The sequence below is a fragment of the Bacillus sp. cl96 genome, assembly GCF_900100505.1.
Classification (GTDB): domain Bacteria; phylum Bacillota; class Bacilli; order Bacillales; family Bacillaceae_G; genus Bacillus_A; species Bacillus_A cereus.
In genome coordinates this window covers 507,973-565,643 of sequence record NZ_FNDM01000002.1, presented here as the reverse complement: position 1 = coordinate 565,643, position 57,671 = coordinate 507,973, and the positions used below count along the sequence as shown (strand labels likewise).

Genomic DNA, 57,671 nt, shown 5'->3' with positions numbered 1-57,671 from the left:
AATTGTACCTTCACAATCTTGACATACGATTGTTCCCATTTTTCATTTCCCCCTAAGTTTATAATCCCAAAAACTTTTTGTAACCGCTTAACTTTCTGTCTTTATTTTAATATGTTATACTTTTTACGTCAATAGGTTTTTAGTATAACACATTAAATATTTTAAATTTAAATTAGTATGCGATATTCAAATAAAAAACAGCCATATTTATAAGTACGACTGTTTCACATTAATTATTCTTCATATTCCGCATGTAAAGAAGTTGACGGAACTAGAAATTTGAAAAACTGAGCTAACTCCTTTGCTTCCTCTTCTGATCCTAATTTAAAAATCTCCTGTATATATTGAACATTCTCTACATCATCTCGTCCGAGTAAAGTAGACCTTCCTGTTTGCATACAAACAATGAGCGGCTTTCCAAAAAACATATTTGTATAAATAACACCAAAATCATAACGTGTATCATGTGTCATAAACCCTAAAAATCGTACCTTCACACTTTCATGCTCATCATACAATTTTTCAAACATTGGTTTCCACCTTTCTACATCACGTTTCATTAATAGTATATTAAACAAAACATGTAATACTCCTTTTAATTGTCAAAAAATTCAGTAGGATGTAGAATGATAGTATTCTACTAAGTTAGGGGGAACTTATATGCAACACGCCTTTATTACGCTTGTACCGAAATCCAACCAACAATCAGTTTCAATAGATGATATAAAACAACTTTTTCATTATTATAAAACAGTTACTTCTAAAACTGGTGCCCAAATTAATTACACGTATACAAATACCGCTTTTCCTTATGAAATTTTAGATACATCTACAACAACATTAAAACTTCAATCCAATCACGACCGGTATGACTCAATTTATATTGGTGTTGGTATAGAAAATGAACAATCTTTCATCCAAGTTTCTTTACCACCTAATGCAACATTTGGTGACAAAGGGAAAGCAAATGAATTTTGCCGTTTTTTAGCGAAGAAATTAGAAGGAGAGTTACAATTATTTAATGGACGAACAATGTATTTTTATAAACGCTAATTTAAAAAATAGATAATATGATTAAAAATAATATACAATTCGAACATGTAAGAAATAAAGCTTGCTTTCTTACGTGCAATACAAAATATGCTATTACATAGGCTAAATATAGAAATACGAAAAAAAGAATAACTTTATAATGAAACTTATCACCATTCGATAATGTTAATACAGTGGAAAAGCCACTCCATAGTAGTAAATGATAAAATATAACATGTAATATTTTCATGGAACCTTCTCCTTTGACATGCTCTATTTTATTAATATATGGGGGTACGTTTGAATCAATTACATATTATAGGATGATATATATTACCTTTGAAGTAAGTTAAGCCGGAATCATTTGTTAAAGTATTATATATTCATTCGACAAGTACGTTTAAAGACCTTGCAAGTCATTTGATGAAAATAAAAATAGCCCCTCTCTTACAATAAGAGAAGGGCTATTTACATTACTTAAATTATTTTACAATGTGAATTGGCATTCCAAGAGCAACTTCAGCTGCTTCCATTGTGATTTCACCTAATGTTGGGTGAGCATGGATTGTTTGAGCGATATCTTCAGCTGTCATTCCAGCTTCGATAGCTAAACCAATCTCAGAGATAATATCAGAAGCACCTGCACCTGCAACTTGAGCACCTACAAGAAGACCATCTTCTTTACGTGTTACAAGTTGTAAGAAACCGTCAGTGCTGTTTAATGATAATGCACGACCGTTAGCAGCGAATGGGAACTTAGATACAGTTACAGTCATTCCAGCTTCTTCAGCTTGTTTTTTAGTGTAACCAACAGATGCTAATTCTGGATCAGTGAAGCATACTGCAGGAATTCCGATGTAATCGATAGCTGATGCATGGCCACTAATTGCTTCTACAGCTACTTTACCTTCGTAAGAAGCTTTGTGAGCTAATGGTGGTCCAGGAACGATATCACCGATTGCATAGATGTTTGGTACATTTGTACGACATTGCTCATCGATTTCGATGATGCCGCGGTCAGTCATTTTAACTCCAACTTGCTCAAGACCGATTTCTTGAGTGTTTGGACGACGACCTACAGTTACTAATACGTAATCTGCTTCTACAGTTTGGATTTCACCTTTAACTTCAAAGCTAACTTTTACGCCAGTTTCTGTTTCTTCAACGCCTTTAGCCATAGCTTTTGTATGGATATTTACGTTACCTTTTTTCTGTAGAGCACGTTTAACAACAGAGCTCATAGCTTTTTCGAAACCAGCTAAGATTTCGTCGCCAGCTTCTACTACAGTAACTTCTGTACCGAAGTTAGCATATGCAGTACCTAATTCCATACCGATGTAACCGCCGCCGATTACAACAAGTTTTTTAGGAATTTCAGGTAAGCTTAAAGCACCTGTAGAGTTGATAACACGTTTAGAGTATTTGAATCCTGGAATTTCGATTGGTGTAGAACCAGTTGCAAGAACAGCATTTTTAAACGTATAAGTTTGAGCTGCATCTTCAGTCATAACGCGTAATGTATTAGCATCTACGAAGTAAGCTTCACCGCGAATGATTTCAACTTTGTTACCTTTAAGAAGGCCTTCAACACCGCCAGTTAATTTCTTAACTACGCCGTTTTTCCATTCTTGAACTTTTGTAAAGTCAACTTTTACGTTTTCTGCAGTAATACCCATGTCATCAGAATGCATTGCATTCTCATAACGATGACCTGCATTGATTAACGCTTTTGAAGGAATACATCCAACGTTTAAGCATACGCCACCAAGGTTAGCTTTTTCAATGATTGCTACCTTTTGACCTAATTGTGCTGCACGAATTGCCGCAACGTATCCACCAGGACCTGCACCAACAACGACTGTATCTAATTCAATTGGGAAATCTCCTACTACCATTGTTATTACGCCTCCATTACTAATAATTGTGGGTCATTCAATAGACGTTTAATTTGGTTTAACGCTTTTTGAGCAGTTGCACCGTCAATTAAACGATGGTCAAAGCTTAGAGATAATGCTAATACTGGAGCTGCAACGATCTCACCGTTTTTCACAACTGGTTTTTCAGCGATACGGCCGATACCAAGGATTGCTACTTCTGGGTGGTTGATAACTGGAGTGAACCATTGTCCACCTGCAGAACCAATGTTTGTAATTGTGCAAGAAGCACCTTTCATTTCAGCTGGAGCTAGACGACCTTCACGTGCTTTACCAGCAAGATCATTGATCTCGTTAGAGATTGTGAAGATAGACTTACGATCTGTATCTTTAACAACTGGTACTAATAGACCTTTGTCTGTATCAGCTGCGATACCGATATTGAAGTAATGTTTATGAACTACTTCTTGAGATGCATCGTCTAAAGAAGTGTTTAACATTGGGTATTCACGTAATGCAGATGTTAAAGCTTTAACAACGTACGGAAGGTAAGTTAATTTAATACCTTTGTCAGCTGCTACTGCTTTGAACTTCTTACGGTGAGCAACAAGTTCTGTTACATCTACTTCGTCCATTAATGTTACGTGAGGAGCTGTGTGTTTAGAGTTAACCATTGCTTTCGCAATCGCTTTACGGATACCACTCATTTTCTCACGAGTTTCTGGATATTCACCAGCTGGGATTGGTTGTGCTTTTGGTGCTTCTTCTTTCGCTGCTGCTGGAGTAGCTTCTACTGCTGCTGGAGCCTCAGTTGCTGCTACAGTTTGTCCACCATTTGCAAATGCATCGATGTCAGCTTTTACGATACGGCCATTCTTACCAGTACCAGCTACTTTATGAATGTCTACACCTTTTTCACGAGCGTATTTACGAACAGATGGCATAGCGATTACGCGCTCATTTACTACTTCTGCAGTTGCTGCTGGAGTAGCTTCCGCTGCTGGAGCTTCTACTGCTGCTTCTTCAGCTTTTGGAGCTTCATCATGATCGTCACCTTTAAATTTAAGGTTTTCGTATCCAGGAGCATCAAATTTAATTAATGTATCTCCTACGATTGCAACTGTTCCTTCTTCTACAAGTACTTCAAGTACTTTACCTTTAACAGGAGAAGGGATTTCTACTACTGCTTTATCATTTTGTACTTCAAGAAGTACATCGTCTTCGTTTACTTCATCGCCTGGTTTAATAAACCATTTTACGATTTCACCTTCGTGGATACCTTCACCGATATCTGGTAGTTTAAATTCAAATGCCACGGAATTCAGCCCCCTGATTCATTTCATTATTATGGAATATGTACAAAAGAAACCAGCATGTGCTGATTTCTTTTGCACATGAAAAGCTAAAAATTAGAAGTTCATTACTTTGTTTACAGCTTCAACAATATCTTTGTGGTTTGGTAACCATACGCTCTCTGCTTGAGAGAATGGGAATACTGTATCAGCAGCTGCAACACGTACAACTGGAGCTTCTAAGTTTAAGATTGCACGGTCGTTAATTTCCGCTACAACGTTAGCTGCAATACCAGCTTGTTTTTGAGCTTCTTGAACTACAACTACGCGACCTGTTTTTTCAACAGAAGCGATGATTGTTTCGATATCTAATGGTTGAACTGTACGTAAGTCAACAACCTCTAAAGAGATACCTTCTTTTTCAAGTTCTTCAGCAGCTTTTAATGCAGCGTGAACCATAGCACCGTAAGCGATAACAGATACATCTGTACCTTCACGTTTGATATCAGCTTTACCTAAATCAATTGTGTAATCACCTTCTGGTACCTCTTGACGGAATGAACGGTACAATTTCATATGCTCTAAGTAGATAACTGGATCGTTGTCACGAATCGCAGAGATTAAAAGACCTTTAGCATCGTATGGAGTAGATGGAATAACAACTTTTAGACCAGGTTGTTGAGCCACTAATCCTTCTAAGCTATCAGCATGAAGTTCAGGAGTATGAACACCACCACCGAATGGAGAACGAACTGTTACTGGAGCAGTCCAACGTCCACCAGAACGGTAACGCATACGAGCTAATTGACCAGAAATTGAATCCATTACTTCATAAACGAAACCGAAGAATTGGATTTCTGGAACTGGACGGAATCCTTCAAGTGCAAGACCAACTGCAAGTCCACCAATACCAGACTCTGCAAGTGGAGTATCCATTACACGATCTTCACCAAATTCAGCTTGTAAACCTTCAGTAGCACGGAATACACCGCCGTTTACACCAACGTCTTCACCAAATACAAGTACGTTAGGGTCATTTTTCATTTCAACGCGTAAAGCATCAGTGATTGCTTGAATCATTGTCATTTGAGCCATGGCTTACTTCGACTCCTTTTCTTTGTAGATTTCATATTGTTCAGCTAAGTTGTAAGGCATTTTTTCGTACATGATTTCCATTAAATCAGTTACTTTTTGTTTTGGAGCTTGGTCAGCCTTAGCAATTGCTTGTTTGATATCTTCTTTTGCTTCTTCGATTACTGTCTCTTCAACTTCTTGAGACCATAGGCCTTTAGCTTCTAAGAACTTACGGAAGCGTACGATTGGGTCTTTTTGTTCCCATTCGTTTTCGATATCTTTTGTACGGTAACGAGTTGGGTCATCACCAGCCATTGTATGTGGACCGTAACGGAATGTTAAAGTCTCGATTAAAGTAGGGCCTTCGCCATTTACTGCGCGCTCACGAGCGAAAGCAGTTGCTGCGTATACAGCTAATGGATCCATACCGTCTACTTGAATTCCGTAAATACCTGCTGCTACTGCTTTTTGTGCTACAGTTTTAGCTGCAGATTGCTTTTCTACTGGAGTAGAGATTGCATAACGGTTGTTTTGAACAACGAAGATTGCTGGAGCTTTGAATGCACCTGCAAAGTTCATACCTTCGTAGAAGTCACCTTGTGAAGCACCACCGTCACCAGTGTAAGTAATTGCAACAGATTTTTTACCACGTAGTTTCATACCTAACGCAACACCAGCAGTTTGGATGATTTGCGCACCGATAATGATCTGTGGAGCTAATGCATTTACATTCTCAGGCATTTGGTTACCCATGAAGTGTCCACGAGAGAATAAGAATGCTTGGTATAATGGTAATCCGTGCCATACTAATTGTGGTACATCACGGTATCCTGGTAAGATGAAGTCTTCTGCTTCAAGTGCGAAATGACTTGCTAATTGAGAAGCTTCTTGTCCAGCTGTAGGTGCGTAGAAACCTAAACGTCCTTGACGGTTTAAAGAAATAGAACGTTGATCTAATACGCGAGTATACACCATACGACGCATTAATTCTTTTAATTGATCATCAGATAATTCAGGCATAGCTGCTTCATTCACAACTTCACCGTTTTCATTTAAAATTTGTAATGTTTCAAATTGAGCTGCGATAGCTTTCATTTGCTCATCAACATTAAATAGGGTCTTTTTTGTTTTAGTACCCATTCCGTTCACCTCTTCCTCTCTTGAACCATATTCTGAAACGCTTTCACTGGCTATTTTCCAGTTTAAAAAGCGCAACGATGTAAACCAACATGTTTGTATGTCGGTTGAGAATAATTTTGTGTACCTAACAATCTGTACTAATGTTTTTTCAGAAACATATTAATACAATCTTGATCACGTTTTTTAGTTTACAACTATTCTAATTACGATGTCAATTACTTTGAATACGTTTTTTTATAAATAATATGCAGGTTTCTACTACACAAACGTGTTTTTATTTTTTACATCTGTATTAGTAAGCATTGACCTACTGTTATATTATTCCCTTTTTCACTTATTTTTTCTCTTAGAATAATATGTAAACGATTTAATTCTCTTTAGTTTTTCTCTCTTCGTAACAAAAATATACAAACTACTCTTCCTTTTTTAGGTAAATACCTATACATTTCTACCCTCTCTTCCATACATTATAGTAACCGCAGTATTAGCGGGAAATGATAAAGGAGGTCATCTCATGTACGGATACTCATATTGCTATCCAACTTGTTCATATCCTTCCTACGGTTATGGCGGTTCTTGTGGCGGGTCTGGACGCGGCTTCGCCTTAATCGTTGTGTTGTTTATTCTTTTAATTATCGTTGGTGCTGCTTGCATTCGCTAATTGTAAAACGAAACAACTATGGAAAGAAAAAGACGGCTTTGCCGTCTTTTTCTGTTTATCACATACATAACTACTCTATAATAGAACGATTTTCAAAATGCCTTCCCTTTCTTGCCGATGACTTTTTCCATCTCCTTTGGTAGACTAAAGAGGAAAGGAGAGATTACATATGCTTACAATGAAAGATGTTATTCGCGAAGGAGATCCTATTTTGCGCAACGTTGCAGAAGAGGTGTCCTTACCGGCAAGCGAAGAAGATACAACTACCTTAAAAGAAATGATTGAATTCGTAATAAATAGCCAAGATCCTGAAATGGCTGAAAAATATAGTTTACGCCCTGGAATCGGATTAGCGGCTCCGCAAATCGGTGTTTCAAAAAAAATGATTGCAGTTCATGTAACCGATGCGGATGGTACATTATATAGCCATGCATTATTCAATCCAAAAATCATTAGCCATTCTGTTGAACGTACATATTTACAGGGTGGTGAAGGCTGTCTATCTGTAGACCGCGAAGTACCTGGTTATGTTCCTCGTTATACAAGAATTACAGTAAAAGCAACTTCTATTAACGGAGAAGAAGTAAAATTACGTTTAAAAGGTTTACCAGCAATCGTATTTCAGCACGAGATTGACCATTTAAATGGCGTTATGTTCTATGACCATATCAATAAAGAAAATCCTTTTGCCGCTCCTGATGATTCCAAACCTCTAGAGCGATAATAATAAAAAGGCGGAAGTTAATCTTCCGCCTTTTTATTATGAAATGGGTTCCATATTCACTTATAGCAATCCAGCCCACTTTAGTCCATGATATATACCGTCTTCATTAACATCCTTTGTCACATGATTTGCAAGTTTTTTCAAGTCTTCATGGCCATTTCCCATCACAATACCTGTGCCAACGGCTTCGATCATTTCTAAATCATTTAAGCCATCTCCAAATGCATACACTTGATCACGATTAAAACCTAACTTTTCAATGTATTTCTCAATTCCTTTTGCCTTAGAACCACCATTCGGAATGATATCCATTGAATATGCATGCCAACGAATAAAATGAAAATCTGGATAATGATTAATAAACTTTTCCTCTTCATTTACTTCACAAAAAAGTAGTGTTTGATAAATATTACGTTCCTCATAAAAATTAGGCTCATATGCTGGATGCTCAAAGTTTAAGCTTCCAAAGCCTTCTTTCACATAATCATGATATTCCACTGATGCTCTCATATCTTGATGGTCAAGATATACAAGTGGATATCCTTCTTGTTTTGCAAACTGAGTAAACTTATGTAAAGCATCTGGATGTAACGGATTATTAAATATTACCTCATCTTCAAAGACAACATATTGTCCATTAAAACTAACATAATTATGTATATCAAGTTCCTTACGAATATCTTCGAACATAAATGGCGCGCGCCCTGTCGCAATTGCTACATGTACACCTTTTTCTTGTAACTGTTTTACTGCATCTCGTGTAGATTGCGGAATTTTTTTATCATGATCTAATAATGTTCCATCAATATCAAAAAAGACAATTTTATCATTCATTTGTCAAAATCCTTTCTGGCACTCTATATTCCTATTTTGAATATCACTTTTCAAATTCTAAAAAAAAGTATAACATATTAAACATCTGTGAAGAAAGCGTTCCCTTTCTGACCTTATTTGTAAACTTTGCATATATATATTAGTAAAACATGTAGATACTTGTTCGGATGAATTTTCTTTTCCATTCTTCCTCATACTATACCTATAACTAACGGCTACTGATCGTTACTATAGAATAACTTTCACTGTATGGGAAAGGACAAGATTCACCATTCACTTTTGTCCTATCTCTTATATCAGAGATAGAGTTTTCACTAGTAATAGGCATGTTTAAAATAAGGAAAGGAAGGAGTAATCATGCTGAAGAAGCTGAAGAAAAAGCTCAAGCGTTATTTAAATGGTCTAGTCCGTAAAAAGACAGTCGCTTAAATTGTGCCCATTTCGGGCTTTTTCTTCATTCTCATTCGAAAAAACATGAAAATCGTGACTGTTTGCTTTATAATAAGTAACAGATAATGCAAAACATAGACAAGGAGAGGTTTTCCAAATGATTTTTAAAGTATTTTATCAAGAAAAATTAACTGAGGTTCCAGTACGTGAAAATACAAAAGTTTTATATTTAGAGGCTACGTCTGAAAAGGATGTTCGTACAAAATTAAATAAGTTCGCATATAATATCGAGTTTGTTCAGTCTGTTACTGGCGCTCATCTTGAATATGAAAAAGAAAACGCTGATTTAACATTAGCGGAAATCGTATAGCGATATGAAATTTCTAAAAAACGACCAAGTTGCTGTATTTGCTCTCGGTGGGCTTGGTGAAATCGGTAAAAATACATACGCTGTTCAATTTCAAGATGAAATTATTATAATTGATGCTGGAATTAAATTTCCAGAGGACGAACTTCTCGGAATCGATTATGTAATACCAGACTACACTTATTTTGTGCGAAACGAAGATAAAATTAAAGGGTTATTCATTACACATGGTCACGAAGATCATATCGGCGGAATCCCTTACCTATTACGTCAAGTGAACATTCCAATTTACGGCGGAAAATTAGCAATTGCACTCATCAAAAACAAATTAGAAGAACACGGCTTACTTCGTAAAGCAAAACTTTACGAGATTCAAGAAGATGACGTTATTAAATTCAAAAAAACGTCTGTATCCTTCTTCCGTACAACTCACAGTATTCCAGATTCGTACGGCGTTGTTGTGAAAACACCTCAAGGTCAAGTTGTTCATACAGGTGACTTCAAATTTGACTTCACACCAGTTGGTGAACCAGCTGATTTAACAAAAATGGCTGAAATCGGTAAAGATGGCGTACTATGTCTATTATCTGATAGTACGAACAGTGAAGTTCCAAACTTTACTATGTCTGAGCGTCGCGTTGGTGATAGCATTCAAGACATTTTCCGTAAAGTAGAAGGACGGATTATATTCGCAACCTTTGCATCAAATATTCACCGCTTACAACAAGTTGTTGAAGCTGCTGTTGAAAACAACCGTAAAGTAGCTGTGTTTGGTCGAAGTATGGAAGCAGCGATTGAAATTGGACAAAACCTTGGTTATATTCGTTGCCCGAAAGATACATTCATAGATGCATCTCAACTAAACCGCTTACCAGCTAATAAAGTTGTTATTTTATGTACAGGTAGTCAAGGTGAACCGATGGCAGCACTTTCACGTATTGCAAACGGTACACACCGCCAAATTCAAATTATTCCTGGAGATACAGTTGTTTTCTCTTCTTCACCAATTCCAGGAAATACAATTAGCGTAAGTCGTACAATTAACATGTTGTACCGCGCTGGCGCTGATGTAATTCATGGGAAACTTTCAAATATCCATACAAGTGGACACGGTGGACAAGAAGAACAAAAGTTAATGTTACGTCTAATTAAACCGAAGTACTTCATGCCAATTCATGGTGAATATCGTATGCAGCGTATGCACATGAACATAGCAAATGATTGTGGCATCCCTGAAGAAAATTGCTTCATTATGGATAATGGCGATGTTCTTGCTTTACGTTCGGATGAAGCTAGCGTAGCTGGAAAAATCCCATCTGGTTCGGTCTACATTGATGGAAACGGTATTGGAGATATTGGCAATATCGTATTACGCGATCGTCGTATCCTTTCTGAAGAAGGACTTGTAATTGTAGTTGTAAGCATTGATATGAAAGAATTTAAAGTTGCAGCAGGACCTGATATCATCTCACGCGGTTTCGTTTACATGCGTGAAAGTAGCGATTTAATCAATGATGCACAAACATTAATTACAACTCATTTAGAAAAAGTAATGGAGCGTAAAACAACACAATGGTCTGAAATTAAAAATGAAATTACAGACACATTAGCTCCATTCCTATATGAGAAAACGAAACGTCGTCCAATGATTTTACCAATCATTATGGAAATATAAGAAAAAGGACAATGCCATGAAGGCATTGTCCTTTTCTTTTCTCTTATCTTAAAAAGTGTTTAAATCGATCCACTTCATCGTCATGACCAATGACAATTAATATATCTCCTGCTTGAATATTCTCCGTAGCTCGAGGGGATACGATAACTTCTTTGCCTCGTTTAATTGCTACAATATTCAATCCAAACTTCGCACGAATATCTAATTCAATTAAAGAGTGCCCATCAATTTTTTTATTCGCAATAATCTCTACAATACTATGCTCATCTGAAAGCTCAAGGTAGTCTAGCACATTGCTTGATGCAATATTATTAGCAATCCTTTTTCCCATATCACGTTCTGGATGCACAATATGATCTGCACCTATTTTACTTAACACTTTTTCATGATAATCATTTTGAGCTTTTACAGTAATATTTTTTACACCCAACTCTTTCAAAATCAAAGTCGTTAAAATACTTGAATTTAAATTATCTCCAATAGCAACGACTACGTGATCAAAATTTCGAATACCAAGGCTTTTTAATACCATCTCATCTGTTGAATCTGCAATTACAGCATGCGAAGCTATATTTGCAAATTCATTAATTTTATCCTCATCTGAATCGATTGCCATTACTTCCATTCCTAATTGAGCTAATTCTCGGCAAATACTTCCACCAAAGCGACCAAGTCCAATGACAGCAAATTCTTTTTCTTTCTCACCCACGGGAATTCCTCCAATAACTTCAAGTACTATTTATTTTCAGTGTAACACACTTTATATGCGTCACAAAAACTGTAATTAGCTCTTATTTTTGTTTTTGTATATAAAAATATTGTTGCAAGTAAAAAGCGATACCAACAAGTAGCATAGCAAATACAAATATATTTCCAAAAGAACTAAATGTTTCAAAAACGAATAATAATGTTTCTTGACCAAAAAAGGCAAATAGAAGCTGTGTGAATGCAAATAACAACGCCCATATGTAATGATGTTGATGGAATAAATAATGCGTTGCACCTAAAAAAGCAATAAACGAAAAGATAAAGATCCACCAATTTTCTAAAAATAGTTGCCAATTAGAAAATTGATATCCATTTACTAATATCGCAATAAGCGCGATAACTACCATAGTCGGCACACTCCAAAATAATGCCCGTCCTCTAAAGAAACGAGTGCCTTTAACATCTCCTTTTTCATGTGCAATATATGTTAGTACTACTGTGCTTATATACAAAACAGAAAGAATTGTTAAAACGATAATAAGCCAAAAATGTAATTGATAATATTCATGCTCTATATTTGTCACGATTGCAGCTAACATGCACGGAATTAACATTCCCGTCCAACCATCTACTTTTCTTTCATTCCAAAAGACCGTATTACCAATCCTTATTCCTAACAACATAAAAATAATGATACCCAATACAAATAACGTAGTTTTATTCCCTACTAAACTCGTTGAAAAAGCAATTAATCCAATAAATAAAAAGAGCACAAACCCATTCATAATTTCTAGTACAGGTGATAAATATCTCTTCACCCATTTGTATGTTTCGTCATATTCATTATTATCTACTAGACGATAGGCATAAAAACTTATCCCAAAATAAACCGCCGCAATAATAACGTACGCATATAAGACGAAACATAAAATCGCACTGCTAATTTGCACGTAATTCCCCACCCTTTTTTCTATGTTTCACATTGATTTTACACACTTTTCATACTAAAAGTAAACATATATAAGTTAGTCAAATAATTAATAATGAGCAGTGGCTAACCCCCCTGCTCATTATTAAAACAGTACAATTAACTTTAATTCTTCCATTTTGTATGTCAATGTCTAAAATCAATCTATACGAGCGTTACTTACACCTCAGAACAAAAAGTTTTTTGGAACCTTCAAGAAAGTGGAAGTTTTATTTTCTATTCCCTTTCCACTTTACATATTGGCTTAAAAATGTAATTGCCTTTTCAATCACTTCTTCGTCTGGTTTTAATTTTGCATGATGTAAACCATATTCTGAATTTACTCCAAGCCAAAACATAAATCCAGGGATTTCTCGAAGCATATAACCAAAATCTTCACCCGTCATTGCCTCAGTACATGTAATAACATTCATATCAGTTTGTTTATGTACAAATTCCATAAACTCTCTCGTTAACTCTTCATGGTTATATACTTGATGATACATTGCTCCGTAATCTATAATCGCCTCACACTGGAAAGAAGCTTCGATACCTGCAACAATTGACTCAATTCTGCTTTTCACACGCTTCATTGATTCCACTGATAATGTTCGAATCGTTCCTTCTAAACGAGATTTTTCTGCAATAATATTTTGAACCGTACCACCAGTAATTTTCCCGATTGTAATTACTGCACTATCAAGAGGATTTACATTGCGACTAATAACGGATTGAAGCTGTGTAACAAGATGACTCGCTGCAACAATCATGTCATTTGCAGTATGTGGATAGGCAGCATGGCCACCTTTCCCTTTTAAATCAATATATAATTCTGAAGTATTGGCAAATAACAGTCCTTCTTTCGTTGCAATTGTCCCCACAGCGTATTCTGGTGCAATATGAAGACCAAGAATTATATTTGGTTTCCATTCTTTTAACTCTTCACTTTCTAACATAGGAAGAGCACCGCCTGGTCCTTCTTCTGCTGGCTGGAATAGAAATACAAGGTCATCATCTATTCTTTCGCTCACAGCTTTCGTTAGAAGGCCTAAACCGATTGTTGTATGTACATCATGGCCACATGCATGCATCATTCCTTCATGAATAGAAGCAAACTCGTATCCAGTTTCCTCTGTAATTGGTAAACCGTCTATATCTGCACGATAACCTATTATTTTTTCGGGATTTTTTCCATTTACTTTAACGATTACACCCGTTTTCCATGTCTTCACTTCCACAAATTCATGAGAAAGTGTTCCTATATAATCTAAAATATACTGTTGTGTTTTCCATTCCTTAAATCCGATTTCTGGAATTCTATGTAGATCTCTACGAATTTGGACAAATTTGCTTACTGTCATTTTTGCACCTCTATCTATAAAAAGCGTAAGAGCCCATTTACGCTCTTACGCTTTTTTTACTTTTTATTTCTCTGGGTTTAATTGACGAAGCTCTTGTTTAATTTCTGTTTTTGCTTTTGTCTTCTCATCAATTTCTTTAATTACACGTGCTGGAGTACCTGCAACAACTGTGTATGGAGGCACATCTTCTGTTACAACAGCTCCCGCTGCTACAACTGCACCTTTACCTACTGTAACACCCTCTAAAACAACTACATTTGCACCGATTACTACATCATCTTCAACGATAACTGGTTTTGCAGAAGGTGGCTCAATAACACCTGCAAGTACAGCACCTGCACCTACGTGACAGTTTTTACCGACTGTTGCACGTCCACCAAGTACTGCGTTCATGTCGATCATAGAACCTTCACCAATTACAGCACCAATGTTAATTGTTGCATTCATCATAATTACAGCGTTGTCACCAATTTCAACATGGTCACGAATAATAGCACCTGGCTCGATGCGAGCTTTAATACCTTTTAAATCAAGCATTGGGATTGCAGAATTACGACGATCGTTTTCTACAACGTAGTCAACGATGTGCTTATTATTCTCATCAAGAATTGTCTTAATTTCAGACCATTCTCCGAATAATACACCTGATTTTTTATTCACAAATGCTTGTACTGTTTCAGGGAATGTTACTTCTTTTAAATCCCCTTTTATGTATACCTTTACAGGAGTTTTCTTTTCACTTTTTTGAATAAACGAAATAATTTCGTTAGCGTCCATCATTTTCATTCTTGTTGCCTCCTAAATCCATTTATAATGTTACTCTACCAAACGAAAGAGCGAGTAGCAAGATAATAATCTTATTTTCCCCTTTGAATTTCTTCTATAATTTCTAAAAATGCTTGTACTTGCTTCAACTGCCTTGCCGAGTCACTTGTTAACAACCATGTTTCTCTCGTCAGTTGAACAGGTGTTTTATACATATTTTCCTGTACTTCCTTTAAAACAGTAGAAGGTAAAAGGGCATAACCTATACCATTTAAAACAAGTTGTTTACATGTTTCAATTTGGTCAACTACAATCGTTCGCTTAGGCGGATTAGAAAATAAACCATACCACCAATTTTGTATTTGTCCATAATAAGTCGAGTCACTTTTAAATTGAATGAACGGCCTATTTGTTTCTTTTAACATCGAAATATCTTTTATTTCTTTATCAACTAAATACAGTTCATCTTCAAATAATTGTTGCTTCTGACCTTTATATTCTTGTGTTCCCCTCAGTATAGCAACATGCACGTCTCCTTCATAAAACTGCTTTTGCACTTCACTACTCCATCCAGTAAACAGCGATATCTTTACAGAAGGATATTTATGCACAAACTTTTTCAAAACAGGAGGGAGCCAATATTGACCAATAACTGATGCAACAGCTATTTTTAACGTTCCATGAGTTTCCGTTCTGAAAACAGCCAGCTCACTTTTTATATCTTCTTCCCTTTGCAACATTTCTTTGGCATAATTTGCAACTTTTTCCCCTTCAGGTGTAATTGTCAATCCTTTTTGTGAGCGAATAAAAAACTTCATTCCCCATTGTTTCTCCATAGATTGTAATCGTTGACTCAGCGCAGGTTGGGAAACAAATAAACGTTCCGCCGCTTTTCTCATATTTGATTCCTGAGCTAACACAACCATCATTTGAAAATCATCAATTTGCAACTTTCTCCCTCTTTCCTTAGCTTCCATACACCTTATTTCAATAAGCTTTTCATCCTTAATTTACCCGAATGCTTTCATTCAGAAAATACAATTGTCCAGCACAAACTTTCCTTATGTTTTATGTCTTTTTAAATATAATACATACACAAGTGATATGCACGAAAAAAAAGTGACTTCTTCGTTTCTATGAAGTCACTTTTTTCACTTTATCGATTATGTTGCCTTACTTTCTTATTCAACAATTTTAAAATAGCCCGACGTGTTAAAATCCCCTCAAAATAGCCTTCTTCATTAACAGCGCAAATAAAAGGATGATCAATTGTCATTTCTAAAGCCTTTGCAAATGAATCGTCTAATTTAAGAACAGGTATATCTTCTTTCATCACCTGCTCTACTTTCATATCATCGAGCCTTTCAAACTCAATACGTTCTAATCCTAACATACCATCTAATATCATGGCAGTACTAATCAAACCATGTAGTTTATACATTGGATCTAAGACAGGTATCGCTGAATATCCAGATTTTACAAGAACGAGTAAAGCATGTTCTAAACTATTTCCAATTTGGACATGAGCTACTTTTTCCGATGAAATCATTAAATCCTTCACAAGAATTTGTTGAAATTCGTCTTTCGGAATACTAATCATATTACATCCCCCATTTTCCCTTTTTCCTGCTTATGTTCACAACTCTATTCACATTTTATGACAGCGTTTTCATATTATTATTTTGTCCTAAATTTATTTCAATAAAAATACAATCACACAGCTATTTTAGCATACCGCACAAAAAAAAGACTACCATTCCGGTAGCGCTTAATACCCTTTATTTTTTAATCTGTAAAATAACCTTGTGATTTTTTTATATTGCATCACATCTGTCTGTTTCAAACCATTCTCAATATCTGTAAGTTCCACAGCTAAAATTTCACTTGCGTAATTTTGCTGAAATAAAATATCTAGTAGTAAACTTTCTTCTTCCTTCGTTAAAACAACTTCCCTTTGCATATACCCCTCTCCTTACACTCGCATCGTTACTCTTATTATATAAAAAATTCAACCTATTTAATAGATGTAATATTCAGTTTTCGTTTAAAGATATGTAACAATCGTACACATACAAAAAATCATTTCGTATATCGATTTGCATAGCTAAACGCCGCATAAGCATCCGGCTTAATTTTTGCAGTTAATCCCATCGCTCGAATTTTTTCTGTCATATCTAAAATAAATTCTTTTGTTAAGCCATCATTCCCAATGTCTAAATGAATTTCCATTATGAATCCAGCCCCATCTTGAGCATAAGGATGCAATAACTCCCATATTGTTTGTATATGAGTAGGCGTAAATAGACATGCGATTTCTTGACTAAACTGCGTTTCTAAATATATTTTCTCACGTAAGGTCGCTGGCTTATCTTTTACTGATTTATGGTGTAAACAACCCCAGGCACCTTTTCCAACACGATGAATATGGATTGCTGTAATAAACCTCGTATCCTTTTGATGCGCTTGCGAGTCTGTCCCAATGGATAATCGATACAAATTTCGCGGATCCTTTTCAATGAAACTACAAATACGGTTAAAGACCATATCAAAATTTAAATGTCTCTCTGAAACATTGTAAAATTTATGTGCACCGTCCACAGAGTCACGTCCTTTCAATTAGACAGACTTTTCGTATTCTCATTGTATGGGACAAAAACTAAAATTATAACTTCCTATCCTTTATTCGTTTCAATATTTCGAATTACAAAGTGACAAACTTGGCACGTATAAATTACATTTTGATTAGATTGAGCCGTTAATACATGAATAATCTCAGCAGAACTTTGACAATTAGGACAAATCACAACTGGTAAACGTTCCATACGATAACCTCCTAGTTATATTTCTCCCGCTATTTGCAAAACCCAGCGATAGTGAGAAGTTTAGCTTCACATATTCACCCGGTTGACGGGACTAATTATCCACATGGATAAGCAAACTTGCACGGATTAAATTTTCATTTTAATACCATTGTAGGAAAAATAAAAAACTTCTATACATTATGCTAGAAAGTAATAGAACTAAAAAAGGTACTGCCATGTGGCAGTACCTTTTTTATATGTATCAAGAAATGATATCGTAAATCTCAATTGCAACCATGTCGATATTATCGAATTGATATACTTGAGGTTTTTCACCTTGTTGATACACTTCTAACTCATACATTTCACTTTTATCGAAAAATTTCACGCTACATTTGCGCTCACCGTTCACTTCAAAATAGCGTTGTGCTACTTCACCGCTTTCAGCTTGTTCTTGTAGACTAACAAGTCGAGTTAAAATTCCTTGGAGTAGAGACATGAAATCTCTCCTTTCTCTGATCTTCCTACCAATAGGTTTTACAGCTATACTCATTCTATCCGTCATAACAGAAAAAATGTTCCACACTCTAGGATAAAGGTTATTGGCCAGAAACTCAACTAAAAATTTGTCGAAATGCGAAGGAAAAAACAGAAAGAACATATTTCTCCTTCATTATTGCGGTTTTTATACTGGAAGAATATAATAAAAAACAGAAAAAAGGAGGAATTACAATGAAAAAAATTGAGGTTTATACACAACCCGATTGTCCGCCATGTGTTATTGTAAAAGAATTTTTGAAGCATAATAACGTTGCATATGAAGAATTTGACGTAAAAAAAGACGCTGCTGCTCGCAATCGTCTTTTAAACGACTATGATTCCTATTCAACTCCAACAGTCGTAATTGATGGCGAAGTAGTTGCAGGTTTTCAAATTGAAAAGTTACAACAACTACTCAATATAGAATAGGAATAGGAATAGGTAAATACCTATTCCTATTCTTATCCCGCTGTTTGTAGGTAGTAAAACTCCCACTAATTAAAAGTTTCACTTTATAATTGTTGCAACCTTTTTATTTCAGTTAAAAGTTCCTGACTTTCATGATATCCTGCTAACTTCCATTTATCTTGATCCCTTTTCAATGTTACAATTTGATATTGTCCACTTTTTGTCCGCTCGTATACATATAAATTTTTATGTTCTTCATCATACGACATTTTCGTTTCTGAATTAAAAGAAAACGGTGCTTCTTTTGCCGGAAGTAAATATTCACCACTTTGTTTATCACTTCTGCTATTTTCATCTGTAAATACTTGAAGGAAATTATCTGTAAAATACGGTGATAACGTCTCTATCATCTTATTCATCGGCAAATGCTTCCCACGAATTGAAAACTGGGTTTCATAGCCTTTTTGTATCGTTGTAAATACTTCTTTCCGATCGACTTCCACTTCCTCTTTTCCTAAAGCAGTCGTAACACTATAACCAACTAGAAAGGCAACACATACAAATAGAACAAGCCATATTCCATATTTCCTCATTTTTTCACCTTCCTTTTAAAAGAACTTGTCTTTGTAGTATTCATTGTAACAATGATTATGCAAAGAAAGGACAGATTTCGTTCGTAAAATCTTTACAACGATAGACAGCATTTTCATCACCATTTTCACTATTACCAATTTATGATAAAAACAAACAAAAAATGCACGAATCTCTTCGTGCATTAAAATAAAACATCTTCTTCATATAAATATTCATAAGATAAATCTATAAATAAAAAGTTGTCATCATCAATCGGGAAAGAAAATGTTCGTACCATTTCTCCCGTTTCAATATCTGCATATAAATCTGAAAGCCTCGCCTTATTCTCAAAACGCATTTTCATTATATTCTCGAGAAAATACGGGCGCCAGCTCCAGTTCTTCATATAATAATCCGGCATCACAATCCATTCTCCATCTTTTTTCATAACATTTCCTGATTGTTGGAAACCATCTTCATTACAAATAAATATACGAAAACTACACTGTGATACACTTTGACTAAATTGTAATAACCAATCATTTATATCTTCATTCTTTTTTTGTTTTGATAAAACATCGCCAATGCGATCGCGTAACATCTCTGTTAAATTATAAATTTTTTGTAACTTCTTCTTTTCATGCTGAATAAACTGATGACATTCATTACCTAGTCGCTCTTTCAAAACATTCGTTTCAATAAAATCAGGTAAACATTCTTTTAAATAATTACCTTGATAATATCTTCCACCGTTCTTCCAAGCATATTGCAGTTGATAAAAAGCATCTATTTCTTCATATAATAAAGTTGCACCAATTCTTCTAGCAAGTAATGATAAAGAATATAAAATATCTTGATAAGATTGTAAAAGTGCTGTTTGCCTCAAGTTCGTTAAATCTACTTTTAAAATATCAGGTGCTAACACGCTAATACGCTCTAAATTACTTGTACCCGTTCCGACTTTATTAATCGAAATTTGAATACCATATGTACGATAATACATAAGCAAATGATTAAATTGCTCTATATCTTCTTTACATTCATGCTCTGTAATCTCTAAAACAATTTGTTTTAAATTTAAACCTTGTTCTTCATACCTCAATAAAAGTTGAAGCAAGCTTTCATCATCATCATTCATTAATACATTAGCATTCCGATGTATAAATAATAATAATTTTTGATCGCTTTCTAAATAACGATTTAAAGCTTTTTCTACTATAATATTATCCGCTTCCAGTTGAAATTCACTTGGAATCGAATCATCGTGAAAGAAAGAAGCTAAACTTTGTATGCCCTCTTCTGTTTGAATACGTCCTACTACTTCATATCCAATTACAGTATGCTCATCAGCACTAAAAATAGCTTGATAATAAGGAAGGACTTTATCCAAGTTACTCATTACATCTAATGCATCTATCAACGTGCTTCCCTCCCTTTACTTTTCAAAAATTATAACATGATATTTACGGAAAAATAATAAAAAATCCCTTCAGTTTTCCTGAAGGGATTAGAGGGGTAAAATGCTAAGGGGAATTAGCAATTCTACTATGAAGAAAAAAGAGGTCTTAAATATAACGTATATATGACCTCTTGTAAACACTTTTCTTTCATATGTCACAATTCCGTCACATTTAACCGTAAAAAAATGAATCAAACATTCATTTTTTTATCCCTTTTAAAATGGATATTGATGTAAATGTTGTCCTCCATCCATTGTCATGCAAGTTCCATTTATGTACGCAGCTTCATCTGAGCATAAATAATAAGCTAGACCAGCGATTTCTTCTGGCGTACCCAGCCTTCCAAGCGGAACACTTTGTATCGTACGCTTAGCCATTTCTTCTGAAATCCATAATTTATCAGCACCGCCCGTACGTTCAATTGGTCCTGGAGCGATAGCGTTAACTCGTATTCCATATTTACGTCCCCACTCAACAGCGAGCGTCTTCGTCATCGCTAATACTCCTGCCTTCGCTGCAGCCGAATGAATAACTCCTGGACCTGCATCCCATGCATATGTTGCTACCATGTTAATGATATTCCCTTTTATACCTTTTTCAATCCAATATTTTCCGACAGCATGGCTACAGTAAAATGTACCGTTTAATACAATATTAATGACCGAATTCCAGCCATTCACGGATAAATCTTCTGCTGGACAAATAAAGTTTCCAGCTGCATTATTTATTAAAACATCAATTCGACCAAACTTCTCATCAATCTGTTCAATCATTTTCTGAATGTCATCCGTATTTCTTACATCCATTTGTACAGGTAATACTTGCCCTGGAAATTGTTCAATTTCCAACTTTGTTTCCTCTAGTTTTTCTTTTGTACGTCCTGTAATAACAACTCGTGCCCCTTCTTTTGCAAAGCGAGTCGCCATTCCTTTTCCCATTCCACTCGATCCACCTGTTATAATAACTACCTTTTCTTTCACATACATCCCCTCCAAAAAAATGAATACACATTCATTTTATCACTTTATTTAATAGAAATCTTTATATTTTTAAACTTTTCTGATATTTTAATGTAAAGAACTTTCTTTTTATTCATTTTTTTCGTAATCTATACTAATTTTTTATTATGTAAAGTATATTTTTAAATAAACTGAAAGGAGATTTGAGTAGCCTGTAAATGGAATAAAAACATTGAGGTATACTCATATTTTTATGACGCACATTACAAGAAGAAATTTTTTAAAAATTGGTATGCGTACTTGTCTCTATTCATTTATAACCAGTGGCATCGGATACTACTATGCTAAATATATAGAACCCCATTTCATTTCTTTTACACAGCACACATTAAAATCACAACTCATCCCAAAAAGTTTTCATGGTATGAAAATTCTTCAATTCAGCGATTTACATCTCGGATACTATTTCTCGCTTCAACATTTATCTCAAGTTGTTTCTAAAATTAATGCTGTAAATCCAGATATTGTCCTTTTTACCGGAGATCTCATTGATAATTATCAAACGTATACTGACACTCCTTTTGTCGCGTCCATTTTAAAAAATATACAAGCCCCCTTCGGTAAATTCGCTATTTATGGTAACCATGATCACGGTGGATATGGAACTGAATACTATGAGCACATCATGCGTGAATCAGGATTTGAACTATTGCTAAATAGTAAAAAAAGAATTCGTCTAATGGATAATAGTGAAATTTCTATTTTCGGTCTCGATGATATACTACTAGGCAAACCAAAAATAGAGAAAACATTACAACATGCACGGCAAAATACTTATAACATCGTTCTTGTTCACGAGCCAGATATCGCGCCGCAAATTTCCAAATATCCAATCAACTTGCAACTTTCTGGTCATAGCCATGGCGGACAAGTACAAATTCCTTTTTTAGGGGCTATTATTACACCATCACTCGCCAAAGACTATATTGAAGGCTTCTATACGATGCAGGATTTAACTCTCTATGTCAATCGAGGCCTCGGAAGAACACGTGTCCCATTTCGTTTCATGTCAAAACCTGAAATCACAATTTTCACACTCCAACATTCGTAATAATTCGCCTATTTTCTTACATATCCTTTCTTGTACGCGCTCATCCATGTTTCGTTTACCATATGATAAAAGTGAGTCCAATAAAGGAGGTATGTTCATGTATCCATATTATCAACCAATTCCAGTCCGTTCAGCACCTATTGGTCCAGTAGGCGACTCACGCTTCTTCCCGTTTTTTGGCGTTCCCTTTCTAGCTGGAATTGCTGGTGGATTGCTCGGCGGAGCATTAGCTTTCGGCCCTCGACCATTTTATCCACCTTATCCACCACCTTTCCCGCCGCCAGCACCTTATCCTTGTTACGGTGGACCATGTCAGCAACCCTACTATTACTAGGTTAAAGTAACGATTCTTTCAAATATTATTCTCTCAACGAGCCATCTCATTACACGCTTATAATAAAACTATTGTTTCTACTCATCCTTCTATTTTTGGAGCATATGAGTAGAAAAAAGTAAAAACCTCTTATGGACATAAGAGGTTTTTACTTTTTTTCATTATTCAGCGTCTGTATTTTGATACGCCATCTTAAACAACTTCACTTGGCTATCAATTTCTTCTGTACTACCATTAATAACATAATAGTAATCACCATCTTTATTTTGTTCACGTGTTTTCACATTATCAGCTAATATAAGCTGTAAAATCGCCTTAATTCGTGCCTTCATTTCAATATCTAATATCGGGAAAGATATTTCCACTCGCTTCTCCATATTTCGCGTCATCAAATCAGCTGAAGATAAATATATTTTCTCCTCCCCATTATGATGGAAATAATAAATACGGCTATGTTCTAAATATCTTCCAACAACACTAACTACACGAATATTTTCACTTACATTTGGAATACCAGGTCGTAGGCAACATGTTCCTCGAACAATGAGCTCTACCTTTACTCCAGCTTGTGATGCTTCGTACATTTTTTTTATTAACGGTTTATCTGTTAATGAATTCATCTTAGCGATAATATATCCATTTCCATATTGCCTATGATAACGGATTTCTTCATCTATTAAATCCATAAATTGCTCTCTTATATCAAATGGAGCAACCGATAAATGATGAAAATGTGGCTTTGTTGTATAACCACTTAAATAATTAAAGAAATTGGTTGCATCGACCCCAAAATCTTTTCTTGATGTAATATATCCAAAATCAGTATATAACTTCGCTGTTGCATCATTATAGTTCCCAGTTCCGAGATGTACGAACCTTTCGATTTTTCCGTTTTTTCTCCTTACAACTAGCGTAATTTTACTATGTGTTTTCAAGTGACTGACACCGTAAATAACATGACAGCCTGCCTGTTCCAATTCTTTAGCCCAGTGAACATTGTTTTCTTCATCAAACCTTGCCTTTAATTCAACTAATACCGTCACTTGTTTTCCCTTTTCAGCCGCTATCTTTAACGCCTGAATAATCGGTGAATCACCACTTACACGATATAACGTTTGTTTAATCGCAAGTACATTCGGATCGTCTGCCGCATCACGGACAAAATCAACTACCGGCTGAAATGATTCAAAAGGATGATGTAATAAAATATCATGCTCAATTGCTTTTTCAAATACATCTTCTTCATCACCTAAATCTTGAGGCGGTTGCGGAATAAGAGCTGGATATACAAGATGTTCATATAAAGGAGCTAGTTTTTTATATAAAGAAAACAAACATGTTAAATCTAATGGGCCATCCATTATATATACATCTTCATCTTTTACTTCCAGAACCTCATATAATAATGCTAATACTCTTTCATCAATGTGTTCTTTCCCAACTTCTAAACGTACAGCAGCCCCCCACTTACGCTTTTTTAATTCTTTTTCAATTACCTTTAATAAATCTCTCGCACCTTCTTCATGAATCGTTAAATCTGCATTGCGTGTAATACGGAAACGAGTAACAGATGATACTGTATATCCCGTAAATAATTTATGAGTAAAGCTACTAATTACGTCTTCTAATAAAATAAATTTATGCTTTTGCCCTTCACTCGGTAAAATTATGAAGCGCTCAAGTAATGAAGGAACTTGCACAATCCCTAACTTCGTCCTGTTTTCTTCTTCTGCTTGCTTCTCATCATATAAAAGAGTAGCCAAATTCAAACTTTTGTTTAATAACATTGGAAATGGGCGATATGCATCAATAGCTACAGGAGTTAACACCGGAAAAATTTGCTCGTCAAAATACTCTTCTATAAATTCTCGCTGCTCTTTCGTCAAATCATTGAATGTTAAACGTTCAATTCCCTCTAACTCAAGCGCTGGTAATACATAATTTTTAAATGTATCATATTGTACTGTCATTAGTGCATGGGCTTTTATCGCAATTTTATTTAATTGCTTTTTCGGTGTTAAGCCAGCTTTATTTTCTGGTTGATTAAATCCAGCACTCACTTGATCCTTTAATCCCGCTACACGTACCATAAAAAATTCATCTAAATTCGAACTAAAAATACTAATAAATTTCAATCTTTCCAAAAGTGGATTATTTGCATCTTGCGCTTCTTGTAAGACACGTTCATTAAATGCTAACCAACTTAACTCTCGATTATTGTAATAAGCTGTATCATTTAAATTTACTGCATTCCCCTTCAATAATTCCATTCTCTTCACACTTCCCCTTGAAACTTTTTTACTATAATTTAGTTAATTTCATTTTATCAAATTACAATATTACAAAGTGTAAATTTTTCGTAAAGACATCCGTACAACCCTAATGTTTTAGTTCAAATAATAAATTAATATTCGTTTTTAATACTCTTTCTAACTGTTTTTTTTGTTTTTCAGCTTGTACTTTTTCTGCTAATGCCGATTGTTCACATAAAACTTTAAACGTTAATCCCTCTTCGCTTTCTGTTATAGATATGGTATCAATAAGCGATCGTTGCCTTACATTTAAAGTAGCTGAAAATTGTAAAACAGCTCCTAACAGGCGGATTTTTTTTTGTTCGCTTTTATCAAACCAACCTTCAAATGGAGATAAATGTTGTTTAAATAACATTTTTGATTTATACGATGCAATAAGCGCTAGCCTTACTCGATCTTTATGCATCATGCCATCAATTGTCTTATTCGCTAATAAATAAAACGTATGTAAACGGCTTGCTTCTTCGTCTATATATTTGCCTATATTAAATACTTTCGCAGCTTGATGGAACACTTCCCAGTCTTTTACTGACATAGAAATAAGCCCTATTTCCTCAAGTTGTTTGCAAATTAGTCTTCCATGTTTAATAAGTTGAATAACAAATTCCATGTCCATTTCGTATTCATGTGATAGTAAATGCAAACTTTCTTCAACTACGTTCGGATAATATGAAATCCCCAAATCTTTTGTCAACTCTTCATAGAAAACACCTTCTCTTAACCCTTTTCTACTTAATACAAATGCCGGTGCCTCTATAACATGAACAAGTGTATGAAATACTTCAACCGCTGGAATAATCGTATCTGCTCGATCTTTTGCTAATCCTTCCAATTTCTGAAGTTCTATGAACGACAATTTTTCCAATTCCTCTTTTACACTTTCAACATCTTCTTCTTTCATCTTGTATAAATGTAATCCTGCTATAGGATAACATATTAAATTTTGATGGATTTTTACTAAGTTCCTAGCACTACCACCAATTGCAATAAGAGGCAATTTCTTATTGATTAACCATGGTAACGTTCGAAATTGAAACTCTAAATACTGTTGCATTCCCTCTAACTCATCTTTAGTAGGAATATCACCTTTAATAAATTGTTGCTTTAAAGAAAGTGCCCCAAAAGGAAAACTATGGTACTCTAAAATCTCTCTATTTCTAAAGTATGTAACTTCCGTACTTCCCCCACCAATATCTACCGTTATTCCTTCTGAAAACGATGTAGAATTCATAACCGCCAGGTATCCGTAACGCGCTTCCTCATACTCTGATAATACTCTAAGAGTAAAGTCCGTTTGTCCTTCAACAAGCTTTTTAATTTCCTCTTGATTCTCCGACTGTCTCATTGTTGCTGTTGCAACACAAAGTACATGATGCAACTGATGGAATCTTGTACTTTCTTGAAATTGAAATAATGTCTGTAATAATACTTCTATTCCCTCTTCATTCAATACACCATCAATTAAGTAATTCCTTAACCTAGCAACAACTTTCGTATTTTCAATCTCTTTATAAAAACCTCCATTTTGCTTTTCATAAATAACTAAACGCATTGTATTAGATCCAATATCTATAATGGCATACTGTTGTTTTAATATTTCTTTCAAACTTCTCACTCTTTCATTATCAAATTTCAAAAACATATTCTATGACTATTATACAAAATAGTTGTTTTTTGTAACAATATTGCTTTAATATTGAAAATATATACAATCACTTTTTGCGTATAATAAATACCTATTTTATTTATGGTATAATAATGAAAAATTGAAAGGAGATTCAATATGAAACCTTCACAACCACAATCTCAATTCCAAAACCAACATTCTATTAATCGACTAGCTCAATCTATTTTCGTTGTGAATCGTCATGCTAAAGCAGCTACTAATCCTAAATATTTATACTGGTTAAAAAAGACAGCTTTAGAACGTTTGATTGCTGAAAAAAAAGCAATTAAAGAAGGATTGCATTTTTCTAGAAACCCACGTTTTAGCCAACAACAATCTGATGTCCTTATACGTTTAGGCGATTATTTTTTCCACATCCCTCCTACGAAAGAAGATTTTCGAATTCTACCGCATCTTGGTCATCTTGAATCCTCCTATCGAAATCCGAAAACAACCTTATCTTTAACAGTAGCAAAAAAAACACTTCAAGATTATATTGGTCCTGAAGCATTAAAACAAGAAAAAAAATTAAGTGAGCCTGTTCCATGGTATAGTCGTACTTATACAAAAAAATAAAACAGTTTGGCCAAGTGTAGGCCAAACTGTTTTATTTTTTCTCTTCTTTAATTTTAATATTTGCTTGTTTATAAAAAGCTACTTTTTCTGTATTATAAGACTTTGTAAATTCATTAAATTTATCTTTTTCTGACTCAATATCCTTATAAGATTGATTTACTACTTTTACTTTTTCACTAATATCTTTTAATTTAGTACCTTTATCTTGTAACATTGTATATAACTCTTTTTCTTGTTTTAAAGATTTGTTATAGCTGTCATACATTTTATTAAATGAATCGTGGCGTTTCTCATACGTGCTTTTCACTTTATCAGCTTGATCTTTCAATTTCTTATCTTCAATTTTCTTCACATACTTATCAGCTGACTTCACTTCTTCTTGCGCTTTATTTAAAACTTCTTTTTCTTTTGTAAGCACTTTTTCTCGTTCAGTTGTATTTTTCACTGCTTGATTCAGTTTTTCTTTAACAGTTTGATTATTATCTTTTCCTTCTTGAACAATCTGGTTATATAATTCTTGTCCTTCTTTCTCTAAAGTCTCAAGTTTTTTTGCATCTTCAAACATTGTTTTTTCTTGTTTAGCAGCGTTTTCAAACGCTACATATAATTCTTCTTCTGGTTTCGGACCGAAACAACCGGCTAATAAAATCATTGATAATGTAGTTACAATTGCTAATTTACTATATTTCAACATCTCTTCCTCCTACTTATAAACGACCATCGTGTAATATAAAAAAGTTATAAAATATGTAATTGTTCTATACACTCGCATCTTTTTTACGAAGATCATTAATATTGTTTGTACAAATTATTACTTGATATTACATTATTCTTTTTGAATTATTTAGCAATTCCATATCCATTTTTAAGTATACTACTTCGTGTTTTTTAAGGCCTGTTCACACTATGTATTACTTTAATATCCACGGAATTTCACCTCAGTCTTAATAAGACTATAATAGTTCACCTGATAAAAGGTGATCGCTCCGCTCTCACGTCTATCATTCCCTTTCCAGCTTTCTATCAATTAATCTCTTTGTTCATTTTACACAGTACAATCGATATCTCGCAACAACTTACAAATATTCTTTTCATTTCCTAAAAAGGAAAAGTGTAGAGCTTGCTTTCCTCTACACTTTTAAAATAAAACACACTGTGCAAATTGCATTGGCACTACCATCATAATTATATGCTTATTTCATATATTTTTAAAGACTTTTATTACAAACATGGCGTTTTTTTGTAATAAAAGTCAAAAAAATGTTACAAATAAAACATCTTCCTATCATATATCTTCAAATCAAAGCTTCACTCATTTTCTTGCAAATTTCTATACTGGTACAATTGATTTTGCGACTTTCTCAACAGTTCTTCAAACGTTTTTCCTTCTACTGGATAGCTAGCTGCTCCAAATAAAAGAGTGACACTGAGTAAATCACCTTCTATTTCACTTTCAATATTTTTCATTAATCGTTTTGTTATTGTTGATGTTTCATGACCATTATCAATTGCTACAATAACGTACTTATTTTCATCCCACTTTGTAACAACATCGCCCTTCCGAATTGTCTTTACAATGGTACTCTCTAATTTTTGTACTAACACTCCCAACTTTTTTTCTTGCAACGTGTCTTTTAACCCTTCCCATTCTTTTACAGAAAGAATGTACACTGTAATATTACGAGAATCTCTTTCAGATAAAGCAGCTACTTTCCCAAAAAAATCAACAACAAAATCATTGCTTGCCATTCCTCCTACTTCCATACCCATACGCTCGTTTGTTCTTTTATCGTACCAATGTCCAAAATAATAACTTAGTATCATTTGCAATATATAAATAATAAAGACGGTATAAAATGATCGTGAATCCAGTTTTGCAATTACATCCTGAAGTGCAATCCATTCTGTAACTGCCACAGTATTGCCAAGCAATAATCCACTAATTTTTCCTTTATGTTTCATACTTTTCCCCCTTTTATACCAATATATGTTTCTATATCAATAATGTTTTTCTACAAAATAAAAAATGTACATATGCAATGTACATTTCTGCTTAAGCTTGTATACCTTTTCTACTCTATTTCATATATATAATATATAACTTTTATAGAAAGGAGTAATCTATATGCTACAAAAAGAGAATCTATCAGATGCTATGCGTTTGCTAGCTGGTTTTCTATTATCATTAAAATTATTATTTACCTCTTTCGGGATACACTTTATTACAAACGATCAAATCGACGCTATTGTTAATGTTGTTTCATTTTTATTTATTCTATACTTTGGCTACAAAAATAACTATGTAGGAAAAAAAGGAATGGAGCAAAAGAAAATACTCAAAAAACACAACCTTCACTAAAAAAGGAACCTTTTGTACAGGTTCCTTTTTATCATTGACGCACAACAACTTCATTTGTTTGCAGTGGGCCATATGATATCTCTTTATCTTGAAATGTATATGTAGCCTGAAAGAATGTTTGTTTAAGAGCTTTATCTTTATTAGCTTTTATTTTACAACGTAGTTCCACCTTCTCATTCGGTAACAAATCATCAATTCGCCATCTAACAAGCTGGAATAAAAACTCACTTATCCCCTTATCAACTTTTAAAGAATTAGGAATATAAGCAAAGTAATCTCGAATCATATGACTTACAACAACTCTCGAAATCATTTCTACCCCTTTATTTTCCACTTCAATTCTCATAATAAGTATGTCGTTTACATCGTAGGTCAATTCATACGAAAATTGTTCTGTATACATACTACCAATTTGTAATGTAACGGCTACTTGAGGAAATTCGTTTTCCTTTTTCGATCCGTCAATCCACAATACTGGTTGTAGCGGTATTGAATACTTTCCTGTATCCGAAATTCGTCCCCATATTTTCATAATATATATTCACCTCATTTCAGATGTAACATACACACAATGAATTCCCCAAATTCCTAAAGCTTGCTACAAGCAATGTTTAATATTTCTCTTCCTTTTATCCTATTCGACAATATGAAGAAAAAACCATTTTTCATCTATTAACAGAAGGTGTTCTTTATGAAATTTTTTTACAATTTACTTCATTCCCTTCATAGCAATATTCGTATGGCTCACTCGTTCTCTACTCATACGAAAGAATATTTTGACGGAAGAAAAAATTTGCCTTATAGTCAAATTTGACTATAATATTCTTTATGGCATATAAGTGCACTTATGGAAAAGAAATTAACATCAACTATACATTTAAATTTTTTATCCACTGCACTCAAAATTTAATATAGTTTACTTATTTCTAAAGGAGGGTTATATTTGGAAACTCAACCATTAAAAAAAGAAGCCAACAAGACAAAATTTGTTGTTGCTGGTTTACTGCTTGGTATATTAATGGCCGCAATGGATAATACAATCGTTGCAACCGCAATGGCAACAATCGTTGGAGACCTGGGAGGATTTGATAAGTTTGTTTGGGTCACATCAGCTTATATGGTAGCAACAATGGCAGGGATGCCTATCTTCGGGAAACTTTCTGATATGTACGGGCGGAAACGTTTTTATATTGGTGGCCTCATTCTTTTCTTATTCGGTTCTGCGCTCTGCGGAACAGCTTCAAGCATTGAGCAATTAAGTATTTATAGAGCTATTCAAGGGATCGGTGGTGGTGCCCTTATGCCTATCGCCTTCACAATTATGTACGATATCTTCCCACCAGAAAAACGCGGGAAGATGACAGGACTATTCGGTGCCGTTTTCGGGACATCTAGTGTATTCGGTCCTTTATTAGGTGCTTATATTACAGACTATATAAGTTGGCATTGGGTCTTCTATATCAATATTCCATTAGGACTTATCTCCTTTTTCTTCATTACTAAATACTACAGTGAGTCTCTAGAATTTAGAAAACAAAAAATTGATTGGGCTGGTGCTATTACACTTGTCATAAGTATCGTTTGCTTAATGTTCGCATTAGAACTTGGTGGTAAGGAATATGCCTGGAATTCTACTGTAATTATTGGCTTATTTACAACAGTAGTTATTACGCTTATTATTTTCTTCTTTGTAGAACGAAAAGCAACCGAGCCTATTATTTCATTCCATCTATTTAAAAAACCTTTATTCGCAGCTAGTCAAGGAGTTGCCTTTTTCTATGGTGCCGCTTTCATTATCTGTACAGTTTATATTCCAATCTTCATTCAAGGCGTCCTTGGAGGTTCCGCCTCTAATGCTGGATTAATTTTAACACCAATGATGGTTGGTTCTGTAATTGGAAGTCAAACGGGAGGACAATTAGCTTCTCGAACAAGCTATCGTAACATTATGATGGTATCTGGTGTCTTCTTCGTTCTTGGTATTTATTTATTAAGTACTTTAACAATAGACACACCTCGTTTACTCGTAACACTATTTATGATTCTCGCTGGGCTTGGTGTTGGTTTCTCATTCTCAGTATTAAGTATGTCTTCTATTCACAAGTTGGAAATGCGGGACCGTGGTTCGGCGACATCAACAAACTCATTCTTCCGATCACTCGGTATGACTCTTGGTGTAACGATTTTTGGTACAATTCAAAATCATATTTTTACAGATAAACTAAACTCTGTATTCCCCCCTGAACTAGCAAAATTAGCTCCAAAAGGCGGAGACACAAGTTTCTTATTATCACCAGGCGCTACCGCAAAAATTCCTGCTGAAATATTAGCGGGTATTAAGGAAGCTCTCGCTACATCTATTGCGAACACATTCTTCTGGGCACTCATCCCGGCTGTACTAAGTATTATTTGTATTTTACTTATGGGAAATGAACGCCTCTTTACAGGCCCTAAAAAGAAAGAAAAACAAAAGCAAGTTAGTTAATATAAAAAAGAAACGGCATATCCCTTTATGAAAAAGGATATGCCGTTTATAATATGTATAAAGTGAAACTTTAATCAGTGGGGGGATGTTCATCCCCCACTGATTATTAGCCCACACCAATTGGGCTTTTACGGGCAGTTAATCCCACCTAACTTCTTTGCTTCCGCTGAATTTTTGGGTGGGGATCTTACTGGATAAAGTTTTTATATACAGGAGTTGAGACAGCATGAGCATGAAATTAGTCATTCTCGGCTTGCTACTCGAAGGAGATAAACATCCATATGAAGTGCAGCATATTATGAAAGAACGACAAATGGATTGTTACATTAAATATGCTAAAGGATCACTTTATTACGCCTTCGAGCAATTAGAAAAGCAAGGGGCAATTCATATTACAAGTGTAATTAGAGACACAAATCGACCTGACAAAACGATTTTTCATATAACAGAAGAAGGCAAAAAACTATTCCACACTTTACTATTAAAACAATTCGAAGCCAAAAACCAAATATATAAACCTATTTATTCAGCCTTATCTTTCGCTCACTTTAGCAATGATCACGAATTAGTTCCTATTTTAGAAAAAAAGAAAAACGATACTCTTCAATATTTACATACTATGCAAACGATATATGATTGTAATAAAGGAAAGGTTCCACGTGCACAACTATATATTTTGCAAAGTGTAATTGAGCATATTACAGTTGAATTACAATGGCTAAACACCCTCCTTAAAGATGCTATAGCAGGCCAACTTTCAGAAGTTGCTATAGATGAAGATTGAGCTATGGAAGAAGACATCCCTACTTCTTTCATAGCTCAATTTCTCTTTTCATACTGTAATATTATTCGTTACTCCAGAATATAAAAAGTCAGAATACTAAGAAATAAAAACTTTAGAATTTTCTTATTTTAAAACAGTAGACAAAATTCCAAAAATTATGTTAAAATTTGTTTCAATATCATATCGCTTGTTAAATTCCTTTCAAAAGGAAAATAGGTACACGAAAGTTTCGTTTCGTGTTTAAAAGGGAAGCTTGGTGAAACTCCAACACGGTCCCGCCACTGTAAATGCTGAGATTTCTTTTTGGTGCCACTGTGAAAACGGGAAGGTGAAAGAAATTATATGAAGCATAAGTCAGGAGACCTGCCTGTTTTAACAACACTGATAGATTCACGGATGATGATGAGGTGTTAAAACAAAAAGGAAGGCTTATTTTCTATGTCTTTGTACTTTTTGTTATAGGTATTTCCTAGTAAACGGAAATGCTTACTTTCAATTAGGGAGGAATTTAAAATGGCAATTCAAACAAGTAACTTAGGTTATCCACGTATCGGACTACAACGAGAGTGGAAAAAAACATTGGAAGCTTTTTGGTCCAATAAAATCGATGAAGAACAATTTTTAACAACAATGAAAGAAATTCGCCTTCAACACGTAAAAGTACAGCAAGAAAAAGGGATTGAACTCATTCCAATTGGCGACTTTACATATTATGATCACGTTTTGGATACTGCCTATATGCTAGGATTTATTCCATCACGTTTTTCTGAGTTTACATCTTACCTTGATGTATATTTCGCAATGGCGCGTGGCTCTAAAGATCACGTAGCTTCCGAAATGACAAAATGGTTTAACACAAACTATCACTATATCGTTCCTGAATATGAAGAGGGATTACAAATCTCTTTAAAAGATAATCGTCCACTTCGCTTATACGAAGAGGCAAAACAAGAATTAGGAGTAGATGGAAAGCCTGTTATTTTAGGACCATATACTTTCTTAAAATTAGCTAAAGGTTATACACAAGAACAATTTCCTACCATTTTAAAACAGTTAGTTGCACCTTACGTACAACTGCTTTCAGAACTACATGCAGCTGGTGCACCAGCCATTCAAGTTGATGAACCGATTTTCGCTTCTTTAACTAAAAAAGAAGTTCAACAAGCAAAAGAAATTTATGAAGCTATTCGTAAAGAAGTTCCAAATGCGACTCTTCTTTTACAAACATATTTTGATAGCGTAGAAGAAAACTATGAAGAAATTATTACATTCCCGGTATCCGGTATTGGATTAGATTTCATTCATGGTAAAGAAGGTAATCTAAATGCTATTTCAAAATATGGATTCCCAGCTGATAAAACTTTAGCTGTCGGTTGTATAGATGGCCGTAACATTTGGAGAGCTGACCTTGATGAAGTTCTTGAGTTATTTACAACGTTACAAAAACAAGTCCAAACGAAAGATATCATCGTTCAGCCTTCTTGTAGCTTATTGCATACACCAATCGATAAAACAGAAGAAACTCACTTATCGACTGAGCTGTTTGATGCGTTAGCATTTGCAAATCAAAAATTAGAAGAATTAGTTCTTATTCATTCCGCTCTCACTCAAGGTACAGAAAGCATTAGTAATGAGCTGGAAACATATCGAAACGTACATCATACAATTCGTTCATCTGCTGCACGTAACCGAGAAGATGTCAAAGCAGCACGAACAGCACTAAAAGAAGAAGATTTTTCACGTCCTCTTCCATTTGAAAAACGATACGAATTACAACAAGTTGCTCTAGAGTTACCGCTATTACCAACAACGACTATTGGTAGCTTCCCGCAAACAACTGAAGTTCGTCAAACGCGAAAAGAATGGCGTAACGGTGTTATTTCAAATGAACAATATGAACAATTTATTGAAAAAGAGACAGAAAAATGGATTCGTTACCAAGAAGAAATTGGGCTTGATGTCCTTGTACATGGTGAATTTGAAAGAACTGACATGGTCGAATATTTTGGTGAGCGCCTTGCTGGTTTCTCATTCACTAAAAACGGTTGGGTACAATCATACGGTTCCCGCTGCGTAAAACCACCTGTTATTTATGGTGATGTAGCCTTTATTAACGGCATGACTATTAAGGAAACAGTTTATGCGCAAAGCTTAACAGAGAAAGTTGTAAAAGGAATGTTAACCGGACCTGTTACAATTTTAAATTGGTCCTTCGTTCGAAATGATATTCCAAGAAAAGAAGTTTCGTATCAAATTGCACTAGCTCTTCGTCACGAAATTGAACTACTTGAATCTTCCGGAATTAGAGTAATCCAAGTCGATGAGCCCGCACTTCGTGAAGGAATGCCACTAAAAGAAAAAGATTGGGATGCTTATATTACATGGGCAGTACAATCCTTCCTTTTAGCAACTTCTTCTGTAGCAAATGAAACACAAATTCATACTCATATGTGTTACAGTAACTTCGAAGATATTGTTGACGCGATTCGCGCATTAGATGCAGATGTAATTTCTATCGAAACATCAAGAAGTCACGGAGAATTTATTGATACATTAAAACATACAACATATGAAAAAGGCATCGGCCTAGGTGTATATGATATTCATAGCCCACGTGTACCGAGTAAAGATGAAATGTATAAAATCGTAGAACAATCTTTAGAAGTATGTGATCCTAAATATTTCTGGATTAATCCTGATTGTGGTTTAAAAACGAGAAGAACAGAAGAAGTTATTCCAGCTTTAGAACATATGGTGCAAGCAGCGAAAGATGCTCGTTCCCTTTTAAAAACAAACGCATAACAAAAATGGGTTATCCTTTTCTCAGGATAACCCATTTTTTATTCTTTACTTTCAAAAAAGAATTCATATTGTATTTTATATAATTCATCATCCGTTGGCTCTTCAAGAGGAATTGCTTGTAATACAACTGTATACTCACCATTTGGAATAGGTATTTGAAATTTATTAGAAAGAATACTCGTTATAACGATACTTTCATTTTCAACTGTAAAAGGAACCGTAATCGTTCTAACTACTTCTTCTTTTTCAATATGTTTCCCTGGGGTCACTTTCACTTCACAAGTATAATCAGAAAGTGCTTCAAAAATAACAGTTCCATCTGCCTTAGCATAACCTCTTTCAAAATCTTCATCAGTCCAATCTACATAAGGCTGCTCACCGTCATAGTTCATCAACATTAATTGCGAATAAGAAATCGTTAACTCCATAGTTCCCCTTCTCCTTCATTATGAAATATACAACTACTACTTCACTTCAAATTTTACTCGCGTACCATCTGGGTATTTATCTAACTTATTCCCTACCCAAGAACCTGCTCCGCGGTTATCCGCCGGACTTATATATTCAATATGTGCTCCTTTTCCGCCTTCCTTGTAGGATAAGCACCCAGCGCCTTGATGTGTTTCCACATTAGGTTTCCAAGTACTCTCCTCCGAACCGTACGTACACCTCTCAATGTATACGGCTCTCCACTTGTCAATCTAGTTTTCCATTATGTAAAGCTACATGGCATTCTTTACAGAGCGCAAGAGTTTTTCTTCTTCTTGCAATCATAAAGTATTCCCATTTCTTTTTACCCTTTAAGTCTTTGAGTTTTCGAACATGATGCATCTCCAGTTCAGTTGATTCTTTGCCACAGTACTCACATTTAGTAGCTTTTAGCCTATCAATAAGACTAGTTGTACCTCCAAATTTCAAAGTATTTGGTAAAGAATCCGCATCATGTATAAATATTGGACTTTTCACTCTTCTGAAACCGTCTCTATAGAAGTACATCACCTTTTGACCTTTTTTCGTTTTGTATTTAACACATAATTCCCCATTAATACTATATTCGGAGAATATTTTTGATACAGACTTTTTGTATTTCGCTCCTAATGTTTTCGCGAAGCTAAACTTCATAAAATGATGAAATTTGTGTAGATTCGCAACATTATGCGCTAGTTTGTAATATTTGTACAAACCTCGTATCTCAGAGTTAAATGTGTTGATAATTTCTATGTCGTCAAGGTCTTTCAGATATGTTCTATGGGTAGACTTCCATTTGCCATCTGAAGTAATTTTTAGTGCTCCATATTCCTTTAGCTTCTGTACCCACTTATCTTGCGGGGCGTAAAGTTTACAGATGAAATTTCGAGTTCGTTTAGTAACACCATTTCCATCAGTACCGAGACTTGTGTTTCTCGTAACCGTTATGTCATAACCCAAGAACCTTGCCTTTTTTGCACTGCTTGTAATAAGCGTCTTTTCTTGTGATAAATTAAGCTTGAGCTTATTTTTGAGAAATATAGTAATGTCCTCTTTTAGTGTTAGGCAATCTTCTTTACTTCCGATAATACCTATTAGGAAATCGTCGGCGTACCTCGTGTATCTGAGTCTCTTGAAGTTACTGTCCATAGGATTTGTACATTGTGTGTTCAGTAGTTGATTTCTCAATTCTTTGTACTGTTTTAAGTTTTCATCTTTATCTTTTTGTGGTAGTTCTGCCCAGACTTCTCTCATTCTTTTTCTCATCCTGTACGTTTTAGTTTCTAGGTATCTTGTAGAGTTTGTTTTTTCTCTTTTAATTCCTTTATTGAAACTATTGATGTATTCTTCCATATAAACGTCTAGTTCATTAAGATAAATATTTGATAATAGCGGACTGATAATCCCGCCTTGCGGCGTTCCACTATACGTCTTATGAAATTTCCAATCATCAATAAAGCCTGCTCGGAGGAACTTCCATACTAACCTGATAAATTTCGCATCGTCTATGCGCCTTTTCAAAATGTTAATTAGGACATGGTGGTCAATGTTATCGAAGAAGGCTTCAATGTCCCCCTCTATGAACCACCTTACACCTGTGAAAGTTCCTCTTATTTGTTCCAATGCCGTATGACAACTGTGTTCAGGTCGAAAACCATGAGAGGTCTTTAGGAATGTTCCTTCATAAATCGCTTCTAGAATCATGCGTATAACTTCTTGCATTAACTTATCGTCGAAAGAAGGTATCCCAAGTGGGCGTTTTTTACCATTAGCTTTAGGAATATACACTCTTCGTGATGATTTTGGTTGGTACGTTTCATTTTTGAGTGATTCAATTAACGAGTCAATCCGTTTAAGATTGAACCCATCAATTGTTTTCCCATCCGAACCTTCCGTCATGTTACCTGGCTTTGCATATAGATTTGCATATGCTTTCAGATAAAATTCTGGATTGTATAGGTTTCTATATAGACGGTCAAAGACGTAATTTTCCTCTTTAGATTTGGAAACTAGATTGTTCAATACTACGTCTGGATTTCTTATGAGCCTCTCGCTCCTTCCGGTGTGGTATTAAACAAGACAAGCTATTCCCCTTCGCCATGTAGTAGGCTTTCCCTACCTCAAACTACTACGGGAATTCCGTTACCATGTTGGATTTTCAAGTTCAACAACTATAGCCCATACGGGCGTTCCAATTTAGGTAATCCCCATTTAGACACATATTGACATAGCGTTTTGTAGTGTCGGATGTGACGTTCGCCCTTTAACCCTTATTGGGATTACTCAACCTATGGATTGCATTAATCTCAGCATGTGCAGAACTGAGATTACTTTTAATAAAATCCCCTATGTAGATGGATTTCATCTAAGGCTGTATAACGTTTGTAACTACCTTCCGTTATAATCATGGCTCTGATCGTTCGGACTATCATTCAAGCAGTATAGCTTTCATCCTTATCTACAAAGTTTCATCTTGCCATTCAGTCGTGACGTGGTAGCTCATCAACTTATGGCTTTCCCAACATGCTACACTCCCCGTTCAGTTTCCATTCCGGATAAGTTGGGTGATGACAGGTCTTCGCAATCTAACCTGTTGCTTTGCTATCAGCAAATTCAATATATGCCCTTATGGGCGCACGCACATCGCCATTGGCCATTCATCACGATCATACCCTTTTTTTGATGGATATGGTGCTAACGACAATTTCCTTCTATCTGCAGCACCACCACGATCGATTGTACAAACTTCTGAATGCCCTTCTTTTATAGCATCCGTAATATGTTTTCCTGTCTCTGGATAACGTTCTTTCGGAAATTCTAACACTTGATCATACGTATTCGTTTTCTTTACACTTGTTTCCTCTGGCACAAGTACTTCATAAACTGCTACTAAAATAGACAGAATTGCGATAATTGAAATGATAATACCTTTTAATTGCTTCATGTATACCTCCATGTTTCTACCAGTTTCTTTTCCTCCGTTATTATAACAAACTTCTCCTGTATATGTTTTCAGACATTATTTTAGTTATTCCTTGCCATTCCGCCAAAAATTTTCATTTTTTCACTAATGCTGTAGAAAACTAATAGCCTTCCGACATTCTTTTTCAAAGGAAGTCCTCATAAAAGATTGAAATGATATATACGATACTTTTTGGGGAGGAAATATGATGGAAGCTACCTATAAAACGAAAGATGTCACGAATAAAACAGGCATCCCAAAACATATAGTTCGCAAATATAGTCAACTGTTAGAAGAACATGGTTATATGATTTCCAAAACAGCTGATGCTCGTATTTATAAACTTGATGATTTAAAATTATTGAAATCTATACACGAAAGAGCTGCTACATTACAAGAAGATATTTCAGAAACGATACCGATTATTTTAAAAGAAAAAGAGGCCCCACCTGTACCAGTTATACAAGATAAGCAAGAGATACAAACGAAAGAAAAAGAAGATGGGCGTAACTTTGAGGAGTTCATGTTAAAACTTGAAATGCTAGCTCAATTAAATGAGGCAATTATTCATCAAAATTCTACTTTAATTACACAAAATCGTTTAAAGGATGAGAAACTAGACGAATTGATGCAACAAGTTTATGTAAAAGAAGGCTCTCAAGAAAAAATGCTTCAAGAGTTAGTCGATCACGCCGCTCAAACAGATGCACTGCAAAAAGAAAAGATGGACTTATTAATGAATCATATGTATAAACGAGAATCCAAACAGGAAGAAAAAATGAATAAACTTGTTAGTCAAATTTATAATAAAGACAGTAACCGTGATGCACAGCTTATGCAAGTTATTCGAGAAATTCAAGAAACAAAAAGAATGGTTGCTGCCTCAAAAGAGCAAAGCTTCTTTCAATCATTTAAAAGTTTATTTAGCCGAGCAAAACAAGAAAAAACAAATGAATAAACAATATAAAATAAAAAGTTACCTTTCATCGGTAACTTTTATTCCTTATTTTGTACAGCTGGTAATATAATAATTGCTTCAGTGCCTTTTCCACTTTCACTCTTATATTCCAATGTACCATTATGCGCTTGTAAAATACTAAATGTTACCATAAGTCCTAATCCTGTCCCTTTTTCTTTTAAAGAATAATATGGTTGCCCAAGCCTTGCTAACTGTTCATTCGTCATACCAACACCACTATCTTTAACTCTTATTATGATTGTTTCGTCTTTTTGAATAGCTGTTACTTTTAAATATCCTTTATTTCCTTGAATTGCTTCAATACCATTTTTAACAACATTCATAATAGCTTGCTTCAATTTTGTCTTATCACCAATCGTATAAAGACTTTCTGAAATTTCAACTTGTAAATATACACCTTGCATCGCTGCAAATGACGACATGAGAGTGGTCATTTCTATTAATTGGGCTGATAAACAAATGTGTTCTTTTTTCTCAATTTGCGGCCTTGCTAAATTTAAGTAATCTGAAATAATTTGTTCCGCCCGATCCAATTCAGCTAATACGAGACGCATATAATCCTTATTCTTCACATCTTCCGTACTTTCTAGCAATTGGATAAATCCACGAACAACAGTTAGTGGATTTCGAACTTCATGTGCCACACTTGCTGCTAACTCACTTACAATATTAAGCTTTTCTGATTTTTGCATCTCTGTACGTAGCAATGCATTTTCATTTAAATATTCAGTTAAATACACCTGAAATACCATTGTCATGACCATGATAAGCGAGGCAAATATAAATCCGCTATATATTTGCGAAATATACGGTGTAAATCCTGTTTCCAAAAGAACATTAATCATGCCTAATACTAAAGAAACAAGCACATAAAATGATGAAATCATAAATGCTAAAATTAATTTCTTATCCCTTGAAAAAAGAGACCATTTCTTTGATAAAAATAGCGGAACTATCAATAAAAATATTACTTCTAAAACTGGAAGAAAGCTCATTCCCTTTAGTAACCATTCGTATGCAACAAAAATAACTGCTGGGATTAAACCAACAATCCCACCATATAAAAAACCACTGACAATTGGAATGGGGTGAAAGTTATACCCACACACATTGCCAAAACAAATAGAGTATGTCATGGAGAGAACGAGCGTAACGCTAGATAAAAACATAATAAAGTAACGATTTGGCTTCGGAGGCATTTCTTGATAGCGATTTAAACGAATCGCTTCATATAAAAATAGTGGCAAAATTATGATGGCAATTTGAATCAATAAATCACGGATAAGCTCCATAACCTCTCATCCCCTATATGTATTTTGATATGATTATATCATTTTATAGGTGTATTTGTTTTAAAATTTTGATTTTTCTTAACATATTTGTTAATTCTTTGTTAACAACTCATAATAATTGTTACAGATTTTCGAAATGATTGTAAACCCTGTACCAAATTTCCTTCGTGCAGTATACAATGAATACGGATTACAAAGAAAATATAAAAATACTTTTTTAGACGGACAACTATAGCAAAATACAGCATATAATCCATACTATCTATGTTTACAAATAAGTGATCATTACTTTAGTAGGAGGAAGATAAATATGGCGGGTACTACGCTTGTTTTAAAAGAAGAAAATTTGGTTGTTCTAGAAAATGTTGAAAAATCAGTATATGAAGAGTTACAGCATAAAGCGGGAGATGAAAACTGCACATGTGCTGTGAACCAATCAGTCGTTCACCTTGGCAAGGTATCCTCTGTACTCTGGAATGAAGATGAAATAGATTGGGAATACGGATATTAAAAAGTCGCTTATAGCGGCTTTTTTTCTCTTTTCTCTCTCTTTCTAAATAACATATACAAAGCGTAATCATAGAAAATATGATAAAATGAACTTAATTTTCAAACGGAAGAAAGGGAGATACAATGGAACAATTCATTAACCCTAGAGTGAAGGACATCCAAATTTCTGGAATCCGTCAATTCTCTAACATGATTCAAAACTATGATAATTTGATTTCTTTAACAATTGGACAACCCGATTTCCCTACACCTTCTCTCGTAAAAGAAGCGGCAAAACGGGCGATTACAGAAAACTATACAAGCTATACACATAACGCTGGTTTACTAGAATTACGTAAGGCAGCTTGTAACTTTGTAAAAGATAACTACGATTTACATTACTCACCTGAAAACGAAACCATCGTTACAATCGGTGCTAGCGAAGCAATTGATGTTGCATTCCGAACGATTTTAGAGCCAGGAACAGAAGTAATTTTACCTGCTCCTATTTATCCAGGTTACGAACCCATTATTCGATTATGCGGTGCAACGCCTGTTTTTGTAGATGTTCGTGAAACTGGATTTCGTTTAATAGCTGAAGCGCTTAAAAATGCTATTACAGAAAAAACAAGATGTATCGTACTACCGTATCCTTCTAATCCAACTGGTGTAACTTTATCAACAGAAGAGCTAAAAGATATTGTAGATGTTTTAAAAGATAAAAATATTTTCGTCCTTTCAGATGAAATTTATAGCGAGCTTGTATATGAACAAAAGCATACATCTATCGCTCATTTCCCAGAAATGCGTGAAAAGACAATTGTCATTAACGGTTTATCTAAATCACATTCTATGACTGGCTGGCGTGTTGGACTTTTATTTGCACCAAGCTATTTAGCAGGACACATATTAAAAGTTCATCAATACAATGTAACGTGTGCTACTTCAATCGCTCAATACGCTGCAATTGAAGCATTAACAGCAGCTAAAGACGCACCAAAAATGATGCGCCACCAATATAAAAAACGCCGTGATTACGTATATAATAGACTCACTCAAATGGGATTAACAGTTGAAAAGCCAACAGGTGCATTTTACTTATTCCCATATGTTGGTCATTTGACATCTTCATCATTTGATTTTGCACTTGATCTTGTCAAAGAAGCGGGACTAGCTGTAGTTCCTGGAACAGCATTCTCTGAATACGGTGAAGGCTACCTTCGCTTGTCCTATGCGTATAGTATCGAAACTTTAAAAGAAGGCTGCGACCGATTAGAAGCCTTTCTAATGAAAAAAGCTAAGAGTTAAACTCTTAGCTTTTTTATGCATAATGATCACAAGTTTGACGTTTTAGTAATTTATGAGGAATAATGATACACTTTGCAGTGGATTCTGCATTCTCTACTTTATCAACTAAAGCTTTTGCCGCCTCATATCCTAGCTGATAAATATTCACATCAACTGTCGAAAGTGGAGGGCTCGCAATTTCCGATAATAAAGCATTATTAAAGCTTACAATAGAAACATCTTTCGGTACAACAAATCCTTTTTTAGAAAGAGCACTTAACACACCAAGTCCAATTAAGTCATCCGTTGCCATAATTGCCGTTGGCGGTTGCTGCAGTCCCATTAATTCCTCAACAGCTTGTTGACCACTTTCCCTCGAAAAATCAAAATGTAAAATATATTCTTTTGGTAATACAATGTCTGCTAATTTCAAGGCATCACTCATACCAGCTAAACGATCTCTCGTTACAAGTAAATCTGATCCACCACCAATGAACGCGATTTGTTTATGCCCTAATGAAATTAAATATTCTGCCACTTCTCTTGCAGCTGTATAATTGTCATTATCTACATATGTAATTTCATCTTTTCGATCATATGGTTTTCCTATTAAAACAAACGGGAAATTTTGTTCATGTAAATATTGAATAATCCGATCATTCTCCCTTGAATATAAAAGAATAATGCCACCAATTTGGCGTCCTTGTACCATCTTTACGACACCATTAAAAATTTCTTCTTCCGTTTCACCTGTCGACATGTAAAGCGCATAACCTTCTACGTGTGCAAATGAACTAATCCCTCTTATAACTTCTGGGAAAAATGGATTTTGAAAAGCTTTACTTGCAGAACTTGGCATAACAAGACCAAGTGTTTTCGTCGTTTGGTTCGCAAGATTTCTCGCATTTAAATTGGGATGATACCCTAATTCACTCATCACTTTCCTAACACGGCGCTTTGTCTTTTCACTTATACTTGGATTATCAGCAATTACACGAGAAACTGTTGATGGTGCAACATTCGCTTGCTTCGCCACATCTTTAATTGTAACTGTCATAAAAATCCCCCTCCTCTCATTTCTCTGCCATTTTTCATATATTTTATCTCGCACTCATTGCAAGTCATAAACTTTCATTTCTTATATCTTGCAAAACTAATCCTATTCTCCCTCTTCATGTATTGTAAGGGATATAGCTATTTTTTCCTATACTATAATATACTATTTATTTCACTTCTTTTCACATGTGATGTCAAATCTCTTTTCATCTCCCTATAAACTTATTTATAGGGAGATGAAAAGAAAAATGGGACGTAATGTCCCATTTTTCATCCTTTTGTACCTCCAGCTGTTAAACCAGAAATAAAGTATTTTTGTAGTGATAGGAATAAAATTGAAATTGGGATCGCAATTAACACAGAACCCGCTGCAAACGTTGTAAATTCATTACCGAATTTCTTCGCAACCATTTCATATAATCCAACTGCTAAAGTATAATTTTCTGGTGTTCGCAAAATAATACTCGCTAAAATGAAATCTGTAAATGGACCAATGAAAGTAAATAACGCTACAACCGCTACGATTGGCTTTGCAAGTGGCATAATGATTTGCCAAAAAATACGAAAATGCCCTGCTCCATCCATTCGAGCTGATTCATCTAGTTCTTTCGGAATCGTATCAAAATACCCTTTCATAAGCCATGTATTCATCGGAATAGCCCCGCCTACATAAATTAAAATTAATGCAAGGTGTGTATCAATTAATCCTGTTAATTGGGCTAATACGTATAAAGCAATTAACGCTGCAAAGTTTGGAATCATTTGCAGAATTAAAAATGTTAATAAACCATTTTTTCTTCCAACAAAACGATATCTCGAAAATGCATAAGCAGTAAAGCTAATTGCTAACACTGAGAAAATCATCGTTAAAACACTTACTTTTAATGTGTTTTTATACCATAGTAAGTAATTACTATTCTCTAGATCTAATAACTTACGATAATGATCTAACGTTGCATTTTGTGGAATAATACTTGATCCAGATAAACTATCACCCGGATTAAACGATGAGCCAATAATCCATAATAACGGATAGAAAATGATGGCACACATTACGAAAATAACTAAATAACTTAATGAGAGACGTAACATCTTCTGTCTTTTAATATTCATTTACATCATATCCTCTTCTTGGAATGATTTTGTTCTCTTAAATTGCCATAACGCAACTGTAATAACGATTAACGATAATATCATTGTAAGAGCTGCTGCTTTTCCGTACTGCGCTGAAGTCATCGTTAACTTATAAATCCATGAAATTAAAATATCCGTTCCACCTGCGTCTTGTCCAGCTACAGCAGGACCTCCACCGTTAAATAGATAGATGATACTAAAGTTATTAAAGTTAAACGTATATTGCGTAATTAATATTGGTGCTGTTGCATATAACACAAGTGGCAATGTAATTTTACGAAACTGTTGCCAAGCTGTCGCTCCATCTACTGTAGCCGCTTCATATAATTCTCCCGGAATCGATTGCAGTATACCCGTTGTCATCGCAAAGATAAACGGGAACCCAAGCCACGTTTGAATCATAATTAAAGCAATCTTCGCCCAAAATGGATCTGTCATCCAAGCAATTTTTTCAATTCCGAATAAAGCTAATACTTGATTGTTAATCGCTCCGAATGTTTCATTAAACATACCAGAGAAAACAAGAATAGATACGAATGCTGGAACCGCCCACGGTAAAATGAAGATTGTTCGAATAATTGCCTTTCCTTTAATACCGGGCTGATTTACGATAATCGCTAAGAAAATACCAAGCGCAACTTGTAATGTTGTTGCAACGAATGTCCAAATGACAGTCCAAGAGAATACACTTACAAATGTCTCTCTCCACATCGGTAAAGTGAAAATATCAATAAAGTTTTTAAAGCCCACCCAATCTACTAATTTTGCTGGAGGAGAATGATATAAATCATAGTTTGTAAATCCAATTAAAATTACGAAGATGATTGGAAATACGACAACAAAGATAAGTAGTAGAAAACCTGGTGAAACCATTAAATAAGGAAAACCTTGATCTAACAAATTACGGTATTGCTCTTTTACAGAATTTAACGGTGTTCCGATATCACGTTTCTTTCCATTTTGGTATGCATCGTATAAGTTAAATGCATATATGCCGAGCCCAAAAGCGATAACGATAAGGGCCAAGATTCCTTCTACTAATAGAAAGACAGAATGGTCACGTGGAACTTCTGTACCAAGCGTTACAATACCCCATAATCCCATATTTAATAAATCAGCAAAGGCTACAATAAATGAACCTGTTAATACTAGAAAAATAAGACCTTTTACAAATTGTTTATTATACATTTGGCCCACGCCTGGAATGATTGATAACATGGTTGCCATTTTTCTATGCTTTGAATGGTTTAACCCATTTGCTGGTTCCATAGATGTTTGCATGTTCCTTCCCCCTTTTTTCTTCCTACATGGAAGGGAGAGAATTCGTGCCTCTCATATTCGAGGCACGAATTTCACCTTATTTTTTCTTGTTATGATTTGCCTCAATATTACCTTTAATTTGTTTCACTGCACTATCAAGCGCCGCTTTTGGTGCCTCTTTATCTGTAACAACTAATTGAAGCGCATCTCCAGCTGGTTTCCAAACTTCTTGCATTTCTGGAATGTTTGGCATTGGAATTCCATTTTCAGATTGCGTTGCAACTGCTTTTGCAGCTTCGTTATCTTTAATAATTGGATCTTCCATTACTGATTTTACTGGAGGAATTTCTTTTGTTTTCTCAAATCGAATTTTTGCGTTTTCTTCATTTGTTACCCACTCAGTGAATTTTGTAGCTAAATCATTTTGTTTAGAGAAACTTGTTACATGCCATCCTTTAACCCCAACAAACGTTTTCATTGGTTGACCATTTGGTAATTTCGGCATTGGAGCAACGCCATAATCAATCCCGTTCTTTTCCATTGCTTGGAACGCCCATGGGCCATTCATGATAGAAGCTGCTTTTCCTTCATTGAATAGTCCATCAGCAGCAGGCCCACCTGATTCACCGATAATACCTTTTGGGAATAATTTTTCCTTGTACCATTTTTGAAGATATTCAGCACCTTGTACTGCTCCGCTATTATTTAATCCAACATCACTTGCATTTGGTTTTCCATCTTTTTCACCAAATACATAACCGCCCATACCTGCCATGAATGCATTAGCAAAGTAGAAGTTATCTCCTAATGCTAAAAATCCGTACTTGCCATCTTTCGTAAATTCTTTTGAGAAGTTAAACAGCTCGTCCATCGTTTCTGGCGCTTTTGGCATTAGTTTTTTATTGTAAATAAAGACTGGTGTCTCAATTGCTTTTGGTAAACCATATAATTTTCCATTATATGTCTGTGCTTCTATTGATGAATTAGTAAATTTACTCTTTACAGCATCATCTGCTTTCACTTCAGAAAGTAAACCTTCTGTTACTGCATTTCCGATTTGATCGTGTGGCAATGTTACAACATCTGGTCCAGTCCCCGCTGGTCCATCAAGGCGTAACTTCTTCACTTGATCTGTCATTTGCATTTCAACAACTTTTACTTTTACTTTATATTTTTCCTCAAAGCTTTTCACTGCTGGTTCTAAACCAACACCTTTTTTATCATCTTCCCAAACAAGAAGATCATAGTCTTTTTTCGCTTTACTTTCCTCTTTTTTCCCTGAATCTTTCGGTCCACATGCAGATAACATACCAATAGATAATGCTGAAACCGTTAATAATGATAATGCTTTCTTCATCCCAAAAACCTCCCTAAATTGTCTATGTACCTCAGTAACTGAAAACGTTTGCATTTAATAGTTTAATTGAAGCGCAAACAATATCTCAATCTATGAAAACGTTTGCGCTATTTGTCTATCATTATACATTCTTTTATTCATTTTGCAAATATTAATTTAAAAATTATGTCATTATACTCTTTATACATTGACTTTATATGAAATGAATACTACTCTTATAAGCAATATTAAAGCTACGAGAAAGGCAATCGTTTGCAATATAGGCTTTATTATTACACTTAAGGGAATACTATGTATAGAGGTATTGAAGGGGGATTTTCTATATGTTTAAAGAAGCTATTTATCATAGGCCGAAAGATAATTATGCATACGCTTATGATGAACAAACAATTCACATCCGAGTACGTACTAAGAGAGATGATATTCAAAGCGCCGATCTTATTTACGGTGATCCTTACGAATGGAAAGACGGGAAATGGATATCAGCAAGTACACCCATGAAAAAAACGGGTTCTACTGCATTATTTGATTATTGGTCCATTTCAATCGAACCAAAATTTAAGCGCTTACGTTATGGGTTTGAATTAAAATCTGAAACAGACACTCTTATTTATGCAGAGCGAGGATTCTTTTCTAGCATTCCAAATGATGATGTTGGTAACTTTTTCTGTTTTCCATTTATTCATGCAGATGATGTATTCAAAGCACCATCTTGGATTAAAGACACCATTTGGTATCAGATTTTCCCTGAGCGATTCGCTAATGGCGATAGTACGCTGAATCCAGAAAACACCCTTCCTTGGGGAAGTGCGAATCCAACTCCAACTAATTTTTTCGGCGGAGATTTTTCTGGTGTTATTCAAAACCTTGATTACCTTGTTAAGCTTGGCATTTCCGGAATATATTTCACACCTATTTTCAAAGCTCATTCAAACCATAAATATGACACAATTGACTATATGGAAATTGACCCACAATTTGGGACGAAAGAAACTTTTAAAGAGCTCGTTGAAGAATGTCATAAGCACGGTATAAAAGTAATGCTCGATGCTGTGTTTAATCATAGTGGATACTTTTTCGAGAAATTTCAAGACGTACTAGAGAATGGTGAGAAGTCCGCATATAAAGAGTGGTTCCACATTCATGAATTTCCGATTATAACCGAACCACTTCCAAATTATGATACTTTCGCCTTTACACCGTATATGCCTAAATTAAATACAGCTCATCCAGATGTAAAAGAATACTTACTTGAAGTAGGACGTTATTGGGTACGAGAATTCAATATAGATGGCTGGCGCCTTGATGTCGCCAATGAAGTCGATCACAACTTTTGGAGAGAATTCCGAACTGAAATAAAGACACTAAATCCTGAAGTATATATTTTGGGAGAAATTTGGCACGATGCCCTTCCGTGGCTACAAGGCGATCAATTTGATGCTGTCATGAGCTATCCTGTTACAAACGCTCTACTTTCTTACTTTGCTAACGATTCCATTAAAGCAAGTGAATTCATGAAGCAAATTACAGAATCTCTACATTCCTACTCTATGAATGTAAATGAAGCAGCATTTCATTTATTAGATAGCCATGATACTCCAAGAATTTTAACAACATGCAACGGAGATAAAAATAAGTTGAAATTGCTCTATGTATTCCATCTTTCTTTCATCGGCTCTCCTTGTATTTATTACGGAGATGAAATTGGTATGGATGGCGGCATGGACCCTGATTGCCGTAAATGTATGATTTGGGATACTAAAGAACAAGATCATGCATTATTTACCCATATACAAACATTGATTTTATTACGGAAACAACATAAAGCATTTGGAGGACATGGTACTTTTCAATTCATCGAAGCAAATGATGAACATAATTATATTTCTTATACGAAAACATATGAGGATGAAACTATCTTTTTCGTTTTAAACCCTACTAATAGTGAAGTTACAGTTTCACTCCCTCTTCATGTTACTGGTAAGAAAATAATTAACATTTATACAAACGAAGAATTTTCAGCAGAAGCAAGTGTATTACAAGTTACACTTCCTCCATATGGATTCTCCATATTAAAATGGTAACCCAAAAAATCCTTATGCCAAGGTGGCATAAGGATTTTTCTTATTTCAATTTGAATACCATCGCTTCATACGGACGTAATGTAATGTTATCTATCAATCCGATTTCTACATCGTAATTGTGTATGAATAATTCTGATTCACTATAACTAATATCCTCAGGCATTTCAAATACACTTTCATCCGCAGTAAAGTTTGCAATAACAAGTAGTTTTTCGTCTCCATATGTTCTTATATAAGCAAAAATAGAAGGATTATTCTCTAATATTAAATCATATGATCCATATACAACTATTTCATTATTTTTGCGTAGTTCAATTAATTTCTTATAGTAATAAAAAATTGAACCTTCATCTTGGATTGCTTGTTTCACATTAATCTCTTTATAGTTAGGATTTACAGTAATCCAAGGTTCACCTTTTGTAAATCCAGCGTGATTCTGATCATTCCACTGCATCGGAGTTCTAGCATTATCACGACCCTTTATATAAATAGATTCCATTACTTTTTCTATATCTTCACCATGGTCTATCACTTTTTCTTTATACATATTTAACGTTTCAATATCTCGATATTCATCAATTGACTCAAATCGGACGTTCGTCATTCCGATTTCCTCTCCTTGATAAATATATGGCGTTCCTTTCATCATATGAAGAACTGTCGCTAACATTTTTGCTGATTCAATGCGATACATTCCATCATTACCAAAACGAGATACAACGCGAGGCTGATCATGATTATTCCAATAAAGGCTATTCCATCCGGTATGCTCTAATGCTTTTTGCCACTTTGTTAAATTCTCTTTTAAAGTAAGAAGTGAGCATGGTTTTACATCCCACTTTCCACCTTCTCCTGAATCTAAATCCATATGTTCAAATTGGAATACCATTTGCAATTCTTTTCGTTCTTCTCCAGTATACAATTTCGCTTCTTCTGTCGTTACACCAGGCATTTCACCAACCGTCATAATATCATAATGCGATAATACTTCCTCATTCATTTCATGTAAATATTTATGAATGTTTGGACCGTTCATAAAATGCTTATGACCTGAAACATACCCCTCTGCTTCTGTTTCAACAGCTGGTAATCCCTCTTCTTTAGAAATAAAATTAATAACATCCATACGGAAACCATCAATTCCTTTTTCTAACCAAAACTTCATCATTTCATAAACATCTTGTCTTACCTTTTCATTATCCCAATTTAAATCTGGCTGTTTTTTAGAAAACAGATGTAAATAATATTCATCTGTCATTTCATCATACTGCCATGCAGATCCACTAAAAGCAGCTCCCCAGTTGTTCGGTTCTTTTCCTTCTTTTCCAGGGCGCCATATATAGTAATCTCTATATTTATTATCTTTTGATTTACGTGATTCAATAAACCAATTATGTTCATCAGATGTATGATTAACAACTAAATCCATCATCAATTTCATATTACGTTCATGCATTTCATGTAATAGCTCATCCCAATCTTCCATTGTTCCGAACTCGTTCATAATTTTACAATAATCGCTTATATCATAACCATTATCATCATTTGGAGATTCATAGACTGGTGATAACCAAATCACATCAATCCCTAACTCTTTTAAGTAATCTAGCTTTGAAATAATCCCTTGAAGGTCTCCTATACCATCACCATTACTATCCATAAAGCTACGAGGATAAATTTGATATACTACACTTTCTTTCCACCATTGTTTTTCCATTATGCTACCCCATTTCATTCATCATTCATTTTTCTCTTTTTAAGGCGCAAACGTTTTCATTAATGAATGATAACAGATTCTATCTCAATTTAAAATAGCGCTTACAATTTTTATTGTTCTTTTTCTAAGAAAACATGCGAAAATCACTAATAACTCTCCAATATATGAAAACGTTTTATTTTTTTATTTATTTTTTGAATCTATTCGTTTATAATGAACTCAAAGAAAACGTTTGCATAATTATTTCTAGGGGGAAATACCATGGCAGAACTTAAATTAGAAAACATTTATAAGATATATGATAATAACGTAACAGCTGTAACTGATTTTAATTTACACATTCAAGATAAAGAATTTATCGTATTTGTCGGTCCTTCTGGATGCGGAAAATCTACAACGTTACGAATGGTAGCTGGACTCGAAGATATTTCAAAAGGCGAGTTTTCAATTGATGGTAAACTAATGAATGATGTTCCTCCAAAAGATCGAGATATCGCAATGGTATTCCAAAACTACGCTCTTTATCCACATATGAGTGTATATGATAATATGGCATTTGGATTAAAACTTCGAAAAATACCAAAAGATGAAATCGATCGTCGTGTAAAAGATGCAGCAAAAATTTTAGGACTTGAACAATATTTAGATAGAAAACCGAAAGCATTATCAGGTGGACAGCGCCAACGTGTTGCGTTAGGTAGAGCAATCGTTCGAGATGCAAAAGTTTTCTTAATGGACGAGCCATTATCAAACTTAGATGCTAAACTCCGTGTTGCAATGCGCTCAGAAATTTCTAAGCTACATCATCGCCTTGGAACAACAACAATTTATGTAACACATGATCAAACAGAAGCAATGACTATGGCTTCGCGTCTTGTCGTTATGAAGGATGGAAAAATCCAACAAATTGGAACTCCAAAAGAAGTATATGAAACACCAGAAAACATCTTCGTGGGTGGATTTATCGGCTCACCAGCTATGAACTTCTTCCGTGGTAAATTGACTGAAACCGATTTCGTTATAGACAATACTATAAAAATTAAAGTATCTGAAGGAAAAATGAAGATGCTACGTGAACAAGGCTATGTAAATAAGGAAATTGTTTTAGGTATTCGTCCAGAGGACATTCATGATGAACTACTATTTTTAGAAGCTTCACAATCTACTGCCTTCACAACAAAAATTGAAGTCGCTGAGTTATTAGGTGCTGAATCCATTTTATATATGAAACTTGGGAATCAAGATTTTGCGGCACGTGTAGATGCAAGACATACGTTTTCACCTGGTGACCAAATTAAATTAGCATTTGATATGAATAAAGCGCATTTCTTTGATAACCAAACTGAACAACGTATTCGCTAAAAAATTTATCTTTACTATACACATATAAAAAACCGTCCACATATATTGAGGGCGGTTTTCATTATTATACTAGGGCTTCTACTGTATGAAATGATTGTCCTTTCGTGCCAATAATACCGAAAATCGGTAAATCACTAAGCACCACTTCTTCTTGCTGTTTCATAAAAGATGACGTTAATTGTTTTATCTCTATCCAAACGTCATTAATACAAAGTACATTGGAATCGTTCTCTTGTTGGCGAGAAAAAATAGAATCTATTTTATATAAACCAGCATTTTGAAAAAGCATGTCAATGCGACTGAATGCATTCAAAGTAATGCTAATAACGCGTTGCCAATCTCCTTGCTTTTCCATATCATAGAATACAAAAAGGGCTTCTCCGCCTAGATTCGTAATTTCCTCCACTGTTGCTTGTCCACTCTCTTGATCAATGTCCGTCACAATAACTTTTGCGCCTTGTTTAGCCAACAAAAGAGCTGTATTACGTCCAATACCGATGCCACCGCCAGTTACGATAGCAACTTTTCCTGCAAGCTTCATTTTCATTACCCCTTCTATAAGTCTTACCGTCATTCAGTATACTCCTTTATGAGATTATTCTGCAAGCAAGAAAAATTGCCATTCGATTTGTAAACGTTTACTTTTTATCCTTCTTTTTTCTTACTCTTACGCTGATCAAGAACTAGACCGATAAAAATGAGAATGCCCCAAAAAATTATGCTACCTCCTGTCATCTCTACTTCCCCCTTATTATATAAAGTAAAACTTTAATCAGCCCCAAATGGTGAGATAAAGATATTATTTTTAATTATTATACCATTATCTTAATTTTCAATCTATTATAAATAGAAATGACACATTTTAGTTTTTCCTTACTGTAAATATTCACAATATACTTATAAAATAAAAAAAGACCCTTTTATATATAAAAGGGTCTTTTTTTATTTTATTATACAAGACTTATTATTTTCGTCTTTGTAATTAAGTCCTGAAAACCGCAATTGTCTTTGCGGAACAACATCATATATACGTTACATATTAATGGAATTCCTAATAGCAATACGTTCGGTAATAACACTACAAAAAATCTTATAATTAATGTTTGCAACGTTAGCTTTTCACTCTTCAATGAAATTAATTTTATTCTCGTTACCTTTTTGCCAAGTGTAACACCGTTCCAAATAAAGGGTAATACAATAAAATATATCGCCATTAATATGAAAACTACTGCGAAATCATATCTAAAATCACCTAAGCTTATATTAAAGCGCTTAAACATAGCACTATAGTTTCCGGTCATAATAGCTACTACTGCACCATACATAACCGAGATTAAAAACATGTCAATTAGGGAAGCACCTATGCGATTCATTACAAGCGCTGGACGATGCATCTTTAACTTCATTTTATGTCGACTCCTTCATATCCTTCTTTACCCGTCTCATCGTACCACTTCTAAAAAACATTGTAAACTAGCGTTTCTCTTACTTTTCTTGTACAATTTGTTACAATAGCATTATAAAGGAGGTTCCCATATTGAAAAAATGGATAATCCTATTCGTCGCCTTCCTATTAACTGGTTGTGCAGGAAACACAAGTCACTTAACTTATACGGTTAACGATGAATACGAACTCATACGTACTTCTGGAAATGCATTTGAACTTTTCCCCTCGCAAGATGCTGTATATGCCACACAATACATCCCTGCAAAAATTACAGACATTGCTTGGGATGATAAATACATTATTGCAAAACAAACTGAGGAAAAATCAGATCCAAATAACCCTGACGCAGCAATTGCAAATAAAAAAAGTGAACATTATTGGATTATTGATGTAAAGCACAATAAACGTTTCGGTCCCTACAATGAAAAGCAATTTAATGAACAAAAAGATGCGTTTAAAATTAAGGTGCCTTTTCAAAATGTAGATTCATACATAAAAGAAATAAAAAAACAGTCAGCATAATATTTGTATGCTGACTGTTTTGTCTTACATTATTTTAGTGAGATGTTAAACGTTTGTGGCTCTTTTACAACATCTTGTGTTTCTGAATCTCCTGCAAGTAAATCATCAGTTGTAAACTGAATATCCTTTACCTTGTCTTTTCCATCGTCAAGTATTAAACCAATAATACCATCTCTTATTTCACCAGGCTTATAGTCTTCTCTTGATACATTTTTTGTACCAACTAACGTATCTTCGTCATATAAAAAGTTTTGAGTGGCTACTTTAAAATGTTGCTTACCATTAATCATAACATCATTCATAGAGAAAAATTGCATATTTTTATTCCCGCTATTCTCCACTTTATATGTAATCTCAACGTAACGAATTGTATTACTAATCTCTGTTCCACTTAGCGATGCATATAATTCTGCATCTTCTTGGCTTACTTTATCCCCTAATCTACGTTTTACTTCTTCAGGAGTTAGTGCCGTGTATACTTTCAATGTATTTTTTGCCTTTTCACTCATTTGTGATAAAGAGATTACTTTCACATCTTGTACGTGAATTTTCATTGGCGCTACTTCAAATGTTTGATTCACAGAATGCATCTGCTCTAACTTGAAAGTACCCCATCCTGTTTCTTTCACTTTTTGTCCTACTTTTTTCAGCTCACGCCCACCATATTCTTTCGTTTCAGGAATAGATTCTTTCTTCTTCGGTTCAGCTTTCTTTTCTTCTTGATGGAAGCAACCACTTAACATAAGAAGAAAACTACATAAAACAAAAATACTTTTCCATGCTTTCATCATTTCATTTCTCCTAACGCTATCATTCATGAATATAAAATTAGTCCCTTGCTTTGTAAACTATAGAAACAATGACAATTCCACAAAATGAACTTGTCAGTCCAGATACTATTATACCTCCAATTTGGAAAATATGAAAATAGGGGTCTAGGAACGCATGCACGATAAATATAAAAGCTGTCACAATGATTATCGAAACCCAATACTTTCTTTTTTCTAAAGCTACAATCATATCTTTCCCTGTTTCATCTTTATACTTCCATAGTACGTATAATAGCAATAATAAGCCAACACATGTACTCCCATGTTGCATATATTTATACAATGGAATACTGTGTAATTCAATTTGTAACAATGCTATTTTCATAACGAAATAGCCTGTATTATGAGTAAATGCATCCCAAACGACATGCGTGAGCATACCGAATAATGCAGAATAGCAAAATACAAAGAATTCTTTCCAGGTATGTAGCCCCCACCTCTCATCTATTGCATATGAATAATAACCAGCAAACGGTTTAGGCAAATGCGTTATAAACAGCTTTTTTAAAATGTAATGATATATGTATGCGATTAGAAATACAAGCGGTAAATTTAAATATAAGAACCCAAGCCATGTATGGCCAATAACACCATAGGGTCTAAAGTGCAAAAAATATTCAAAGTCAGGCGCCATACTACCTAATATAAGAGCCGTTACTGAAATATGTTTAGAGTGCTTTTTCGCAAAAGGAAGAACTGCTGCTGGATGTGCAAATGTAAACGGCATACTTTAACTCCTTCTCACATTTTCAATAGAATACCATATATCATAACGAGAGAATGAATCTTCATGCAATATTTATTTTCACATTGGAATATGATAGTTTAAATGATATAATCCACATAAAATATTCAGAAAACAAGAAGGGATTCAGGTGTCATTAACACTTGTATTTGCTGCCTTTTTAAATTCAAAATCCGTTATGAATTGAGGTTTATATATTGATTGACGTACCCTTTTTACAAAATGTCACATTAAAAAAAGAAAATATCCCTAGTTTTTCCGCATATCCTTACTGCTTACCCGCTATTCGAACATTACAATCACTAGATTTCCATCCAAATGTAACATTCATTATTGGAGAAAACGGAACAGGTAAATCAACATTACTTGAAGGAATTGCGATTGCGTTAGGCTTTAATGCAGAAGGTGGAACGAAGAACTTCCGCTTTAGCACAAACGATTCCCATTCATCTTTACATGAATACCTTCGAATTTCAAAAAGTTTCAATACACCAAACGACGGTTTCTTTCTTCGCGCTGAATCATTTTATAACGTTGCTTCTTATATTGATGAAATAGATGCTGATAGAGAAGCACGTGGGAATCCGGTTATCAACTCTTATGGTGGTATCTCACTACACAAACAATCACACGGTGAATCATTCTT

The 57,671-nt window shown here is 34.7% G+C and carries 60 protein-coding genes, 2 pseudogenes and 1 riboswitch (2 of these 63 only partly in view); of the genes and pseudogenes, 20 read left to right on the top strand and 42 right to left on the bottom strand.

Annotated elements, in window-relative coordinates; all coding sequences use genetic code 11:
• A protein-coding gene (locus tag BLT20_RS07505) for a GapA-binding peptide SR1P (protein WP_000536778.1) crosses the window boundary here: on the bottom strand, nucleotides 1-39 show its 5' end (the start). Its footprint begins 90 nt before the window's first position; 39 of the gene's 129 nt are visible here — the first part of the coding sequence; its start codon is at nucleotides 37-39; its stop codon lies beyond the left edge, outside the window.
• Nucleotides 40-233: 194 nt separating this feature from the next.
• On the bottom strand, nucleotides 234-530 hold the full coding sequence (locus tag BLT20_RS07500; RefSeq protein WP_000462038.1) for a DUF3055 domain-containing protein: 297 nt from the start codon (nucleotides 528-530) through the stop codon (nucleotides 234-236).
• 130 nt (nucleotides 531-660) lie between these two features.
• Here BLT20_RS07500 and BLT20_RS07495 point away from each other — a divergent pair, with 130 nt between their 5' ends.
• The gene (locus tag BLT20_RS07495; protein ID WP_001163299.1) at nucleotides 661-1,053 is read left to right on the top strand and encodes a DUF1885 family protein; all 393 of its coding nucleotides are present in this window, start codon (nucleotides 661-663) and stop codon (nucleotides 1,051-1,053) included.
• Between the two features lies 1 nt (nucleotide 1,054).
• Here the strand turns inward: BLT20_RS07495 and BLT20_RS07490 are convergent, their stop codons facing one another.
• The 5 genes from BLT20_RS07490 to pdhA all read right to left on the bottom strand — a co-directional run bounded on the left by BLT20_RS07490 (nucleotide 1,055) and on the right by pdhA (nucleotide 6,412).
• Nucleotides 1,055-1,282: a hypothetical protein gene (locus BLT20_RS07490; RefSeq protein WP_000697469.1), complete on the bottom strand. Its 228-nt coding sequence runs from the start codon at nucleotides 1,280-1,282 to the stop codon at nucleotides 1,055-1,057.
• 232 nt (nucleotides 1,283-1,514) lie between these two features.
• Nucleotides 1,515-2,927 carry a dihydrolipoyl dehydrogenase gene (gene lpdA, locus BLT20_RS07485; protein WP_000260104.1) on the bottom strand — a complete coding sequence of 471 codons (1,413 nt, stop codon included), beginning with the start codon at nucleotides 2,925-2,927 and terminating at the stop codon, nucleotides 1,515-1,517.
• A gap of 5 nt (nucleotides 2,928-2,932) precedes the next feature.
• A complete protein-coding gene (gene pdhC / locus BLT20_RS07480) occupies nucleotides 2,933-4,222 on the bottom strand; it encodes a pyruvate dehydrogenase complex dihydrolipoyllysine-residue acetyltransferase (RefSeq protein WP_000863419.1) in 1,290 nt (429 codons plus the stop codon).
• Nucleotides 4,223-4,315: 93 nt separating this feature from the next.
• On the bottom strand, nucleotides 4,316-5,293 hold the full coding sequence (gene pdhB / locus BLT20_RS07475) for a pyruvate dehydrogenase complex E1 component subunit beta (RefSeq protein ID WP_000068168.1): 978 nt from the start codon (nucleotides 5,291-5,293) through the stop codon (nucleotides 4,316-4,318).
• Between the two features lie 3 nt (nucleotides 5,294-5,296).
• Complete coding sequence (pdhA, locus tag BLT20_RS07470; protein WP_000536895.1) at nucleotides 5,297-6,412, bottom strand: pyruvate dehydrogenase E1 component subunit alpha; 1,116 nt, start codon at nucleotides 6,410-6,412, stop codon at nucleotides 5,297-5,299.
• A 514-nt stretch (nucleotides 6,413-6,926) separates the two neighbouring features.
• On the opposite strand from pdhA, the gene BLT20_RS07465 reads away from it, so the two are divergent.
• Nucleotides 6,927-7,073, top strand: coding sequence for a YjcZ family sporulation protein (locus tag BLT20_RS07465; protein WP_000274562.1), 147 nt, complete (start codon nucleotides 6,927-6,929; stop codon nucleotides 7,071-7,073).
• 169 nt (nucleotides 7,074-7,242) lie between these two features.
• Nucleotides 7,243-7,797 carry a peptide deformylase gene (gene def / locus BLT20_RS07460; RefSeq protein ID WP_000957048.1) on the top strand — a complete coding sequence of 185 codons (555 nt, stop codon included), beginning with the start codon at nucleotides 7,243-7,245 and terminating at the stop codon, nucleotides 7,795-7,797.
• A gap of 60 nt (nucleotides 7,798-7,857) precedes the next feature.
• Here def and BLT20_RS07455 read toward each other — a convergent pair whose 3' ends face one another.
• On the bottom strand, nucleotides 7,858-8,631 hold the full coding sequence (locus BLT20_RS07455) for a Cof-type HAD-IIB family hydrolase (protein ID WP_000998268.1): 774 nt from the start codon (nucleotides 8,629-8,631) through the stop codon (nucleotides 7,858-7,860).
• 547 nt (nucleotides 8,632-9,178) lie between these two features.
• On the opposite strand from BLT20_RS07455, the gene BLT20_RS07445 reads away from it, so the two are divergent.
• Nucleotides 9,179-9,391, top strand: coding sequence for a DNA-dependent RNA polymerase subunit epsilon (locus BLT20_RS07445; protein ID WP_000576435.1), 213 nt, complete (start codon nucleotides 9,179-9,181; stop codon nucleotides 9,389-9,391).
• A gap of 4 nt (nucleotides 9,392-9,395) precedes the next feature.
• A complete protein-coding gene (gene rnjA, locus BLT20_RS07440; protein ID WP_000670377.1) occupies nucleotides 9,396-11,063 on the top strand; it encodes a ribonuclease J1 in 1,668 nt (555 codons plus the stop codon).
• 43 nt (nucleotides 11,064-11,106) lie between these two features.
• Here the strand turns inward: rnjA and BLT20_RS07435 are convergent, their stop codons facing one another.
• The 10 genes from BLT20_RS07435 to BLT20_RS07390 all read right to left on the bottom strand — a co-directional run bounded on the left by BLT20_RS07435 (nucleotide 11,107) and on the right by BLT20_RS07390 (nucleotide 18,164).
• A complete protein-coding gene (locus BLT20_RS07435) occupies nucleotides 11,107-11,772 on the bottom strand; it encodes a potassium channel family protein (RefSeq protein WP_000504032.1) in 666 nt (221 codons plus the stop codon).
• Between the two features lie 82 nt (nucleotides 11,773-11,854).
• Complete coding sequence (locus tag BLT20_RS07430) at nucleotides 11,855-12,721, bottom strand: cytochrome c oxidase assembly protein (protein ID WP_001167324.1); 867 nt, start codon at nucleotides 12,719-12,721, stop codon at nucleotides 11,855-11,857.
• A gap of 247 nt (nucleotides 12,722-12,968) precedes the next feature.
• The gene (locus BLT20_RS07425; protein ID WP_000218672.1) at nucleotides 12,969-14,099 is read right to left on the bottom strand and encodes an N-acetyldiaminopimelate deacetylase; all 1,131 of its coding nucleotides are present in this window, start codon (nucleotides 14,097-14,099) and stop codon (nucleotides 12,969-12,971) included.
• A 63-nt stretch (nucleotides 14,100-14,162) separates the two neighbouring features.
• Nucleotides 14,163-14,885 carry a 2,3,4,5-tetrahydropyridine-2,6-dicarboxylate N-acetyltransferase gene (gene dapD, locus BLT20_RS07420; protein ID WP_000783241.1) on the bottom strand — a complete coding sequence of 241 codons (723 nt, stop codon included), beginning with the start codon at nucleotides 14,883-14,885 and terminating at the stop codon, nucleotides 14,163-14,165.
• A 71-nt stretch (nucleotides 14,886-14,956) separates the two neighbouring features.
• The gene (locus tag BLT20_RS07415) at nucleotides 14,957-15,841 is read right to left on the bottom strand and encodes a LysR family transcriptional regulator (RefSeq protein ID WP_002026259.1); all 885 of its coding nucleotides are present in this window, start codon (nucleotides 15,839-15,841) and stop codon (nucleotides 14,957-14,959) included.
• Nucleotides 15,842-16,020: 179 nt separating this feature from the next.
• Complete coding sequence (gene cbpB / locus BLT20_RS07410; RefSeq protein WP_000623579.1) at nucleotides 16,021-16,464, bottom strand: cyclic-di-AMP-binding protein CbpB; 444 nt, start codon at nucleotides 16,462-16,464, stop codon at nucleotides 16,021-16,023.
• A 168-nt stretch (nucleotides 16,465-16,632) separates the two neighbouring features.
• Nucleotides 16,633-16,824, bottom strand: a complete 192-nt coding sequence (gene abbA, locus BLT20_RS07405; RefSeq protein ID WP_001188692.1) for an antirepressor AbbA — start codon at nucleotides 16,822-16,824, stop codon at nucleotides 16,633-16,635.
• A 119-nt stretch (nucleotides 16,825-16,943) separates the two neighbouring features.
• On the bottom strand, nucleotides 16,944-17,462 hold the full coding sequence (locus tag BLT20_RS07400; protein WP_000348488.1) for a ribonuclease H-like YkuK family protein: 519 nt from the start codon (nucleotides 17,460-17,462) through the stop codon (nucleotides 16,944-16,946).
• 74 nt (nucleotides 17,463-17,536) lie between these two features.
• The gene (locus tag BLT20_RS30510) at nucleotides 17,537-17,686 is read right to left on the bottom strand and encodes a hypothetical protein (protein WP_000440540.1); all 150 of its coding nucleotides are present in this window, start codon (nucleotides 17,684-17,686) and stop codon (nucleotides 17,537-17,539) included.
• A gap of 241 nt (nucleotides 17,687-17,927) precedes the next feature.
• The gene (locus BLT20_RS07390; protein ID WP_000055151.1) at nucleotides 17,928-18,164 is read right to left on the bottom strand and encodes a YkuJ family protein; all 237 of its coding nucleotides are present in this window, start codon (nucleotides 18,162-18,164) and stop codon (nucleotides 17,928-17,930) included.
• 233 nt (nucleotides 18,165-18,397) lie between these two features.
• On the opposite strand from BLT20_RS07390, the gene BLT20_RS07385 reads away from it, so the two are divergent.
• Nucleotides 18,398-18,634, top strand: coding sequence for a glutaredoxin family protein (locus tag BLT20_RS07385; RefSeq protein WP_000717873.1), 237 nt, complete (start codon nucleotides 18,398-18,400; stop codon nucleotides 18,632-18,634).
• An 83-nt stretch (nucleotides 18,635-18,717) separates the two neighbouring features.
• Here BLT20_RS07385 and BLT20_RS07380 read toward each other — a convergent pair whose 3' ends face one another.
• The 4 genes from BLT20_RS07380 to fadH all read right to left on the bottom strand — a co-directional run bounded on the left by BLT20_RS07380 (nucleotide 18,718) and on the right by fadH (nucleotide 21,626).
• A complete protein-coding gene (locus BLT20_RS07380) occupies nucleotides 18,718-19,206 on the bottom strand; it encodes a DUF3993 domain-containing protein (RefSeq protein WP_001233802.1) in 489 nt (162 codons plus the stop codon).
• Between the two features lie 15 nt (nucleotides 19,207-19,221).
• On the bottom strand, nucleotides 19,222-19,389 hold the full coding sequence (locus BLT20_RS30765; protein ID WP_003279784.1) for a hypothetical protein: 168 nt from the start codon (nucleotides 19,387-19,389) through the stop codon (nucleotides 19,222-19,224).
• Nucleotides 19,389-20,606, bottom strand: a complete 1,218-nt coding sequence (locus BLT20_RS07375) for an EAL domain-containing protein (RefSeq protein ID WP_000564306.1) — start codon at nucleotides 20,604-20,606, stop codon at nucleotides 19,389-19,391. Before BLT20_RS07375 ends, BLT20_RS30765 begins: the two co-directional genes overlap by 1 nt.
• Before the next feature lie 255 nt (nucleotides 20,607-20,861).
• The gene (gene fadH, locus BLT20_RS07370) at nucleotides 20,862-21,626 is read right to left on the bottom strand and encodes a 2,4-dienoyl-CoA reductase (protein ID WP_000660913.1); all 765 of its coding nucleotides are present in this window, start codon (nucleotides 21,624-21,626) and stop codon (nucleotides 20,862-20,864) included.
• A 232-nt stretch (nucleotides 21,627-21,858) separates the two neighbouring features.
• Here fadH and BLT20_RS07365 point away from each other — a divergent pair, with 232 nt between their 5' ends.
• Complete coding sequence (locus tag BLT20_RS07365) at nucleotides 21,859-22,716, top strand: metallophosphoesterase (RefSeq protein ID WP_002026257.1); 858 nt, start codon at nucleotides 21,859-21,861, stop codon at nucleotides 22,714-22,716.
• Between the two features lie 97 nt (nucleotides 22,717-22,813).
• A complete protein-coding gene (locus BLT20_RS07360; protein WP_000283738.1) occupies nucleotides 22,814-23,050 on the top strand; it encodes a hypothetical protein in 237 nt (78 codons plus the stop codon).
• Between the two features lie 161 nt (nucleotides 23,051-23,211).
• Here the strand turns inward: BLT20_RS07360 and BLT20_RS07355 are convergent, their stop codons facing one another.
• Complete coding sequence (locus tag BLT20_RS07355) at nucleotides 23,212-25,320, bottom strand: polyphosphate kinase (protein ID WP_000421678.1); 2,109 nt, start codon at nucleotides 25,318-25,320, stop codon at nucleotides 23,212-23,214.
• A gap of 109 nt (nucleotides 25,321-25,429) precedes the next feature.
• Nucleotides 25,430-27,004 (bottom strand): exopolyphosphatase, encoded by a 1,575-nt coding sequence (gene ppx, locus BLT20_RS07350; RefSeq protein ID WP_002026256.1) that lies wholly within the window; start codon nucleotides 27,002-27,004, stop codon nucleotides 25,430-25,432.
• 141 nt (nucleotides 27,005-27,145) lie between these two features.
• Between ppx and BLT20_RS07345 the strand changes: the two genes are divergently transcribed.
• The gene (locus BLT20_RS07345; RefSeq protein WP_000804853.1) at nucleotides 27,146-27,604 is read left to right on the top strand and encodes a YkyB family protein; all 459 of its coding nucleotides are present in this window, start codon (nucleotides 27,146-27,148) and stop codon (nucleotides 27,602-27,604) included.
• Between the two features lie 31 nt (nucleotides 27,605-27,635).
• On the opposite strand, the gene BLT20_RS07340 is transcribed toward BLT20_RS07345, so the two are convergent.
• Complete coding sequence (locus BLT20_RS07340; RefSeq protein ID WP_000922498.1) at nucleotides 27,636-28,298, bottom strand: YkyA family protein; 663 nt, start codon at nucleotides 28,296-28,298, stop codon at nucleotides 27,636-27,638.
• Nucleotides 28,299-28,912: 614 nt separating this feature from the next.
• Nucleotides 28,913-29,566 (bottom strand): diguanylate cyclase domain-containing protein, encoded by a 654-nt coding sequence (locus tag BLT20_RS07335; RefSeq protein ID WP_000680820.1) that lies wholly within the window; start codon nucleotides 29,564-29,566, stop codon nucleotides 28,913-28,915.
• A 163-nt stretch (nucleotides 29,567-29,729) separates the two neighbouring features.
• Here BLT20_RS07335 and BLT20_RS07330 point away from each other — a divergent pair, with 163 nt between their 5' ends.
• On the top strand, nucleotides 29,730-29,963 hold the full coding sequence (locus BLT20_RS07330; protein ID WP_000939448.1) for an SPP1 phage holin family protein: 234 nt from the start codon (nucleotides 29,730-29,732) through the stop codon (nucleotides 29,961-29,963).
• Nucleotides 29,964-29,994: 31 nt separating this feature from the next.
• Here BLT20_RS07330 and BLT20_RS07325 read toward each other — a convergent pair whose 3' ends face one another.
• Nucleotides 29,995-30,495, bottom strand: a complete 501-nt coding sequence (locus tag BLT20_RS07325; RefSeq protein WP_000708120.1) for a hypothetical protein — start codon at nucleotides 30,493-30,495, stop codon at nucleotides 29,995-29,997.
• A 411-nt stretch (nucleotides 30,496-30,906) separates the two neighbouring features.
• Between BLT20_RS07325 and BLT20_RS07320 the strand changes: the two genes are divergently transcribed.
• The 3 genes from BLT20_RS07320 (at nucleotide 30,907) to metE (ending at nucleotide 36,034) form a co-directional block, all read left to right on the top strand.
• Nucleotides 30,907-32,448, top strand: coding sequence for an MDR family MFS transporter (locus BLT20_RS07320; protein ID WP_000449910.1), 1,542 nt, complete (start codon nucleotides 30,907-30,909; stop codon nucleotides 32,446-32,448).
• A gap of 226 nt (nucleotides 32,449-32,674) precedes the next feature.
• The gene (locus tag BLT20_RS07315; RefSeq protein WP_000062066.1) at nucleotides 32,675-33,232 is read left to right on the top strand and encodes a PadR family transcriptional regulator; all 558 of its coding nucleotides are present in this window, start codon (nucleotides 32,675-32,677) and stop codon (nucleotides 33,230-33,232) included.
• 197 nt (nucleotides 33,233-33,429) lie between these two features.
• Nucleotides 33,430-33,618: riboswitch (cobalamin riboswitch) on the top strand.
• A 127-nt stretch (nucleotides 33,619-33,745) separates the two neighbouring features.
• Nucleotides 33,746-36,034 carry a 5-methyltetrahydropteroyltriglutamate--homocysteine S-methyltransferase gene (gene metE, locus BLT20_RS07310; RefSeq protein WP_001007608.1) on the top strand — a complete coding sequence of 763 codons (2,289 nt, stop codon included), beginning with the start codon at nucleotides 33,746-33,748 and terminating at the stop codon, nucleotides 36,032-36,034.
• A gap of 38 nt (nucleotides 36,035-36,072) precedes the next feature.
• Here the strand turns inward: metE and comJ are convergent, their stop codons facing one another.
• The 4 genes and pseudogenes from comJ to nucA (BLT20_RS07290) form a co-directional block, all read right to left on the bottom strand.
• Nucleotides 36,073-36,462: a competence protein ComJ gene (gene comJ, locus BLT20_RS07305; protein WP_000424030.1), complete on the bottom strand. Its 390-nt coding sequence runs from the start codon at nucleotides 36,460-36,462 to the stop codon at nucleotides 36,073-36,075.
• A 36-nt stretch (nucleotides 36,463-36,498) separates the two neighbouring features.
• Nucleotides 36,499-36,627, bottom strand: a pseudogene (nucA, locus tag BLT20_RS07300) (DNA-entry nuclease); the annotation flags it as partial.
• Nucleotides 36,628-36,730: 103 nt separating this feature from the next.
• Nucleotides 36,731-38,545 (bottom strand): reverse transcriptase/maturase family protein, encoded by a 1,815-nt coding sequence (locus tag BLT20_RS07295; protein WP_061684628.1) that lies wholly within the window; start codon nucleotides 38,543-38,545, stop codon nucleotides 36,731-36,733.
• 595 nt (nucleotides 38,546-39,140) lie between these two features.
• A pseudogene (gene nucA, locus BLT20_RS07290) lies at nucleotides 39,141-39,446 on the bottom strand (DNA-entry nuclease); the annotation flags it as partial.
• Between the two features lie 226 nt (nucleotides 39,447-39,672).
• Between nucA (BLT20_RS07290) and BLT20_RS07280 the strand changes: the two are divergent.
• Entirely contained in the window at nucleotides 39,673-40,422 is a 750-nt protein-coding gene (locus BLT20_RS07280) for a DUF3967 domain-containing protein (RefSeq protein ID WP_000388471.1), read from the top strand.
• 38 nt (nucleotides 40,423-40,460) lie between these two features.
• Here the strand turns inward: BLT20_RS07280 and kinB are convergent, their stop codons facing one another.
• Nucleotides 40,461-41,735 (bottom strand): sporulation sensor histidine kinase KinB, encoded by a 1,275-nt coding sequence (gene kinB / locus BLT20_RS07275; protein ID WP_000420370.1) that lies wholly within the window; start codon nucleotides 41,733-41,735, stop codon nucleotides 40,461-40,463.
• Between the two features lie 310 nt (nucleotides 41,736-42,045).
• Here kinB and BLT20_RS07270 point away from each other — a divergent pair, with 310 nt between their 5' ends.
• Both BLT20_RS07270 and BLT20_RS07265 read left to right on the top strand, forming a co-directional pair.
• On the top strand, nucleotides 42,046-42,246 hold the full coding sequence (locus BLT20_RS07270; protein WP_000929278.1) for a hypothetical protein: 201 nt from the start codon (nucleotides 42,046-42,048) through the stop codon (nucleotides 42,244-42,246).
• Nucleotides 42,247-42,368: 122 nt separating this feature from the next.
• The gene (locus BLT20_RS07265) at nucleotides 42,369-43,532 is read left to right on the top strand and encodes an aminotransferase A (protein WP_000434581.1); all 1,164 of its coding nucleotides are present in this window, start codon (nucleotides 42,369-42,371) and stop codon (nucleotides 43,530-43,532) included.
• 13 nt (nucleotides 43,533-43,545) lie between these two features.
• Here BLT20_RS07265 and malR read toward each other — a convergent pair whose 3' ends face one another.
• The 4 genes from malR to BLT20_RS07245 all read right to left on the bottom strand — a co-directional run bounded on the left by malR (nucleotide 43,546) and on the right by BLT20_RS07245 (nucleotide 48,318).
• A complete protein-coding gene (gene malR / locus BLT20_RS07260; protein ID WP_000219053.1) occupies nucleotides 43,546-44,568 on the bottom strand; it encodes a maltose operon transcriptional repressor MalR in 1,023 nt (340 codons plus the stop codon).
• 269 nt (nucleotides 44,569-44,837) lie between these two features.
• On the bottom strand, nucleotides 44,838-45,680 hold the full coding sequence (gene malD / locus BLT20_RS07255) for a maltosaccharide ABC transporter permease MalD (protein WP_001022608.1): 843 nt from the start codon (nucleotides 45,678-45,680) through the stop codon (nucleotides 44,838-44,840).
• Nucleotides 45,681-46,982: a maltosaccharide ABC transporter permease MalC gene (gene malC, locus BLT20_RS07250; RefSeq protein ID WP_001194993.1), complete on the bottom strand. Its 1,302-nt coding sequence runs from the start codon at nucleotides 46,980-46,982 to the stop codon at nucleotides 45,681-45,683.
• A gap of 76 nt (nucleotides 46,983-47,058) precedes the next feature.
• Entirely contained in the window at nucleotides 47,059-48,318 is a 1,260-nt protein-coding gene (locus BLT20_RS07245) for an extracellular solute-binding protein (RefSeq protein ID WP_000709923.1), read from the bottom strand.
• Nucleotides 48,319-48,641: 323 nt separating this feature from the next.
• Between BLT20_RS07245 and BLT20_RS07240 the strand changes: the two genes are divergently transcribed.
• Nucleotides 48,642-50,402, top strand: coding sequence for an alpha-glycosidase (locus BLT20_RS07240; RefSeq protein ID WP_000471782.1), 1,761 nt, complete (start codon nucleotides 48,642-48,644; stop codon nucleotides 50,400-50,402).
• Nucleotides 50,403-50,442: 40 nt separating this feature from the next.
• Here the strand turns inward: BLT20_RS07240 and malL are convergent, their stop codons facing one another.
• Nucleotides 50,443-52,119 (bottom strand): oligo-1,6-glucosidase, encoded by a 1,677-nt coding sequence (gene malL, locus BLT20_RS07235; protein ID WP_000415174.1) that lies wholly within the window; start codon nucleotides 52,117-52,119, stop codon nucleotides 50,443-50,445.
• Between the two features lie 261 nt (nucleotides 52,120-52,380).
• On the opposite strand from malL, the gene BLT20_RS07230 reads away from it, so the two are divergent.
• Nucleotides 52,381-53,481 (top strand): ABC transporter ATP-binding protein, encoded by a 1,101-nt coding sequence (locus tag BLT20_RS07230; protein ID WP_000818931.1) that lies wholly within the window; start codon nucleotides 52,381-52,383, stop codon nucleotides 53,479-53,481.
• A gap of 64 nt (nucleotides 53,482-53,545) precedes the next feature.
• On the opposite strand, the gene BLT20_RS07225 is transcribed toward BLT20_RS07230, so the two are convergent.
• From BLT20_RS07225 to BLT20_RS07215, 3 genes are all read right to left on the bottom strand, one after another.
• The gene (locus BLT20_RS07225; protein ID WP_000218413.1) at nucleotides 53,546-54,055 is read right to left on the bottom strand and encodes an SDR family NAD(P)-dependent oxidoreductase; all 510 of its coding nucleotides are present in this window, start codon (nucleotides 54,053-54,055) and stop codon (nucleotides 53,546-53,548) included.
• 71 nt (nucleotides 54,056-54,126) lie between these two features.
• Entirely contained in the window at nucleotides 54,127-54,216 is a 90-nt protein-coding gene (locus tag BLT20_RS07220; RefSeq protein ID WP_000145638.1) for a hypothetical protein, read from the bottom strand.
• Nucleotides 54,217-54,431: 215 nt separating this feature from the next.
• The gene (locus tag BLT20_RS07215) at nucleotides 54,432-54,887 is read right to left on the bottom strand and encodes an RDD family protein (RefSeq protein WP_000769080.1); all 456 of its coding nucleotides are present in this window, start codon (nucleotides 54,885-54,887) and stop codon (nucleotides 54,432-54,434) included.
• Nucleotides 54,888-55,018: 131 nt separating this feature from the next.
• Between BLT20_RS07215 and BLT20_RS07210 the strand changes: the two genes are divergently transcribed.
• On the top strand, nucleotides 55,019-55,450 hold the full coding sequence (locus BLT20_RS07210) for a DUF3997 domain-containing protein (protein ID WP_000758789.1): 432 nt from the start codon (nucleotides 55,019-55,021) through the stop codon (nucleotides 55,448-55,450).
• 29 nt (nucleotides 55,451-55,479) lie between these two features.
• On the opposite strand, the gene BLT20_RS07205 is transcribed toward BLT20_RS07210, so the two are convergent.
• Nucleotides 55,480-56,241, bottom strand: coding sequence for a hypothetical protein (locus tag BLT20_RS07205; RefSeq protein ID WP_000973899.1), 762 nt, complete (start codon nucleotides 56,239-56,241; stop codon nucleotides 55,480-55,482).
• Between the two features lie 37 nt (nucleotides 56,242-56,278).
• Nucleotides 56,279-57,007 carry a DUF4184 family protein gene (locus tag BLT20_RS07200; protein WP_001116849.1) on the bottom strand — a complete coding sequence of 243 codons (729 nt, stop codon included), beginning with the start codon at nucleotides 57,005-57,007 and terminating at the stop codon, nucleotides 56,279-56,281.
• A 215-nt stretch (nucleotides 57,008-57,222) separates the two neighbouring features.
• On the opposite strand from BLT20_RS07200, the gene BLT20_RS07195 reads away from it, so the two are divergent.
• Nucleotides 57,223-57,671: the 5' portion of an AAA family ATPase gene (locus tag BLT20_RS07195; RefSeq protein WP_000568006.1), read on the top strand. Its footprint extends 304 nt past the window's final position; the window shows 449 of its 753 coding nt (coding positions 1-449); its start codon is at nucleotides 57,223-57,225; its stop codon lies off the right edge, out of view.

Bases quoted from the DNA above. Each gene is read 5' to 3' on its own strand.
- BLT20_RS07490 (WP_000697469.1), bottom strand. From the start codon at position 1,282: ATGAAAATATTACATGTTATATTTTATCATTTACTACTATGGAGTGGC.
- BLT20_RS07325 (WP_000708120.1), bottom strand. From the start codon at position 30,495: ATGAAAATATGGGGACGAATTTCGGATACAGGAAAGTATTCAATACCG.
- def (WP_000957048.1), top strand. From the start codon at position 7,243: ATGCTTACAATGAAAGATGTTATTCGCGAAGGAGATCCTATTTTGCGC.
- BLT20_RS30765 (WP_003279784.1), bottom strand. From the start codon at position 19,389: ATGCACGAAGAGATTCGTGCATTTTTTGTTTGTTTTTATCATAAATTG.
- kinB (WP_000420370.1), bottom strand. From the start codon at position 41,735: ATGGAGCTTATCCGTGATTTATTGATTCAAATTGCCATCATAATTTTG.
- BLT20_RS07265 (WP_000434581.1), top strand. From the start codon at position 42,369: ATGGAACAATTCATTAACCCTAGAGTGAAGGACATCCAAATTTCTGGA.
- BLT20_RS07230 (WP_000818931.1), top strand. From the start codon at position 52,381: ATGGCAGAACTTAAATTAGAAAACATTTATAAGATATATGATAATAAC.
- abbA (WP_001188692.1), bottom strand. From the start codon at position 16,824: ATGCAAAGGGAAGTTGTTTTAACGAAGGAAGAAGAAAGTTTACTACTA.
- BLT20_RS07425 (WP_000218672.1), bottom strand. From the start codon at position 14,099: ATGACAGTAAGCAAATTTGTCCAAATTCGTAGAGATCTACATAGAATT.
- malD (WP_001022608.1), bottom strand. From the start codon at position 45,680: ATGAATATTAAAAGACAGAAGATGTTACGTCTCTCATTAAGTTATTTA.
- BLT20_RS07465 (WP_000274562.1), top strand. From the start codon at position 6,927: ATGTACGGATACTCATATTGCTATCCAACTTGTTCATATCCTTCCTAC.
- BLT20_RS07240 (WP_000471782.1), top strand. From the start codon at position 48,642: ATGTTTAAAGAAGCTATTTATCATAGGCCGAAAGATAATTATGCATAC.
- BLT20_RS07390 (WP_000055151.1), bottom strand. From the start codon at position 18,164: ATGTCTCTACTCCAAGGAATTTTAACTCGACTTGTTAGTCTACAAGAA.
- BLT20_RS07355 (WP_000421678.1), bottom strand. From the start codon at position 25,320: ATGGAATTATTGAAGGGGAATGCAGTAAATTTAAATGATACAGCTTAT.
- BLT20_RS07360 (WP_000283738.1), top strand. From the start codon at position 22,814: ATGTATCCATATTATCAACCAATTCCAGTCCGTTCAGCACCTATTGGT.
- BLT20_RS07340 (WP_000922498.1), bottom strand. From the start codon at position 28,298: ATGTTGAAATATAGTAAATTAGCAATTGTAACTACATTATCAATGATT.
- BLT20_RS07385 (WP_000717873.1), top strand. From the start codon at position 18,398: ATGAAAAAAATTGAGGTTTATACACAACCCGATTGTCCGCCATGTGTT.
- lpdA (WP_000260104.1), bottom strand. From the start codon at position 2,927: ATGGTAGTAGGAGATTTCCCAATTGAATTAGATACAGTCGTTGTTGGT.
- ppx (WP_002026256.1), bottom strand. From the start codon at position 27,004: ATGTTTTTGAAATTTGATAATGAAAGAGTGAGAAGTTTGAAAGAAATA.
- BLT20_RS07415 (WP_002026259.1), bottom strand. From the start codon at position 15,841: ATGGAAGCTAAGGAAAGAGGGAGAAAGTTGCAAATTGATGATTTTCAA.
- BLT20_RS07445 (WP_000576435.1), top strand. From the start codon at position 9,179: ATGATTTTTAAAGTATTTTATCAAGAAAAATTAACTGAGGTTCCAGTA.
- metE (WP_001007608.1), top strand. From the start codon at position 33,746: ATGGCAATTCAAACAAGTAACTTAGGTTATCCACGTATCGGACTACAA.
- BLT20_RS07280 (WP_000388471.1), top strand. From the start codon at position 39,673: ATGGAAGCTACCTATAAAACGAAAGATGTCACGAATAAAACAGGCATC.
- dapD (WP_000783241.1), bottom strand. From the start codon at position 14,885: ATGAAAATGATGGACGCTAACGAAATTATTTCGTTTATTCAAAAAAGT.
- BLT20_RS07495 (WP_001163299.1), top strand. From the start codon at position 661: ATGCAACACGCCTTTATTACGCTTGTACCGAAATCCAACCAACAATCA.
- BLT20_RS07270 (WP_000929278.1), top strand. From the start codon at position 42,046: ATGGCGGGTACTACGCTTGTTTTAAAAGAAGAAAATTTGGTTGTTCTA.
- BLT20_RS07345 (WP_000804853.1), top strand. From the start codon at position 27,146: ATGAAACCTTCACAACCACAATCTCAATTCCAAAACCAACATTCTATT.
- BLT20_RS07245 (WP_000709923.1), bottom strand. From the start codon at position 48,318: ATGAAGAAAGCATTATCATTATTAACGGTTTCAGCATTATCTATTGGT.
- malR (WP_000219053.1), bottom strand. From the start codon at position 44,568: ATGACAGTTACAATTAAAGATGTGGCGAAGCAAGCGAATGTTGCACCA.
- cbpB (WP_000623579.1), bottom strand. From the start codon at position 16,464: ATGATTAGTATTCCGAAAGACGAATTTCAACAAATTCTTGTGAAGGAT.
- pdhB (WP_000068168.1), bottom strand. From the start codon at position 5,293: ATGGCTCAAATGACAATGATTCAAGCAATCACTGATGCTTTACGCGTT.
- BLT20_RS07200 (WP_001116849.1), bottom strand. From the start codon at position 57,007: ATGCCGTTTACATTTGCACATCCAGCAGCAGTTCTTCCTTTTGCGAAA.
- comJ (WP_000424030.1), bottom strand. From the start codon at position 36,462: ATGGAGTTAACGATTTCTTATTCGCAATTAATGTTGATGAACTATGAC.
- BLT20_RS07215 (WP_000769080.1), bottom strand. From the start codon at position 54,887: ATGAAGTTAAAGATGCATCGTCCAGCGCTTGTAATGAATCGCATAGGT.
- BLT20_RS30510 (WP_000440540.1), bottom strand. From the start codon at position 17,686: ATGGAACGTTTACCAGTTGTGATTTGTCCTAATTGTCAAAGTTCTGCT.
- BLT20_RS07365 (WP_002026257.1), top strand. From the start codon at position 21,859: ATGACGCACATTACAAGAAGAAATTTTTTAAAAATTGGTATGCGTACT.
- BLT20_RS07330 (WP_000939448.1), top strand. From the start codon at position 29,730: ATGCTACAAAAAGAGAATCTATCAGATGCTATGCGTTTGCTAGCTGGT.
- BLT20_RS07205 (WP_000973899.1), bottom strand. From the start codon at position 56,241: ATGATGAAAGCATGGAAAAGTATTTTTGTTTTATGTAGTTTTCTTCTT.
- BLT20_RS07225 (WP_000218413.1), bottom strand. From the start codon at position 54,055: ATGACGGTAAGACTTATAGAAGGGGTAATGAAAATGAAGCTTGCAGGA.
- malL (WP_000415174.1), bottom strand. From the start codon at position 52,119: ATGGAAAAACAATGGTGGAAAGAAAGTGTAGTATATCAAATTTATCCT.
- rnjA (WP_000670377.1), top strand. From the start codon at position 9,396: ATGAAATTTCTAAAAAACGACCAAGTTGCTGTATTTGCTCTCGGTGGG.
- malC (WP_001194993.1), bottom strand. From the start codon at position 46,982: ATGCAAACATCTATGGAACCAGCAAATGGGTTAAACCATTCAAAGCAT.
- BLT20_RS07335 (WP_000680820.1), bottom strand. From the start codon at position 29,566: ATGAAACATAAAGGAAAAATTAGTGGATTATTGCTTGGCAATACTGTG.
- BLT20_RS07500 (WP_000462038.1), bottom strand. From the start codon at position 530: ATGTTTGAAAAATTGTATGATGAGCATGAAAGTGTGAAGGTACGATTT.
- BLT20_RS07380 (WP_001233802.1), bottom strand. From the start codon at position 19,206: ATGAGGAAATATGGAATATGGCTTGTTCTATTTGTATGTGTTGCCTTT.
- BLT20_RS07455 (WP_000998268.1), bottom strand. From the start codon at position 8,631: ATGAATGATAAAATTGTCTTTTTTGATATTGATGGAACATTATTAGAT.
- BLT20_RS07220 (WP_000145638.1), bottom strand. From the start codon at position 54,216: ATGACAGGAGGTAGCATAATTTTTTGGGGCATTCTCATTTTTATCGGT.
- pdhA (WP_000536895.1), bottom strand. From the start codon at position 6,412: ATGGGTACTAAAACAAAAAAGACCCTATTTAATGTTGATGAGCAAATG.
- BLT20_RS07315 (WP_000062066.1), top strand. From the start codon at position 32,675: ATGAGCATGAAATTAGTCATTCTCGGCTTGCTACTCGAAGGAGATAAA.